The organism is Planktotalea sp., assembly GCF_965659345.1.
Lineage (GTDB): Bacteria > Pseudomonadota > Alphaproteobacteria > Rhodobacterales > Rhodobacteraceae > Planktotalea.
The window spans coordinates 57,672-115,342 of the sequence record NZ_CBFHVK010000008.1; the positions used below are offsets into that span (position 1 = coordinate 57,672).

At 52.9% G+C, this 57,671-nt stretch carries 49 protein-coding genes, 3 tRNA genes and 1 pseudogene (2 of these 53 cut by a window edge); 19 read left to right on the forward strand and 34 right to left on the reverse strand.

From position 1 onward, the window contains the following. The 3 genes in view from ccmI to ACTG3Z_RS08020 are tightly spaced (each overlapping or abutting the next) and all read left to right on the forward strand, a layout consistent with a single transcriptional unit that may run on beyond the window. Positions 1-1,071 carry the 3' portion of a c-type cytochrome biogenesis protein CcmI gene (ccmI, locus tag ACTG3Z_RS08010; RefSeq protein ID WP_439142424.1) on the forward strand. It extends 162 nt beyond the left edge of the window, so 1,071 of the gene's 1,233 nt are visible here — the last part of the coding sequence; its start codon lies off the left edge, out of view; the stop codon is at positions 1,069-1,071. Beyond that, the gene (gene ruvX / locus ACTG3Z_RS08015) at positions 1,068-1,550 is read left to right on the forward strand and encodes a Holliday junction resolvase RuvX (RefSeq protein ID WP_439142425.1); all 483 of its coding nucleotides are present in this window, start codon (positions 1,068-1,070) and stop codon (positions 1,548-1,550) included. Before ccmI ends, ruvX begins: the two co-directional genes overlap by 4 nt. Beyond that, complete coding sequence (locus ACTG3Z_RS08020) at positions 1,547-1,777, forward strand: DUF1289 domain-containing protein (protein ID WP_375266079.1); 231 nt, start codon at positions 1,547-1,549, stop codon at positions 1,775-1,777. The genes ruvX and ACTG3Z_RS08020 overlap by 4 nt, the downstream gene beginning before the upstream one ends. Here ACTG3Z_RS08020 and ACTG3Z_RS08025 read toward each other — a convergent pair. From ACTG3Z_RS08025 to ACTG3Z_RS08055, 7 genes are all read right to left on the reverse strand, one after another. Then, positions 1,774-1,977, reverse strand: coding sequence for a hypothetical protein (locus ACTG3Z_RS08025; protein WP_439142427.1), 204 nt, complete (start codon positions 1,975-1,977; stop codon positions 1,774-1,776). The genes ACTG3Z_RS08020 and ACTG3Z_RS08025 overlap by 4 nt on opposite strands. A 73-nt stretch (positions 1,978-2,050) precedes the next feature. Next, positions 2,051-2,719, reverse strand: coding sequence for an SMC-Scp complex subunit ScpB (scpB, locus tag ACTG3Z_RS08030; protein WP_439142428.1), 669 nt, complete (start codon positions 2,717-2,719; stop codon positions 2,051-2,053). Next, entirely contained in the window at positions 2,712-3,488 is a 777-nt protein-coding gene (locus ACTG3Z_RS08035; protein WP_439142575.1) for a segregation and condensation protein A, read from the reverse strand. Before ACTG3Z_RS08035 ends, scpB begins: the two co-directional genes overlap by 8 nt. Positions 3,489-3,519: 31 nt before the next feature. Continuing rightward, on the reverse strand, positions 3,520-4,527 hold the full coding sequence (locus ACTG3Z_RS08040; protein ID WP_439142429.1) for a glycoside hydrolase family 3 N-terminal domain-containing protein: 1,008 nt from the start codon (positions 4,525-4,527) through the stop codon (positions 3,520-3,522). Then, a complete protein-coding gene (locus ACTG3Z_RS08045; RefSeq protein WP_439142430.1) occupies positions 4,527-5,606 on the reverse strand; it encodes an SPOR domain-containing protein in 1,080 nt (359 codons plus the stop codon). The genes ACTG3Z_RS08040 and ACTG3Z_RS08045 overlap by 1 nt, the downstream gene beginning before the upstream one ends. Positions 5,607-5,683: 77 nt before the next feature. Further along, positions 5,684-7,417 (reverse strand): arginine--tRNA ligase, encoded by a 1,734-nt coding sequence (argS, locus tag ACTG3Z_RS08050; protein WP_439142431.1) that lies wholly within the window; start codon positions 7,415-7,417, stop codon positions 5,684-5,686. A gap of 140 nt (positions 7,418-7,557) precedes the next feature. Then, positions 7,558-8,694: a deoxyguanosinetriphosphate triphosphohydrolase gene (locus tag ACTG3Z_RS08055; RefSeq protein ID WP_439142432.1), complete on the reverse strand. Its 1,137-nt coding sequence runs from the start codon at positions 8,692-8,694 to the stop codon at positions 7,558-7,560. A gap of 77 nt (positions 8,695-8,771) precedes the next feature. Between ACTG3Z_RS08055 and ACTG3Z_RS08060 the strand changes: the two genes are divergently transcribed. After that, entirely contained in the window at positions 8,772-9,095 is a 324-nt protein-coding gene (locus ACTG3Z_RS08060; protein ID WP_375267306.1) for a HesB/IscA family protein, read from the forward strand. 2 nt (positions 9,096-9,097) lie between these two features. On the opposite strand, the gene ACTG3Z_RS08065 is transcribed toward ACTG3Z_RS08060, so the two are convergent. The 4 genes from ACTG3Z_RS08065 to ACTG3Z_RS08080 all read right to left on the reverse strand — a co-directional run bounded on the left by ACTG3Z_RS08065 (position 9,098) and on the right by ACTG3Z_RS08080 (position 12,049). After that, positions 9,098-10,012 carry a DMT family transporter gene (locus ACTG3Z_RS08065; RefSeq protein ID WP_439142433.1) on the reverse strand — a complete coding sequence of 305 codons (915 nt, stop codon included), beginning with the start codon at positions 10,010-10,012 and terminating at the stop codon, positions 9,098-9,100. Then, positions 10,009-11,106, reverse strand: a complete 1,098-nt coding sequence (locus tag ACTG3Z_RS08070) for a DUF6902 family protein (RefSeq protein ID WP_439142434.1) — start codon at positions 11,104-11,106, stop codon at positions 10,009-10,011. The genes ACTG3Z_RS08065 and ACTG3Z_RS08070 overlap by 4 nt, the downstream gene beginning before the upstream one ends. Before the next feature lie 57 nt (positions 11,107-11,163). Further along, positions 11,164-11,433, reverse strand: coding sequence for a hypothetical protein (locus ACTG3Z_RS08075; protein WP_439142435.1), 270 nt, complete (start codon positions 11,431-11,433; stop codon positions 11,164-11,166). Between the two features lie 271 nt (positions 11,434-11,704). After that, positions 11,705-12,049, reverse strand: a complete 345-nt coding sequence (locus ACTG3Z_RS08080; protein ID WP_439142437.1) for a hypothetical protein — start codon at positions 12,047-12,049, stop codon at positions 11,705-11,707. Positions 12,050-12,207: 158 nt separating this feature from the next. On the opposite strand from ACTG3Z_RS08080, the gene xth reads away from it, so the two are divergent. Next, a complete protein-coding gene (xth, locus tag ACTG3Z_RS08085) occupies positions 12,208-12,987 on the forward strand; it encodes an exodeoxyribonuclease III (protein ID WP_439142438.1) in 780 nt (259 codons plus the stop codon). On the opposite strand, the gene ACTG3Z_RS08090 is transcribed toward xth, so the two are convergent. Beyond that, entirely contained in the window at positions 12,984-14,132 is a 1,149-nt protein-coding gene (locus ACTG3Z_RS08090) for a pyridoxal phosphate-dependent aminotransferase (RefSeq protein ID WP_439142440.1), read from the reverse strand. The two genes, xth and ACTG3Z_RS08090, sit on opposite strands and share 4 nt — an antisense overlap. Before the next feature lie 56 nt (positions 14,133-14,188). Between ACTG3Z_RS08090 and ACTG3Z_RS08095 the strand changes: the two genes are divergently transcribed. Both ACTG3Z_RS08095 and ACTG3Z_RS08100 read left to right on the forward strand, forming a co-directional pair. Further along, complete coding sequence (locus ACTG3Z_RS08095) at positions 14,189-15,490, forward strand: M48 family metalloprotease (protein ID WP_439142441.1); 1,302 nt, start codon at positions 14,189-14,191, stop codon at positions 15,488-15,490. A gap of 24 nt (positions 15,491-15,514) precedes the next feature. Continuing rightward, positions 15,515-16,261: a DsbA family protein gene (locus ACTG3Z_RS08100; protein WP_439142443.1), complete on the forward strand. Its 747-nt coding sequence runs from the start codon at positions 15,515-15,517 to the stop codon at positions 16,259-16,261. Between the two features lie 3 nt (positions 16,262-16,264). Here the strand turns inward: ACTG3Z_RS08100 and ACTG3Z_RS08105 are convergent, their stop codons facing one another. The 5 genes from ACTG3Z_RS08105 to hemA form a co-directional block, all read right to left on the reverse strand. After that, complete coding sequence (locus tag ACTG3Z_RS08105; RefSeq protein ID WP_439142444.1) at positions 16,265-16,804, reverse strand: GIY-YIG nuclease family protein; 540 nt, start codon at positions 16,802-16,804, stop codon at positions 16,265-16,267. Beyond that, positions 16,801-17,946 carry a DNA cytosine methyltransferase gene (locus tag ACTG3Z_RS08110; protein WP_439142445.1) on the reverse strand — a complete coding sequence of 382 codons (1,146 nt, stop codon included), beginning with the start codon at positions 17,944-17,946 and terminating at the stop codon, positions 16,801-16,803. The genes ACTG3Z_RS08105 and ACTG3Z_RS08110 overlap by 4 nt, the downstream gene beginning before the upstream one ends. Positions 17,947-17,954: 8 nt before the next feature. Continuing rightward, on the reverse strand, positions 17,955-19,091 hold the full coding sequence (gene ispG / locus ACTG3Z_RS08115; RefSeq protein ID WP_439142446.1) for a flavodoxin-dependent (E)-4-hydroxy-3-methylbut-2-enyl-diphosphate synthase: 1,137 nt from the start codon (positions 19,089-19,091) through the stop codon (positions 17,955-17,957). A gap of 91 nt (positions 19,092-19,182) precedes the next feature. Further along, on the reverse strand, positions 19,183-20,418 hold the full coding sequence (locus ACTG3Z_RS08120) for a helix-turn-helix domain-containing protein (protein WP_439142447.1): 1,236 nt from the start codon (positions 20,416-20,418) through the stop codon (positions 19,183-19,185). 134 nt (positions 20,419-20,552) lie between these two features. After that, on the reverse strand, positions 20,553-21,776 hold the full coding sequence (hemA, locus tag ACTG3Z_RS08125; RefSeq protein WP_439142448.1) for a 5-aminolevulinate synthase: 1,224 nt from the start codon (positions 21,774-21,776) through the stop codon (positions 20,553-20,555). 277 nt (positions 21,777-22,053) lie between these two features. Between hemA and ACTG3Z_RS08130 the strand changes: the two genes are divergently transcribed. After that, positions 22,054-23,427: a M20/M25/M40 family metallo-hydrolase gene (locus ACTG3Z_RS08130; RefSeq protein ID WP_439142450.1), complete on the forward strand. Its 1,374-nt coding sequence runs from the start codon at positions 22,054-22,056 to the stop codon at positions 23,425-23,427. Further along, positions 23,394-24,266, forward strand: coding sequence for an alpha/beta hydrolase (locus tag ACTG3Z_RS08135; protein WP_439142451.1), 873 nt, complete (start codon positions 23,394-23,396; stop codon positions 24,264-24,266). Before ACTG3Z_RS08130 ends, ACTG3Z_RS08135 begins: the two co-directional genes overlap by 34 nt. A 36-nt stretch (positions 24,267-24,302) precedes the next feature. Here the strand turns inward: ACTG3Z_RS08135 and ACTG3Z_RS08140 are convergent. From ACTG3Z_RS08140 to ACTG3Z_RS08155, 4 genes are all read right to left on the reverse strand, one after another. Next, positions 24,303-24,379: transfer RNA gene (locus tag ACTG3Z_RS08140), tRNA-Asp, on the reverse strand. 24 nt (positions 24,380-24,403) lie between these two features. Then, positions 24,404-24,479: transfer RNA gene (locus ACTG3Z_RS08145), tRNA-Val, on the reverse strand. 63 nt (positions 24,480-24,542) lie between these two features. After that, a complete protein-coding gene (locus ACTG3Z_RS08150; protein WP_439142453.1) occupies positions 24,543-25,124 on the reverse strand; it encodes a histidine phosphatase family protein in 582 nt (193 codons plus the stop codon). Positions 25,125-25,224: 100 nt separating this feature from the next. Next, the gene (locus ACTG3Z_RS08155; RefSeq protein ID WP_439142455.1) at positions 25,225-25,650 is read right to left on the reverse strand and encodes an HU family DNA-binding protein; all 426 of its coding nucleotides are present in this window, start codon (positions 25,648-25,650) and stop codon (positions 25,225-25,227) included. A gap of 125 nt (positions 25,651-25,775) precedes the next feature. Here ACTG3Z_RS08155 and ACTG3Z_RS08160 point away from each other — a divergent pair, with 125 nt between their 5' ends. Then, positions 25,776-25,970 (forward strand): hypothetical protein, encoded by a 195-nt coding sequence (locus ACTG3Z_RS08160; protein ID WP_439142456.1) that lies wholly within the window; start codon positions 25,776-25,778, stop codon positions 25,968-25,970. Positions 25,971-26,047: 77 nt separating this feature from the next. Here the strand turns inward: ACTG3Z_RS08160 and lon are convergent, their stop codons facing one another. The 3 genes from lon to ACTG3Z_RS08175 form a co-directional block, all read right to left on the reverse strand. Further along, positions 26,048-28,450 (reverse strand): endopeptidase La, encoded by a 2,403-nt coding sequence (lon, locus tag ACTG3Z_RS08165; protein ID WP_439142458.1) that lies wholly within the window; start codon positions 28,448-28,450, stop codon positions 26,048-26,050. Between the two features lie 286 nt (positions 28,451-28,736). Further along, a complete protein-coding gene (tgt, locus tag ACTG3Z_RS08170) occupies positions 28,737-29,867 on the reverse strand; it encodes a tRNA guanosine(34) transglycosylase Tgt (protein WP_439142459.1) in 1,131 nt (376 codons plus the stop codon). Between the two features lie 47 nt (positions 29,868-29,914). After that, complete coding sequence (locus ACTG3Z_RS08175; RefSeq protein WP_439142460.1) at positions 29,915-31,117, reverse strand: multidrug effflux MFS transporter; 1,203 nt, start codon at positions 31,115-31,117, stop codon at positions 29,915-29,917. A gap of 131 nt (positions 31,118-31,248) precedes the next feature. On the opposite strand from ACTG3Z_RS08175, the gene ACTG3Z_RS08180 reads away from it, so the two are divergent. The 3 genes from ACTG3Z_RS08180 (at position 31,249) to tpiA (ending at position 32,873) form a co-directional block, all read left to right on the forward strand. Beyond that, a complete protein-coding gene (locus ACTG3Z_RS08180; protein WP_439142461.1) occupies positions 31,249-31,608 on the forward strand; it encodes an SUF system Fe-S cluster assembly protein in 360 nt (119 codons plus the stop codon). Positions 31,609-31,681: 73 nt separating this feature from the next. Continuing rightward, positions 31,682-32,071 carry a HesB/IscA family protein gene (locus tag ACTG3Z_RS08185; protein ID WP_439142462.1) on the forward strand — a complete coding sequence of 130 codons (390 nt, stop codon included), beginning with the start codon at positions 31,682-31,684 and terminating at the stop codon, positions 32,069-32,071. A 52-nt stretch (positions 32,072-32,123) separates the two neighbouring features. After that, entirely contained in the window at positions 32,124-32,873 is a 750-nt protein-coding gene (gene tpiA / locus ACTG3Z_RS08190) for a triose-phosphate isomerase (protein WP_439142463.1), read from the forward strand. A 6-nt stretch (positions 32,874-32,879) separates the two neighbouring features. On the opposite strand, the gene coaD is transcribed toward tpiA, so the two are convergent. The 3 genes from coaD to ACTG3Z_RS08205 all read right to left on the reverse strand — a co-directional run bounded on the left by coaD (position 32,880) and on the right by ACTG3Z_RS08205 (position 34,874). Continuing rightward, positions 32,880-33,371: a pantetheine-phosphate adenylyltransferase gene (gene coaD / locus ACTG3Z_RS08195; RefSeq protein ID WP_439142464.1), complete on the reverse strand. Its 492-nt coding sequence runs from the start codon at positions 33,369-33,371 to the stop codon at positions 32,880-32,882. 81 nt (positions 33,372-33,452) lie between these two features. Then, positions 33,453-33,887, reverse strand: coding sequence for a CBS domain-containing protein (locus ACTG3Z_RS08200; protein WP_439142465.1), 435 nt, complete (start codon positions 33,885-33,887; stop codon positions 33,453-33,455). Positions 33,888-33,944: 57 nt separating this feature from the next. Then, on the reverse strand, positions 33,945-34,874 hold the full coding sequence (locus ACTG3Z_RS08205) for a LysR family transcriptional regulator (protein ID WP_439142466.1): 930 nt from the start codon (positions 34,872-34,874) through the stop codon (positions 33,945-33,947). A 103-nt stretch (positions 34,875-34,977) separates the two neighbouring features. Here ACTG3Z_RS08205 and ACTG3Z_RS08210 point away from each other — a divergent pair, with 103 nt between their 5' ends. Further along, complete coding sequence (locus ACTG3Z_RS08210) at positions 34,978-36,477, forward strand: CoA-acylating methylmalonate-semialdehyde dehydrogenase (protein ID WP_439142468.1); 1,500 nt, start codon at positions 34,978-34,980, stop codon at positions 36,475-36,477. An 85-nt stretch (positions 36,478-36,562) separates the two neighbouring features. On the opposite strand, the gene ACTG3Z_RS08215 is transcribed toward ACTG3Z_RS08210, so the two are convergent. Beyond that, positions 36,563-37,558 carry a glycosyltransferase family 2 protein gene (locus ACTG3Z_RS08215; protein ID WP_439142469.1) on the reverse strand — a complete coding sequence of 332 codons (996 nt, stop codon included), beginning with the start codon at positions 37,556-37,558 and terminating at the stop codon, positions 36,563-36,565. 139 nt (positions 37,559-37,697) lie between these two features. Between ACTG3Z_RS08215 and mmsB the strand changes: the two genes are divergently transcribed. Continuing rightward, on the forward strand, positions 37,698-39,614 hold the full coding sequence (gene mmsB, locus ACTG3Z_RS08220; RefSeq protein ID WP_439142471.1) for a 3-hydroxyisobutyrate dehydrogenase: 1,917 nt from the start codon (positions 37,698-37,700) through the stop codon (positions 39,612-39,614). Positions 39,615-39,724: 110 nt separating this feature from the next. Here mmsB and ACTG3Z_RS08225 read toward each other — a convergent pair whose 3' ends face one another. Both ACTG3Z_RS08225 and ACTG3Z_RS08230 read right to left on the reverse strand, forming a co-directional pair. Continuing rightward, positions 39,725-42,145, reverse strand: a complete 2,421-nt coding sequence (locus ACTG3Z_RS08225; RefSeq protein ID WP_439142472.1) for a GcvT family protein — start codon at positions 42,143-42,145, stop codon at positions 39,725-39,727. A gap of 103 nt (positions 42,146-42,248) precedes the next feature. Beyond that, complete coding sequence (locus ACTG3Z_RS08230) at positions 42,249-43,451, reverse strand: DUF2254 domain-containing protein (RefSeq protein ID WP_439142473.1); 1,203 nt, start codon at positions 43,449-43,451, stop codon at positions 42,249-42,251. A 100-nt stretch (positions 43,452-43,551) separates the two neighbouring features. Here ACTG3Z_RS08230 and ACTG3Z_RS08235 point away from each other — a divergent pair, with 100 nt between their 5' ends. Beyond that, entirely contained in the window at positions 43,552-45,969 is a 2,418-nt protein-coding gene (locus tag ACTG3Z_RS08235; RefSeq protein ID WP_439142474.1) for a GcvT family protein, read from the forward strand. After that, entirely contained in the window at positions 45,966-46,559 is a 594-nt protein-coding gene (locus tag ACTG3Z_RS08240; RefSeq protein ID WP_439142475.1) for a nucleotidyltransferase family protein, read from the forward strand. The genes ACTG3Z_RS08235 and ACTG3Z_RS08240 overlap by 4 nt, the downstream gene beginning before the upstream one ends. Here the strand turns inward: ACTG3Z_RS08240 and ACTG3Z_RS08245 are convergent. The 3 genes and pseudogenes from ACTG3Z_RS08245 to ACTG3Z_RS08255 all read right to left on the reverse strand — a co-directional run bounded on the left by ACTG3Z_RS08245 (position 46,548) and on the right by ACTG3Z_RS08255 (position 55,008). Next, a pseudogene (locus ACTG3Z_RS08245) lies at positions 46,548-47,246 on the reverse strand (Hint domain-containing protein). The gene ACTG3Z_RS08240 and the pseudogene ACTG3Z_RS08245 overlap by 12 nt on opposite strands. 416 nt (positions 47,247-47,662) lie before the next feature. Beyond that, positions 47,663-54,214: an Ig-like domain-containing protein gene (locus ACTG3Z_RS08250; RefSeq protein WP_439142477.1), complete on the reverse strand. Its 6,552-nt coding sequence runs from the start codon at positions 54,212-54,214 to the stop codon at positions 47,663-47,665. Positions 54,215-54,922: 708 nt separating this feature from the next. Next, a tRNA-Leu gene (locus ACTG3Z_RS08255) sits at positions 54,923-55,008 on the reverse strand. Positions 55,009-55,146: 138 nt separating this feature from the next. Here ACTG3Z_RS08255 and ACTG3Z_RS08260 point away from each other — a divergent pair. Next, the gene (locus ACTG3Z_RS08260; RefSeq protein ID WP_439142478.1) at positions 55,147-55,725 is read left to right on the forward strand and encodes a YqaA family protein; all 579 of its coding nucleotides are present in this window, start codon (positions 55,147-55,149) and stop codon (positions 55,723-55,725) included. After that, positions 55,722-56,180, forward strand: coding sequence for a disulfide bond formation protein B (locus tag ACTG3Z_RS08265; protein ID WP_439142479.1), 459 nt, complete (start codon positions 55,722-55,724; stop codon positions 56,178-56,180). Before ACTG3Z_RS08260 ends, ACTG3Z_RS08265 begins: the two co-directional genes overlap by 4 nt. 171 nt (positions 56,181-56,351) lie before the next feature. Here ACTG3Z_RS08265 and ACTG3Z_RS08270 read toward each other — a convergent pair whose 3' ends face one another. Then, a protein-coding gene (locus tag ACTG3Z_RS08270; protein WP_439142481.1) for a sigma-54-dependent transcriptional regulator crosses the window boundary here: on the reverse strand, positions 56,352-57,671 show its 3' portion. The gene runs 15 nt beyond the window's last position; only the last 1,320 of its 1,335 coding nucleotides appear in the window; its start codon lies beyond the right edge, outside the window; the stop codon is at positions 56,352-56,354.

Genomic DNA, 57,671 nt, shown 5'->3' on the forward strand with positions numbered 1-57,671 from the left:
GTCATCGACAGTGATGATGCGGAACGCTTGAGCACCGAAATCTCACGGCGTATATTGGCAGCAGACAAGGCGCTCCAAGACGAGCAAAGTGATGCGCACAGCCCGATTGCCCTCCGGTATGGCATGATAGTAGCGCTTGGTGTGGTCCTCGTTGGGGGGGCATTCTACTTTTACCGCGACCTTGGTGCACCGGGTTATGGCGACCTTGCATTGGCAACCCGCATTGAAGCAGCCGCCGTCGCGCGCGCAGAACGACCAAGCCAGGAAACGGCAGAAGCCTCCCTGCCCGCTGCAACGATCGATCCTAATGCACCGCAATCCTACCTCGACTTGATTGAAAAGCTGCGCGAAGCGGTCGAAAAGCGCCCTGACGATATTGAAGGTGCAAAACTTCTTGCGATGCATGAAATGCGACTGGGGAACGCAGTTGCTGCGCATCAGGCGCAAGCCACTGTGATAAGCCTCAAAGACAGCGATGCAACCGCGCAAGACTATGCCACTTATGCTGATATGCTCGTGATCGCCGCTGGTGGATATGTCTCGCCCCTCGCAGAGCGTGCATTGGCATTGACCTTGCAAAAGGACCCTAAGAACGGCGTAGCACGCTATTATACAGGCTTGATGATGTTGCAAGTGGGCCGTCCCGACATAGCATTTCGTGCATGGGCAAGACTATTACAAGAAAGCCCGGATGACGCAGGTTGGGTCCCCGCAATTCGCGAACAGATCGAAGAGCTCGCATTTCGCGCTGGCGTCGAGTACGAGCTTCCGCCCCTGCGCGATGCGTCTCTGACAGGACCAAGCGCAGAAGATATCCAAAACGCGCAAGAGCTAAGTGAAGAAGACCGCGCAGACATGATCCGAGGCATGGTTGCACAACTCTCTGATCGTCTTGCGACAGAAGGTGGCAGCCCTGAGGAATGGGCGCGACTGATTTCAGCTTTGGGTGTTTTAGGCGAAGCTGATCAAGCGGCGCTCATCTGGCAAAATGCTAAAGATGTGTTCAGCGACCGACCCGATGCCTTGGCGGTCGTGCGCAACGCTGCGCGTGATCTCGGTGTCACCCAATGATTATAGAGAGTGTTGAAGACTTCGCTCAAAGCCTAAAGTCAGGGCGCGCGCTGATTGGTTTGGACCTTGGTACAAAGACAATCGGTGTCGCCGTGAGCGATGGGCTTTTATCGGTGGCGAGTCCTCTGGAAACGATTAAGCGTAGCAAATACACCGCCGATGCAGCGCGCTTGAGCGAGATAATTGCCAAACGCGATATTGCTGGCATTGTCCTTGGCCTCCCCTTCAATATGGATGGATCAGAAGGCCCGCGTTGCCAATCTACGCGCGCCTTCGCACGCAATTTCGCCCGTCAGTCTGACCTGCCGATCACCTATTGGGATGAGCGCCTGTCTACCGTTGCTGCGGAGCGCGCTTTGCTCGAAGCTGATGCGTCGCGCAAACGGCGCGCTGAAGTGATTGATAATATCGCGGCAGCTTACATCTTGCAGGGTGCATTGGATCGCCTGTCACACATCAAGCGAGCGGCTTCCGCATGAGTGCTCCAGTCTGGACCCGAAATGAAATCGACAGCCCGTGCGTGCAAATTTGCGTGGTCCATCCAGAAACGCGACTTTGCACTGGGTGCAACCGATCAATCGATGAAATTACGAAATGGTCCAAGATGACGCCCGCAACCCGCGCGTCCATCATGGCAGAACTGCCAAGCCGTCAAGCGGTTCCAAAGGGGCGCCGCGGCGGCCGTGCGGCCCGTCTAAAGCGCTAAAGCTTTGTGATACGGCGACCTAAACGCGCCGTTTGACGCATACGTTGCTTATCTTGTTGAATGTCCGCGCTTTGCTGCGGGCCATCTGAATTTCGCCCTTTGCGTTTCGCTATCTGATCGACACCTGCGTTGATGCCTTTGTTGATCGCAATGCTCATAACACGACGGATTACCATATTAATGATTGTATTCATATTCATGGGATTGCTCCTGTTTATGCCTCGAAGATGCATGTAGTGCTCGATTGTGCAGATTTCAGGGCATTATACCCAATTACTCTTCAAAAAGCTCGCTCTGATTTTCGTCACTGTCTTCTTCATCGCCATCAAGGGCTGCGCTGAGGTCAGGCGGTGGGCGGTTTTCCAACAGCCCCGCAGAGCGCAATTCTTTAAGCCCTGGCAAATCTCGCGCGCTCTCAAGGCCGAATTGATCCAGAAAATCAGGCGTCACGACGAATGTCACTGGCCGTCCCGGTGTCATCTTGCGACGTCCAAATCGGATCCATTCCATCTCGAGCAGTTGATCCACCGTGCCGCGCGACACAGACACGCCGCGAATTTCTTCGATCTCAGCTCGGGTCACCGGTTGATGATAGGCAATAATCGCTAAAGTCTCGATCGCCGCGCGCGATAGCTTGCGCGTCTCAACCGTTTCTTTTTGCATTAGAAAACTTAAATCACCTGCGGTGCGCATGGCATAGGCGTTGCCTGTTTTCATCAACGTAACACCGCGACCTTCATAACGTTTTCTGACGTGTACCAATGCCTCGGCAGCGTCACATCCATGGGGCATTCGCGCATTCAACTCAGCGACAGTGACAGGCTCCGCGCTTGCAAAAAGCACAGCTTCGACCATACGCTCCTGTTCGCCCATTGGCGGCGCTTCAAATAGGCTTTGCTCTATCTCGGATGTCTCTTCATCCGCGGCGTGTGGCTCACTCACCCTGCTCTCTCCGTCGTAATTCTATGGGCTCAAACATCGCGCTTTGGCGGATCTCTGCTTTGCCCTCTTTCACAAGCTCCAAGGATGCCGCAAATGTTGCTGCCGTCGCAGAGCGGCGCTTTATGGGATCATTTTGCCACCCTTCCGGCAAATATGATGAAATATCCGTCCATTTTCCTGCGAACCCGATCAAGCCACGCATATGCCCAAGCGCTTCCTCCATTGTGTAGACCGCATCGCGATCCATCACAAACGGGCGAAATTCATCTCTGGTCCTTATTCGCGCATAACCTTGCATCAGATCCAGCAAAGTCGCGGAATACGTTACTTTACGCACGCGCTCGACAACCTCGGGAATACCACGCGCAAAGAAATCGCGCCCAAGTCGGTCACGCGCCATGAGCCGTGCCGCCACATCACGCATCGCCTGTAAACGTTCCAGCTGGAACGCAAGGTGTGCCGCAAGTTCTTCACCAGTTGGGCCCTCTTCGCTCGGATCAGGCGGCAAAAGCAAACGCGACTTCAAAAACGCAAGCCAGGCCGCCATCACAAGGTAGTCGGCAGCCAATTCCAAACGCAGCTCTTTCGCACGTTCAACGAATAGCAAATATTGTTGAGCCAATTGCAGAACCGAAATTTTGCGCAGATCCACCTTTTGAGTGCGCGACAGGGACAAAAGAATATCGAGCGGGCCCTCATATCCATCTACGTCGACAATAAGCGCTTCTGCGGCCATGCGTTCTTCAACAGACAATTTGCTCTCGCCCATTGTCTCAAATGCATTCGTCGTGTCCGTGGTATCAGACGTCATGTCCTGCCTCATTTGCAAGCGCTTCAAGCTGCGCGTGCAAATGAGAAATGTCAACCGGATCTGGGGTGCGACGACATGCGAGCGCGGCATCAGCACGGCTTTGGCTCTTGTCGTTCATAGTCCCAGATGCAGCGACAACTTCTTCCATTTCCGCCATATCACCATTGCAATGCAAAACGATATCGCATCCTGCATCAATTGACAGACGCGACAATTCGGCGAGTGATCCGGTCAAAGCTTTCATGGTGATATCATCGGTCATCATAAGCCCGTCAAAGCCGATATCATCACGGATGACAGCCATCATTTTTGGGGACAATGTCGCAGGACGGTCATCAAAAGCGGTATATGTGATATGCGCGGTCATGCCCATTGGTAGGTCATTCAAGGCTTCAAATGCCGCGAAATCGCTCTGACGCAAGACTTCACCGTTGGTATCGACAATCGGTAGATCAAGGTGGCTGTCAGAAACGGCCCGTCCATGTCCTGGAATATGCTTCAAAACAGGAAGGACACCGCCATCAAGCAAGCCACCAGCCACTGCTTGACCCACCTTAACAACATCTTCTAACGTACTGCCATAGCATCTATTTTTGAGAAAATCATGCGTGTCTTCGCTGGCAATATCCATCATTGGCGCACAATTTGAATCGATCCCAAGGGAGAACAGCTCATCGGCAATAATGCGGTAGCGTAGATACATTGCGCGCGGCGCGTTTTTACCAAAGCGCTGAACATCATCCAGAGGCGGTAACCACTGATGCGCAAGCGGAGGACGTAGCCGTTGCACGCGACCACCCTCTTGATCAATCGTGATAGGCACATCCCAGCCAACAGCATCGCGCAAGCTGTCACACAAAGCACGAATTTGATCCGGTGTTTCAAGATTGCGATCAAATAAGATAAAGCCGAAAGGATCCGCTTCTTTGAAGAAACTGATTTCGCGCGCGCTAAGCGTCGTGCCAAGGCAGCCGAGGATGGTTGCCCCGTTTGCCATTAGCGTGTGACCACTGGGATACAGTCGGTGTTCTGAGCTGTCAGAGCCGAGCAAAACCGTCGTGCATCCGCAAGATCGCTAAATCCATGGGCGCGCAAACGATAAAAGATACGTCCGCCGCTTGTCGCTTTCTGAACAACGCGATCTTTGCCTGCCATATAATCTGCAAACCGCTCTGAAAAACGCGTCCATTCTTGGCGCGCGATCTCCGGGCTCTCATAAGCACCAAGTTGAACAAGCCGCGTTCCTGCGGGAATTGCAGAAGGGTTAATCTCATTTACGCCGCTCGCGCCTGTCGCAACAGTGCCAAGCGAGGCGGCTCTCACCCCATCAGGGCGGACTTTTGGCCGCAACGAAATCGTCACACCTGGAATACTGCCTGCAATCGCATCTTGGCTTAAAACAAGCGGCGCAGGTTCCGCACGTGTTGGCGCAGCTGTGGGCTGCACATTCGCAACGGATGTTACAACTGGCGCGCTTTGCACTTGGCCTTGGGTGGTCAACGGCGTGGCACCCGCAGCAATTTGTGCGGCCAATGCTTCAATCGACGCCATCTTCGGGTCGATCTCAGCGGTCACCTCTTCAACAGGTGCCGTCAATGTCAGCGTATCAGTCGCATTTTCGCTTGGCGCAAAACGCGGCTGCGCTGCTGCGAGTTGATCGATAAGTGCTGTATCTTCGCTCGCCAGATCGATTGGTTCGGGGGCAAGCACGATACGATCAGACGGCCCCGCGGTCCCGCCAGCCGCAGCAACATTATTCACAGAAAGCCCTTGGTTCTGCGCTTCCGCGCCACCAGGATCTGCTGGACGAATACGCATCTCGCCCTGCACAGCGCGCACGACAGGAACACCGGCGACATCCCGCGCGATCAGCTGGTAACTCCAAGCACCGACGCCCACGAGCAAAGCCAACGAAATACCCGCACCTGTCAAAGCAGCTGCCGCGCGCACAGAATTACCGGCGGATTGAGGCTGCGCAGCAGGTGGTTGCGCAGGAGGCTGTTGATAGCCTTGATACGCTTGATACGATCCCGCTTGGGGCGCGTATCCGCGCCCATTCATTGGAAAATCTGCCATTTTGCCTCACATCCGTGCCCGCGATACCGTGCCGCGCGCATCTTTTGCCTACTCTAGTCCGGCGTGAGGAATGTCGTTTATCGCATTTCTTCTACCGGTTCGACGCCCAAGATACCGAGGCCGGCACAAATCACAACCTGCACAGAGCGCGCGAGCGCTATTTTAGAAATAGATGTGGCTTCTGAGTCATCCTGTAAGAACCGAAGTTCTGGCAAATCATTGCCACGATTGTAAAGCGCATGAAATTCGCTTGCTAAATCATAGAGATAGAAGGAAATCCGATGTGGTTCATTCGTGCGTGCAGCAAGCGCAACCATACGCGGCCATTCCGCAAGCTTCTTGGCAACGGCTATCTCCGCCTCATGGCTCAAAACACTCAAGTCAGGTGCGAGGCTTAAATCAAAGCCCGCATCCTTTGCCTTGCGCACAACAGAATTTACCCGCGCATTGGCATATTGCACATAGAAAACAGGGTTGTCTTTGGATTGCTCCAACACTTTGTCAAAATCGAAATCCAGCGGCGCATCGTTTTTACGCGTGAGCATGTGAAACCGCGTCGCGCCAGAGCCAACCTGATCCACAACGTCGCGCAAGGTCACGAACGTCCCTGCCCGTTTGGACATCTTGAACGGCTCGCCATTCTTGAACAACTTCACAAGCTGAATAAGCTTGATATCAAGTGGCACTTCGCCGTCAGACAATGCGGACACAGCCGCCTTCATCCGCTTCACATAGCCACCATGATCTGCACCAAAGACATCGATCAACATGTCATAGCCACGGGTGACCTTGTCATAGTGATACGCGATATCAGGCGCAAAATAGGTCCAAGCACCGTCAGACTTCATCACAGGACGATCCACATCATCCCCATGCTCGGTCGATTTGAACAAAGTCTGCTCACGCGGCTCCCAATCCTCAGGCTTCTTGCCCTTTGGTGGTTCAAGCACGCCTTCGTAGATCAAGCCTTTGTCCTTCAACGCATCAATCGCAGATTCAATCCGGCCTGTGCCATAGAGCGATTTCTCGGAGTAAAAACGGTCCATCTCGATACCAAGGGATGCAAGATCGGCCCGCACCAGATCCATCATTTTCTCTGTCGAAAACTCACGCACCTCCAAGAGCCACTCGCTCTCGGGCTTACCCACATAGGCGTCACCGACCTTGTCTTTCAGCTCCGCACCAACCGGGATCAGATAATCCCCTGGATACGTGCCATCCTCAAATGCAACCTCTTGGCCATGCGCTTCGAGGTAGCGAAGGTAAACAGACCGCGCCAGCACATCGACCTGCGCGCCACCATCGTTGATGTAATACTCCCGCGTGACGTCGTATCCCGCGTAATCCAGAAGGCTCGCCAAAGCATCCCCAAACACCGCGCCCCGCGTGTGACCCACGTGCAAAGGACCCGTCGGGTTGGCAGACACGTATTCCACATTGACCTTTTTGCCCTGCCCCATGTCAGAACGACCAAAGGCATCCCCTTGCTCCAAAACAGCAGAAAAGACATCCTGCCAAAGCGAAACAGACAAACGCATGTTCAAAAAGCCCGGTCCTGCGACATCTGCGCTTTCAATCCGCGCATCGTTGACCAAATGCACCGCCAGCGCATCCGCAATGTCGCGCGGTTTCATTTTCGCAGGTTTCGCCAAAACCATCGCCGCATTCGTTGCCATATCGCCATGCGCTGCATCGCGCGGTGGCTCGACAGCAACGTTCGCAAAATCAAGATCACTCGGCAAATCACCAGCCGTTTGCATCGCCTCAAGAGCGGTCAAAACAGCAGCGCGGATATCGTCAAAAAGGTTCATCGAACTGGTCCTATTGGGTTTGGACCGCTCATATCATGCATAGCGCTACATTCAACGCTTTAGCCCAAGCAAGCTCTTCATTTTTCCAAATAAACTCCGGGGGAGTCGCACAAGCGACGGGGGCTGGCCCCCTTTTTTCTTTAACCCAGAAGCCGATCGTGTTCTTGCTGCGCAAATCGATCCGTCATGCCAGAAATGTAGTCTGCGACGATCCGTGCAAGCTCAGTCTTTCCTTCGGCCCGATCCACATCGGCGCGCCATTCGCTGGGCAACAAATCGGGTTGCTGCATAAACAAAGGAAACAAATTCTCGACCACAGAGGTCACTCTCGTGCGCATATCCACGACAGAGGGCGCGCGATACATGCGGGCAAACAAAAATTTGCGAATAACTTTCAAGTCGCGCCACAAATCTTTGGAAAACAACACAGTTGTGGAACCAAGGTCACGCACATCTTGCGCAGTTTTAACACCGCTGTGTGCAATATTTGCACGGCTCGTCGTAATCACATCAGACACCATCACGCCAAATACACGGCGTAGCGCTTCATGCATGCGCCGCGTCGGATCAAGCTTAGGGTAAAGTCCGTCCACCTGAGCAAATGCAGCGCCCACAATCGGCAGTTCACAAATGTCATCTTGCGTGAAAAGACCCGCACGAAGACCGTCATGAAGGTCATGATTATTGTAGGCAATATCATCTGACAATGCCGCAACCTGTGCCTCCGCACTCGCATGCGTATGCAGCTCCAAATCATGACGCGCATTATACTCGCTCAAGGCATGGGGCAAATCACCCACCACAGGACCATTGTGTTTGGCCAGCCCTTCAAGCGTCTCCCAAGTGAGATTCAACCCGTCAAAATCAGCGTAGTGACGCTCTAGCGCCGTCACAATTTTCACGGCCTGCGCGTTATGATCAAAGCCACCGTAAGGTTGCATCAGCGCATCGAGCGCATCCTCACCCGTGTGCCCAAACGGCGTATGCCCCAAATCATGCGCGAGAGCGATGGCTTCAGTCAGCTCTTCGTTGAGTCCCAAAGCGCCGGCCATCGTACGCGCGACCTGCGCGACCTCAATAGAATGCGTCAAGCGCGTGCGGAAATAATCGCCCTCATGTTCGACAAACACCTGCGTCTTATGTTTCAGCCGCCGAAAGGCGCTTGAATGAATGATCCTGTCACGGTCTCGTTGAAAGCACGTGCGATGCGCGCTTTCTTCTTCAGCCACCAGCCGCCCGCGCGTTTGCGCTGGATCACAAGAATATGTTGCGCGCATGAAGTCCCGTCCTTGCCGCTTGTCCCGTGCACGCTTATATTGATAGCAACAGAAAAAGCCCACAGGCGGAAACACATATGAACCTGCCCCCAAAAGTGACTGCACGCGCGTTTGAGCGCCTTTCCGAAATCGGTGCCGCCGAGCAAGGCCAGGCCTTGCGCGTGGCTGTAGAAGGTGGCGGCTGTTCGGGCTTTCAATACGACATAAAGCTTGATGCGCCCGCAGGCGATGATCTTGTGCTTGAGGGATCTGGCGAAAAGGTTGTTGTCGACTCTATGTCGTTACCATTTCTTGAAAACGCGGTGATTGATTTTTCCGAAGAACTCATCGGCGCGCGCTTCACAATTGAAAACCCCAATGCGAGCAGCTCTTGCGGATGTGGAACCAGCTTCTCTATGTAATATCAAGCGGTTACGACGCGGCGCGCACGTAAATGAATTCCTTTGGTTTCAAGCAAAAGATATGCGCTGGCTAGAATAATCACGCTTGCACCGATGATCAGATTTAGGCTTGGCAGCTCTGCAAAAAGTACAGCACCTACAATGATCATCACAACAAACTGAAGGTTCATCAAGAGCGTCGCAACGTAGGCTTTCATATGTGTCAGTGCCAACACCAACACCCAGCGTGCAAGAAACAACAAGCTGGCATAAGACGCGATCAAAACCAAATCGAGCGCATCCATCGGTCTATACACAAAGGGCAAGACGCACCCCATCACCGAAAACAAAGCAAGGTTCGGGTACAATACCTGTAACAAAGCATTGTCATCATCCCGGCTGATGTGGCGTGCAAGAACCATTGCTGCTGATCCGCTAAGCGCGCCTAAAGCGGCGCTCAGGTGCGCGAACGTCAGCGTGCCCAGCCCCTCCGGGTAGAGCAAAAACATGCCAAAAACCCCCGCGCACAACGCAAGCCAGTTCTTCCAGCTCACAGGCTCGCCCAAAATTGGGCCACTTAGAAACGCCGCAAATATCGGAACGAGTGCTATGAAAACAAAAACTTCTGCAAAAGGGAGTGAGCGGAATGCGAAAAAGTAAAACACACATGCCGCAATAAACAGCAGCGATCTTAGCGCGAGCGTGCGTGGACGCTTTGAGCGCAGGGATGTCACGCTGTCCTTTTTTACATGGCACATTATCAAACTTAAGGCAGCAACAATCCCACCTGAGAAAAAGAACAACTGCGGCGCTTCAAAGTCTTGTGCGACCATCCTCGTGATCGCATCTGCCCCCGTCGCCAAAACACAATAGAGCAGAATTAAGATCAGGCCGCCGAGTGCACTGCTCGCAAAGATAGCAAAACGCGCGCCGCTCATTTGAGACGCTCCAATCGTTTGGGCAGGTGCACTCGTTCTTGATTTGCATTGGCACGCGCGAAATATTGAAAGAGCGCGGGGAATTCTGATGTAGAGTTCACAACATCAAAAAGATGCGAGGCGACGCTGTCAGGCAGTGCAGCAAACACCTTCTGTTCCATCAGATCCCAACTAGCGCTGCGCGGACCGCTCCACTCAAGCAATACTTGTGAAATTTCGCCCAACGCACCAAGCGGCTGAACCGCATTGTAAAACGCTGTTTCAGATGGTGTGTAGGCTTTGTTGAACGCCTGTGCCCCCATCTCTGAGCATGCCCAGTTTGACACAAGATATTCGTGATACTGATCGGCCGCGCTTTGTCCTTGAGCGACAATTTGAAACGCGTTTGTTTGGTTTTTAATCCAAGCCTCCCAAACCTCGGGCGGGGTTTGACCTGCATAGCGCAATGCAACACAGACCTCTGATAGCAAGTCAGCGTTCTGCTCAAGGAAGGCCAAAAGCCCTGTAAAGATCAAGCTTTGAACCGCTTTTGGAGATACCTTCGGATCACAACGGCCATATTCAGACAGATAAAAGATGATATGGGTAAGTTCATAAGCCGCTTTTCTATTCGGCAATGCAAAGCTTTGTGGGTGATCGATAAAATCATGAAGCCTTTCGCGCAAAGCGACGTTGCCCTCAATACTATACCCGCGCCTTGATAGCAGCCGCATCGCTTCAGCGCGCTGCAAATCCGACAGTTCTGCTTTATGAAGATCATGCGCGCTCACGAATTCGCAAAGCTGCTCTGCATGCTCCCCCGCCATACCAAGCGCTTCAAGATCAAGCGCCAGTGACAGGAAAAACCGGTAATATTGAGGAAAGAAGTAAATTCGTTCGGGAAGAATATCATAATATCGCGCATATGGATCAAGTTCTTGTGCCGACACCTTTGTCCCTGTGCACTCAAGAATGTTCAAAACCTCAGCGTTTTCTTTCAGCCAATAGACATCGTCTTCAGATCGCCGCTGGGTCGCGAAGCTTTGTAACAGCGCACCCATTTTTGTGGTGCGCTGTTTTTGGTGGCGAGACAATGAAATCACATTCATAGACATTTAAATTCTCCCATGTGCGACGCCGCTGTCTCGGCCGCCTTTACCTTCGCGTCAGCCTTAAGAGCCGGACGTGAAAAGCTCAGTCAATGCACCGCTTGATTGTGCGGAAACGCTGCTTGGTGCGGACCCGGAGGTGAACAAAGCTGTGTTTTCACCGCTATGTGTTGGGACAGATCCCGATGTGAACAACGCAGCACCGTGTCCGCCGTGCAGTGAGCTATCCATGCTTGGCGCAGAACCGGACGTGAACAAAGCAGTGTCACTGCCGCCATGCAGTCCATCAAGTGTTACTGAGCTACGTGTGTTTACCTTCAAAAGTGCAGACATCAAATTTCTCCAATAGGGTTTCAGTACCCCAATGCTTGCACCCATAACGTGCATTTTAAAGTTTAACTTTATTAATACGCGTTAACCTTTAAGTTTATCCACAATTTAAATATACATTAAAGGGTTGTGCTTTGTCACTTTTTTAAAACTTATCCTCAGCCTAAAATTTTTTTTAATACACAAGTTTCCCACAGACCTTTCCACAGGGAATAAAAAAAGGCCGGCCTGCAAAACGCAGACCGGTCCCTCAAAAATCAGGGTTTTTGACGAATCAAGCGGCAGGTTTTTCGCTCTGCGCGTCCTTGGCCTCAGCGTCATCGTTGGATGCCGCGTTATCCGCTTTGACGTCTGTCGGCTCTTCATCTGATGACGTGCTTTCAACTTCAGGCTCTGGCTCTGGCTCTGGCGCAGGCAACGCGAGTGCTTCATCGGCGAAATGATCAGGCGTGGCGATTTCTATCCGGCGCGCATGTGCATCGATAGTGATAGCGGGCATCTCTGCCATATCACCAAGTACCGCGTTGATTTCGCTTTGTGCCGCTTCAAACCGCTCACGCATTGTGACCAGTTTAACTTCGCCTGTTTCTTTCTTTAAAAAACTGAAAATCTTAAGCATGTCGCCCCCAAAGGTTGAATTTCTTTTGGTTTAATAGCCAGCGCGCATCTGCGCACGGGGGAAAAATGCCGCAACCCGCTCACGTTTTGATGAGCTGATCGCTTGCAAGAGTGACCTTTTAGGAGATAGCAACACGCAAGCAATCAGGAGCGCGCGCCATGAAAATCGCCACGTTTAACATCAACGGCATCAAAGCGCGCATTGCGGCTTTGCCAGAATGGCTTGAAGAAGCGCAGCCAGATGTCGCGCTTTTGCAAGAGATCAAATCGGTGGACGAAAACTTCCCGCGCGAGTTGTTCGAAGACATGGGTTTCAATGTCGAAACTCACGGTCAGAAATCATTTAATGGCGTCGCGATTCTGTCCAAGCTTCCACTGGAGGACGTTTCCCGTGGCCTGCCGGGTGACGAGAGTGACGAGCAAGCCCGCTGGATCGAGGCCACAGTTGTCGGCAAGCAAGCCATTCGTATTTGTGGTCTATACTTGCCCAACGGCAACCCTGCCCCCGGTCCTAAATACGATTACAAACTCGCATGGATGGAGCGTTTGCACGCCCGCGCACAAGCCTTGCTTGCCGATGAAACGCCGTTCTTGATGGCAGGTGATTACAACATCATTCCACAAGACGAAGACGCGCGCAGACCAAAAGCTTGGCAAGAAGATGCACTTGCGCGCCCTGAAAGCCGCGCAGCCTATCGCCGGTTACTAAATTTGGGCTTAACAGAAGCGTTTCGTACGCGCGTTCAAGGACCCGAGCATTACAGCTTTTGGGATTATCAAGCCGGTGCGTGGAACAAAGACGACGGGATTCGCATCGACCATTTCCTATTAAGTCCTGCTGTCGCTGACATCTTGCTTGATTGTCAGATCGACAAGCACGTGCGGGCGAAAGAAAAACCCTCTGATCACGTGCCTGTCTGGGTTGAGCTTGATAACTAAGCGCGCCGATTGCTCATAAACGCTTTGAGGCGCGTAAGTCCTTCGATAATGTCTTCTGTACTTCGCGCATAAGACAGACGTAGGGTTTGATGCCCGCGCTTTCTGTCAAAATCGAGCCCCGGAGTGACTGCAACACCTGCCTGCTCTAATATTTCAGCGGCGAATTGACGGCTGTCATCGGTGTATTCACTCACATCCACATAGACGTAAAACGCGCCATCAGGTGGTGCGAATTTACCTAGGCCTGCTTTCGGCAACTCCTCAAGCATGAGAGCGCGATTGTCGCTATAGACCTTCATATTTGCGCGCAGTTCGTCATGGCAATCCATCGCTGCCAGCGCTGTCACTTGTGAAATATGCGGCGCACAGATGAACATATTTTGCGCCAAACGTTCGATAATGCGCACATGATCCTCTGGCACAACCATCCAACCGATGCGCCATCCCGTCATCGAAAAATACTTGGAAAACGAATTGATGACATAAGCCTCATCGGTGATCTCAAGCGCAGTTACTGCTTTCGCCTCATACTCAATGCCATGATAAATCTCATCAGAAATGAATGCCGCGCCTGCGTCCTGAGCGGCGCCAATGAGTGACGACATCGCGGCGTGGTTTAGCATCGTTCCCGTCGGGTTCGCGGGCGAGGCGACCATCAAGCCTTGCGCGTTTAACCCCTTCAAATCTGCGGCAATCGGCTGCAATCGGTTTTCAGGTTGGGCGTCGATCAAAACGGGTTCAAGGCTCAAAGCCTTTAGGATCTGCCGGTAGCTCGGGTACCCCGGTGCACCAATCACGACGCGATCCCCCGCATCAAAAAGCGCTGTGAATGCGAGCAAAAAGGCCGCTGACGAACCAGAGGTCACAACAACACGTTCTGGATTGAGATCAACGTTGTGCCACTCCCCATATAGCTGCGCTATGCGCGCGCGAAGTGCAGGTAGACCAAGCGCGACAGTATAGCCAAGCGCATCATCTTGCATCGCCGCTGCGGCAGCCATGCGTGCCCCCTCTGGTGCCGCACTTCCGGGCTGACCGACTTCCATATGAATGATGTGACGCCCTGCAGTTTCAGCCGCGCGCGCAGCTTCCATGACGTCCATCACAATAAAGGGATCAACCATTCCACGACTTGAGTTTCGCACTACTCTCTCCCATCCTGAGTTAACTGCGGTTTCACCGCGAATTGAAGGAACAGTCAATGCGTCTGCTCACGACTTTACTTGTGATGCTTAGTCTTTGCGCACTGCCTTTGCGCGCCCAAACTCTTGTTCGCGATGCAGATATTGAACATGCGCTTGGCCAACTTGCGCGGCCAATCTTGCAAGCGGCGGATCTAAACCCAAACCGCGTAAAGATTTTGCTGATCGACAGCCGTGTTCCAAATGCCTTCGTGCTCGATTCAAACGCGATCTTTTTGCATACAGGCATGGTGACCCGACTTAAATCCGCAGAAGCTTTGCAATCGGTCATTGCCCATGAAGCAGCGCATATTGCAAACGGTCATCTTACCCGCCGCAGAGCAGTTATGAACAACCGCAATAACGTCACGGGCCTCGGCATTGCGCTTGCTGCCGCTGTCGCTGCGAGCGGTGCGCGCGGCTCTGGCGCAATCGCGCTTGGCGTGGCCTCCTCTGCGCAGCGTAGCTTTCTCAGTCATAGCCGCGCGGAAGAAAGCTCTGCTGATCAGTCTGCTGTGCGGTATCTCGCAGCCGCTGGTATTTCCACGCGCGGTGCCATCGAAGTGCATGATATTTTCAAAGGTCAAGACGTGCTGTCACAAGCGCGCCAAGACCCATACGCACGCTCCCATCCCTTTAGTCGAGACCGCGTGCGCGCGATGCAAGCTTATGTCGCTCGGTACGGTGGCGACATTCCTTACAATGCAACAAGCAGCTATTGGTTCGAGCGCGCAAAGGCGAAAATCTGGGCATTCCAGCAGGCCCCCAAAAGTACACTGCGCCGCGCTAATAAAATGAACGTTGCGGACATCAAACTGATGATGCAAGCCGTCGCTCATCATCGCCGTGCTCAAACAGGAAAAGCCGCTGGCGTGATGCAAAACCTGCTGAAATCACGCCCGAATGACGCATATTACCATGAGCTTTTGGGGCAGATCTTACTGGAGGGTCGTCAATATGGTGCAGCAGTGAATGCGTATGCGCGGGCAGCTAAGCTTTCACCGAACAACACTCTTATCCTTGCGGGCTATGGCCGCGCGTTGCTGGCTGCCGGCCAACCAAAGAATGCACTTCGCGTTCTGGAAAACGCGCGTTCACGAGATTTTAGAGATCCATCAGCCTTGCGCGATCTTGGCAGCGCGTATTCACAGACAGGCCAACCCGCAATGGCATCTCTTGCTGTAGCCGAGAGATACGCGTTGACGGGCCGTCTGAAAGACGCAGAAATCCATGCCAAACGCGCAGCTGGCCGCTTACCGCGAGGGTCCGGTCCTTGGCAAAGGGCGCAAGATGTGCTCAGTGCTGCACAAAGAGAAAAATAGACGATTGATTGGGAAAGCGATCACATGAAACGATTTTTAGCTTCAACAAGCATTTGTATTGCAGCACTTACTGCGCCTGCTCACGCCTTTGACATTACTGCAATGAACGATGCAGAGCGTGCGGCACTACAAGAAGAAATTCGCGCCTACATTATGGCCAACCCGCAAGTCATTCTGGAGTCTGTCAACCAGATGGAAGCGCAACAGCAAGAACAACAAGCGGTCGATGATCTTGCGCTTGTTGCGGCCAATGCGGAGGCACTTTTTGAGGATGGCTTTTCTTGGGTTGGCGGCAATCCTGAGGGCGACGTCACAGTCGTTGAGTTTCTTGATTACCGTTGTGGATACTGCCGCAAGGCACATGACGAAGTTGCTGATTTGCTCTCCAGCGATGGCAACATCCGCTTGATCGTCAAAGAACTGCCCATTCTTGGCGAAGCCTCCACCCTGTCATCGCGCTTTGCGATTGCTACAAAACAGATTGCAGGGAATGACGCATATAAAGCCGTTCACGACGCGCTTATGGCCTACGGCGGCCAACCTACAGCAGCAGCCTTCGGTCGTTTGGCGGAAAGCCTTGGCCTTGATGGGGCGGCGATTGTTGCGAAGATGGGCAGTGACGACGTCACAAAAGAAATCGATGATACGCGCGCACTTGCACAGCGTTTGGCGATCCGTGGAACGCCAACATTTGTGATGGGTGGCCAGCTTGTCCGCGGTTACGTCCCGCTCGATGCAATGAAGCAGATCGTGGACGAAGCGCGCGGCTAAACGTTATAAAAACGTTTTGTGATAGCTCACCAGACGCTCGAAATGAGCATCCAAAGCGCGCTTCAAATGGGGCGCGCTTTTTACTGTCTGAATGTAATCGACCAAAATTCCGTACTGGCGAATTTGCCGCTCTAACCTTTGATCCGGGCGCAAGCGGCGCAAGCGTTCGACTTCCTCGATCACTTGAACAACTTGTCTTTTTGGCTCGTTCACTGGGTCAGGTTTCAACGGAAGAACCTTACCATTCATCAACGGTTTTTGCGCATCAAAGCGTTGAAACAACGCCGCTTCCAAAGGTTCGATATCTGCCTTGGCCGCAACAGGCCATGCCCACACATAAGCAATTTCCCAAACATCCACCTGTCTGTTTGCAATGATGTCAGAGCGTGCAGACGTCAAATGCCGACGCACCCGCGAGCGTATGCCATCCACGGATTGCCCGACATACATGGCCACACCATCCAAATCGCACAACGCATAAACGCCGATCTCATCTGTTAACGCAGACAATGCAACTTTGCGAAAATCTTGCGCGCCGCTCATTGCGCGGATGCTTTCGCAAGCATCGGCTGAAACAGCATCTCGTCCAGATAGCTCACAATCGGCACCACCACACCGTCACCGGCGACCTTATAAGCGCTGTTGTAGTGGGCTGGCATTTGGTAGCTCTCAGGCAGACCCATCAGACGGCTCGCTTCCTTGCTCGAGAGCAGACGCGCTTTCACGGAATTGCCTTTTACGAACATAATGGTCTGACGCGATGATCCGCCCGCAGGTGTGCGCAAGCAACCTGCGATACCATCAAAGCGGACCTCCGCGCGCTGACGGATCTTGCCAGTCTCGTCAGGACGGCCCCGCTTATAGAGCAAGCCGATCTCGCGCTTTCCCGTTCTGCGTGCCTGTGCAATGCGTGCGGCGCTTGGTTCAGACATCATGTCCAAAAGTGCATCGACTTTTGTATCACTGTGCCAATGCGTGTCAGGCTTTCGATCCACGACGTCCGCCATCGACATTGTGCTCAGCTGCGGTGGTTGATGTGCCCACCACATAAATGGCGACTTCAAATCGGCACGCGCTGTATTCACATAACGGCGTAATTTTTCCGTGTGAAAAATCCCTGTGGGTGCGGCAAGCGTCAAACCATCATGTTCAATATCGTTGCGCAGCGCGATGACAAACAAACGGGGCCGGCTTTGCGGCACAAAATGACGCGCATCAATTTCGAGTGCACCAACGCGGTAGCCAAGCGCCGCTAAAGAATTGAGAACATGTGTGAAATCCTGACCACTCGCACGGCTCATCAAGCCTGTGACATTCTCAAAGGCAATCACTTTGGGCGCGAACCCAGCTTTAACACCTTGTGACACCAGCCGCATCCAATGGTAAAACACACCGCTGCGCAGCCCTTTCAGACCTTTGCCTTTGCCCGCTAAACTAAAGTCCTGACACGGGCTCGATGCCCAAACCAGATCAACGTCTTGATGCAATGTGTCGGTCGCTAAGTCTGCGACATCGCCCTCAAGCAAGTGCGCACCGCCCCAATTCTGGCGATAGACGTCGCATTTCATCGCATCGATGTCATTGGCCAACACACAGTCCCACGTGGACCCAAGGGCCGCGTGCACCATACCACCACCAGAGAAAAACTCGGCAAATTTCGCCTTAGCTACAGTGCCTTGTGCCATGATTGAGGCTATTCAGCCGCCTGAATATCATCCGCGGCCATTTCGGCATCAATCACAGCTGCGCGCTTTTCAACCTGCTCAACAATATGCTCGACCATATCATCATTGCTCATTTTATGGCTCTGCTTTCCTGCAAGGTAGACCATACCTGAGCCAGCCCCGCCACCTGTCCAACCAACATCAGTCATCAACGCTTCGCCTGGACCATTCACGACACATCCGATGATACTCAGGCTCATCGGTGTTTTGATATGCTCAAGACGCTTTTCGAGCGTTTCAACAGTTTTGATAACATCAAAACCTTGACGCGCGCAGGATGGGCAAGAAATGATGTTCACGCCGCGATGACGCAAGCCCAGTGATTTCAAGATTTCGAAACCGACCTTTACCTCTTCAACTGGGTCAGCCGACAAGGACACACGAATTGTGTCGCCGATCCCCATCCAAAGCAAATTGCCAAGACCAATCGCTGACTTAATCGTGCCGCTGACAAGGCCCCCCGCCTCTGTAATGCCAAGGTGGATGGGCGCATCCGTTGCTTCGGCCAACTGCTGATAAGCCGCTGCAGACATGAACACATCAGATGCTTTGCAGCTGATCTTGAATTCGTGAAAGTCGTTATCTTGTAGAATGCGGATATGTTCTAAACCGCTCTCCACCATCGCATCTGGGCAGGGTTCGCCGTATTTCTCAAGCAAGTGCTTTTCTAAAGAGCCCGCATTGACACCGATGCGGATAGAACATCCGTGATCTTTCGCAGCTTGTATCACTTCTTTGACGCGCTTTTCATCGCCAATATTGCCGGGATTGATCCGTAAACAGGCAGCCCCTGCTTCCGCCGCCTCGATCGCGCGTTTGTAGTGAAAATGTATGTCCGCAACGATCGGAACCGTGCTTTCACGTACAATCTCTTTCAGCGCTTTGGTTGAGGATTCGTCCGGCGTGGACACGCGCACGATATCTGCGCCCGCCTCTGCCGCCGCGTGCACCTGGGCGACCGTCGCGGCCACATCCGATGTGTCCGTGTTGGTCATTGTCTGCACTGCAATTGGTGCATCGCCGCCAACAGGCACATTGCCCACCAAAATTTGACGCGATTTACGACGGTAGATGTTTTTCCAAGGGCGGACATGATTGAGCGACATTGGGATTCCCTTTACGCACGTGCAATTTGTTACACCCAACATAAGCCTCAGGTGCAAATCAGGCAATGGAGCGCGGCCGCTTTAAAGCAGCTTATTCGGTGGGAAGTTGTAGCCCTTGGACCTCGGCCACGACCCGCGCAAGATCCTGATCTGCGCTGATGTCCGCAACCTCGTATTTTTCCGTTAACGCATCCGCAGACAGCGCAACTTTAGACGTCACCTGCCCCCGTGGGCCCGCAGGACCAAAATGCTGACCGTTTACAGCGAAATAGATCGCACCAGATTCGCCAACACGAAGCGTAGACGGATCGTCAGTCATAGGAATTGCGTATGTATCACCCGCGTTCAAGATACCCTCAAACACAGATGTCCCATTTGCTGCACTGACGCGCACCCAAGCAGGGCGCACCGCAACAAGTTGAACTTGCCCCGGAATTTGCTCAACAACCTGTGGAACAGCAACACCGTTCGGCGCAACCTGAACAGTGCCATCTGCTAGCAATGTTGGCTGTGCGTCTAGCTCTGCCGCTTGCGTTTGCTGCTCTGATGCAAAAGCACCGAAGCTTTGTGGGTTGATCATAGAAATAGGTGCGTCCCGCGCAACGAGAACAGGTGTATCAAGCGCTTTGGGGCGGTAAAGACGATCCAAACCGTCGTTACTTGGCAGAGCAATTCCAACTGTGATGTCCTCTTCGACCGGATCAACTTGCGCAGTTGCGCGCGCAATCGGGTCAAGGTCCGTCAAAACAATCGGTGTCTCGTCGACGGGTGCGACGCGGACTTGCTGGACTTCGTTTAACACGGTCCAGCCGCCAAAACCAATCGCGCCCAAGAGCGTGACTAAAACGAGCGTCGATCCAATTGCGCCTGTCTCAACCCGCGACATGAACGCATCATTCGTGGGCACAAACGGCGTGCTCGGCTGCGCGAACGGGTCGCGCCCGATTGAAGATCCGGCGATAATTTCAGCGGCGCGGGATTTTTTGATACTCGATGCTTCTTCCGACATGCCGTGCGCTGTGGAAAAGCCGCTCTCGCGACAGAAAATCTCAAACGCGCGCTCTGGATCCATGTTGAGGTAGCGAGCATATGAACGCACATAGCCCGCAATAAACCCAGGCGTTTCAAAAACAGACGGATCAGCGTTCTCAATCGCGGAGATGTAGGATGCTTTGATCTTGAGTTCACGCTGAACATCGAGAAGCGACTTCCCGAGCGTCGCTCGCTCACCACGCATCATATCGCCAAGCTGTAGATCGTAGTCGTCAAACCCTTTGGGGGCGACGTCCACTTCCTCAACATCACGCGATTTTTTGCGCCTGATCATTCACTCTGCCCCATGCTACGCGTTGCCTACCTGCTTTGTCGGTCTGCACACAACTTATCCACAAGCCCGACTCGCCTTATGGCCTTATTAGCGAGAGGTTAACATGCTGCAAGCGATTCTGCACTAAATAAGGGTTAAGCCGTTAATTCGGCACGATTCAGCGCACACTGGGACCAAAGGCCGTCCATCGCTTTGACAAGCTTATCCATTTCCTTGGGACCATGTACCGGTGATGGCGTAAAGCGAAGCCGCTCTGTGCCGCGCGGAACAGTCGGGAAATTGATGGGCTGGACATAGATGCCGAAGTCCTCAAGCAACATGTCTGAAAGCGTTTTGGTATGAACCGGATTTCCGACCATAACAGGGACAATGTGACTGCCATGATCGATGATCGGCAAACCCATCCCTTTCAAGCGCATTTTCAATATCTTAGCCTGTGTTTGATGCTGCTCACGCAACTCAGGATGACGCTTGAGATAGGCCACAGATGCCGCAGCACCCGCCGCAACCGCTGGCGGTAATGACGTGGTAAAAATAAACCCAGGCGCGTAAGAGCGTATCGCATCACACATCTTGTCCGACGCGGCGATGTAGCCCCCCATCACACCGTACGCTTTCGCGAGGGTTCCATTGATGATGTCCAAACGGTGCATTAAGCGGTCCCGCTCCGCGACACCTGCCCCGCGCGGGCCATACATGCCAACGGCATGCACTTCATCGATATAGGTCAGTGCTCCGAACTCATCGGCGAGATCACAAAGGGCCTCAATCGGGCCAAAATCACCGTCCATCGAATAAATCGATTCGAATGCAATCAGCTTAGGCGCATCAGGATCGTCAGCCTCAAGAAGCTCTCGCAAGTGAGCCACATCATTGTGACGGAAAATACGCTTAGAGCCCCCGTTGCGGCGCACACCTTCAATCATCGACGCATGGTTCAACGCGTCTGAGTAAATGATCAATCCAGGAAACAACTTAGGCAAAGTCGACAATGTAGCGTCATTCGCGATGTAGGCAGAAGTGAACAAAAGAGCTGATTCTTTGCCGTGCAAATCAGCCAGTTCTGCTTCTAAACGCTTATGATACACAGTCGTTCCAGAAATATTGCGTGTCCCGCCAGAGCCAGCACCAGTTGCCTCAAGCGCCTCGTGCATCGCCTGCAAAACGACAGGGTTTTGCCCCATCCCGAGGTAATCGTTGCCGCACCAAACCGTAATCGGTTGCTCGCTGCCATCGTCCTTACGCCATGTTGCATTAGGAAACTGACCGTTTTCACGCTCGATATCGATAAACGTGCGATAGCGGCCTTCATCATGAAGGCGCTGCAAACTCGCGTCGAGCTGTGCTGTGTAATCCAAGCGGTGTCTCCCCCTGATCCCTTATCGTAATCCAATCACTTTACTTTAAAAGCAACGAATTGGCGGCATGTCTCGTCAGTATTCCATTTCTTGAATACTTAACCTTTACATAGCGCGTAAGCAACACTTTAGCAGTGCATGACTTGTCGCAGCCTTGATCTAAATCAAGCTTTAACTTTTCTGATCCCAGATTTGGAAACACTGCGTTATCTGGACAGTCGCCGACAGCGTCGGTAGCGTCCGCTCAACGCTCTCACAAATACGGAAATACCTCGCCATGTCACTTGATGCCGTCCTTGCGAAGATCGACGACGATCTTCCAAATGCAACAGAACGTCTGCTCAACCTTTTGCGCATTCCCTCTGTGTCCACCGATCCTGCGTTCAAACGCGATTGCGACGATGCTGCAGATTGGCTTGTTGCCGATTTGAAGATGCTCGGCGCGGACGCATCCAAACGCATGACACCGGGGCATCCAATGGTTGTTGGCCACATTGATGGGCCAGGCCCGCATGTGATGTTCTACGGCCACTACGACGTGCAACCCGTTGATCCCCTTGATCTATGGGATACGCCCCCTTTCGAGCCCGCAATCGAAGATACGCCAGCGGGAAAAGTTATTCGCGGCCGGGGATCTTCCGATGACAAGGGCCAGTTGATGACCTTTGTCGAAGCCTGTCGCGCTTGGAAGGACGTGCATGGCACGCTTCCTTGTAAGATCAGCTTCTTTTTCGAGGGCGAAGAAGAAAGTGGGTCCCCCTCCCTTGTGCCATTCATGGTCGAGAACGCAGAAGAGCTGAAATCAGACATCGCCCTTATCTGTGATACTGGCCTGTTTGAAAGCAAAGTTCCCTCAATCGTCACCATGCTGCGGGGACTTGTGGCAGAAGAAATCATCGTCAAAGGGCCAGATCGTGATTTGCACTCCGGCATGTATGGCGGTGTTGCGATGAACCCGATCCGCGTTTTGAGCAAAATAATCACCGGCCTTCATGACGCTACAGGGCGCATCACACTGCCCGGTTTTTATGACGCGGTACCAGAGCTTGAGGACGAAATTCGTGCGCAATGGCAAGGGCTTGGCTTTGATCATGCGAAATTCTTGGGCGATGTGGGGCTCAGCGTGCCGGCGGGTGAGCAGGACCGCACGCCGCTCGAAATGATTTGGTCGCGCCCGACCTGCGACGTCAATGGAATCTGGGGAGGTTATGCGGGCGACGGTTTCAAAACTGTCCTCCCCGCAGAAGCAGGTGCTAAGATCAGCTTCCGACTTGTCGGACAACAAGACCCCGATGCAATCCATCAGGCGTTCGAAGAGTACGTGCGCAGCTGCTTACCAGAAGATTACACTGTCGAATTCCCGCTCGGCAAAGGGTCCAAAGCTAGCCAAATGTCTATCAAAGACCCCGCCTTTGAAAAAGCGCTTAAAGCGCTTAGCGATGAATGGCCTAACCCCGCCGCCTATGTCGGATGTGGTGGTTCAATCCCTATCGCAGGCCACTTCAAAGACATCTTAGGTGTTGATGCAATGCTCATCGGATTTGGCAAAGACGATGATCAAATACATTCCCCTAACGAAAAGTACGATCTGGAAAGCTTTCATAAAGGAATGCGCTCTTGGGCGCGAATCTTGGACGCTTTATCAGTATGATAGAAGGGTTTCGCCGCGAAACCCTCGATGGGCCCAAAGGTCCGATTTCCTATCAAATCGCAGGATCAGGGACACCCTTGATCCTGCTTCATGGCTTTCCCCAAAACGCCACGATGTGGCATGGGATTGCGCCGAAACTTGCCAATGACTACCTAGTCGTCTGCCCCGACCTGCGCGGATATGGTTTTTCTGCGAAACCAATCGGTGTTGAAAACTACAGCTTTCGCGAGATGGGCACTGACATCCTTTTCTTAATGGATCACCTCCAGATCGCGCGCGCGCATCTCATGGGTCATGATCGCGGTGCCCGCGTGTCTCATCGTCTTGCGCTTGATCATGAAGATCGCTTTAAGTCGCTGACTTTGATGGACATTGTTCCAACGCATACGCTTTTCAGTGATCTCACGCGCGAGGTTGCACTTGGCTACTATCATTGGCTGTTCTTGGCCCAAGCGGAACCTCTGCCGGACACTATGATCCGCCATGATCCTGATAGCTATTTCGAACATTGTTTGAAAGCTTGGGGCACAGGCAGCGAACCTCCTTTTGATCCAACTGCACTAAATGCCTATCGCGCTTCATGGCGTAATCCAGAGACGATCCGCGCGATGTGTGATGATTACCGCGCGGGCGCGACGCTCGACTTCGAACTGGATGCAAGCGATCTCGACAAACGTGTCTCGCTGCCCTCTCTCGTGCTCTACGCACAGGGCGGTATGATGGACAAATCGTATGACATGCAGGCTGTCTGGGCCAATAAACTCGCGCGTTTCGCGGCAAAACCTATGCCCGGCGGACACTTCTTTCCGGATCATTACCCAGATGAAACGCTCGCATAACTACGAAGTTTCTTGGATCAACAGTCTTAGAGAAAGTGGCGCGGTTGACGGGACTCGAACCCGCGACCCCCGGCGTGACAGGCCGGTACTCTAACCAACTGAGCTACAACCGCTCACTGCTCATTCAGTTGCCTGAATGGTGGGTGATGAGAGGCTCGAACTCCCGACATCTTCCGTGTAAAGGAAGCGCTCTACCAACTGAGCTAATCACCCGATGAGGTGTCGTTTAGACAGTTCTCGCGTGCCGCGCAACTCAAAAATCACGCTTTTTTAAGTTTAACGTAAGATCGTTTCCTTGCCGTTTTCAATCACGTAAACACAACCCTGTTCATGCTCTAAATTTAGTGTCTCATCGAAACTCATACCACGCAAAATGCCCCTTAAAACACACAGCGTTGCTCCGTGCGTCACCAAAATTGCAGGAGCCGTTTGTTCGGTAAGGAATGCCTCGCAGCGCCTCTGTACTGCGTGCTGCCCTTCCCCATCCGGTGCAAGAAACATCAACTCAAACGCATTGCGAGCTTGGTTAAAAAGTGCGCTGTGACTTTGTTTTATATCAGTAAGATAGCTGCCATCCCATGGTCCAGCCCCTATTTCGCGAAGACGCACATCGGTCACAAAGCCATACATCAACGAATCTCCAACGATCTTTGCCGTAGATCGCGCACGCCCTTGTGGGCTGGTAAACATTGAAAGCGTTGGGTTTTGTTCCAAAACGGGGCGCATAATTTCAGCTTGTCGCTGCGCCTGATCTTGCCCGGCTTGCGTCAATGGTGAGTCGAGCTGACCTTGCAAGCGCGCCGCGACATTCCACTCGGTTTGACCATGGCGCAAGATATAGAATTTTGGGAATGCCATATATGCAGAGCTACTCTTGTCTGATCAGATCAGTTGAAAGTACTGCAGTTTGATGCGGACGCAATGGGTGAGTGCAGCGTCCGCTTTCACTTAGTCGATCTTATTCTGCAGCTTCCTGCGTTGGGCTTGGCACCCTATTGCTTTGGCGAATTTTTGTCACCAATACCTTACCGCCTTGCACGTCTTTAGCACGGTTGATCTTGATCTTACCCAGTGGCTGCAAATTCATTTCGCGCCCGTCTGCGAGCGTTTGGCCAAGGACGGCAAGCATCGCTTCGACGACTGGCTTTGCATCTTTCTTTTTAATGCCAGAGCGTTCAACAACTGTATCAATCAACTCTTTCTTTTTTAGCGCAGGATCAGAGACGACTAGCGTGTTGTCTGTCACAACGACTGGCTTGGGCTGAGATGTCACCGCAGATTTAGCGGCTTCTGCTTTGGTAGATTTGCTAGACTTTGCGCCAGTCGACGATTTGGGTGTGCTACGACTTGTAGTTGTTGTTCTCGCTGTTGTGCTCTTTGCCATGATTACCTGCCTTTTGTTCTTGGATTGGCAACAATGTAGCAAAACTCACACCATCCGACCACCCGCTTCCTTGACCGAATCTTTCTAGTTTGTCATTTTTACCGCACACAAGGTTGAGGGTTAACATGAAACATATAGCTGCAGTCGCCATCGCATTAACTATATCTGGCGCACCTTTCGCACATGCAGGCGGTTTGACAGATCCGGTTTTGGAACAAGAAATAATCATCGAAGCAGCCCAAGCTGCCAGCTCTAGTTCCGGCACAACGATCGTTGCGTTGATGAGCTTGCTCATATTCACAGCGGCGGTCGTAAAATAAGATCTCGCAAAAATACAAACCAGAATTGCAAAAGGCGGCCCAGGTTGAGCCGCCTTTTTTTGTTTCTTAAGAGGTGCTTAGTGCGCGACTTTGCTTGCACCTTCGCCAGCCTTAAGCGCCGCAGCTGCAGCCTCCTCCGCGACCTCGTCCCACTCGACAGGAACTGGGGTTTCCACGAGAGCGTGTTGCAAAACATCGCTGACATGGCCCACGGTAATGATTTCCAAGCCGTCTTTGACGTTATCAGGAATATCGCGCAGATCCTTTTCGTTTTCTTCAGGGATCAACACCGTTTTGATGCCTCCGCGCAACGCGGCAAGAAGTTTTTCTTTCAAACCACCAATTGGCAAGGCGTTACCACGTAGTGTCACCTCTCCCGTCATCGCGATGTCTTTGCGAATAGGGATGCCCGTCAGAACAGATACGATCGAAGTGACCATCGCCAAACCAGCTGATGGACCATCTTTCGGCGTCGCCCCTTCAGGCACGTGTACGTGAATATCCCACTTCTCAAATTTCGGTGGCTTCACACCGATTTGAGGCGCGATAGAACGCACATAAGAGCTTGCTGCATCGATGCTTTCTTTCATTACATCGCCAAGCTTACCCGTTGTTTTCATACGACCTTTGCCTGGTAGACGTAGCGCCTCGATGTTCAGCAGCTCACCACCGACTGACGTATACGCCAGACCAGTGACAACGCCGACCTGATCTTCTTGCTCTGCCAAACCGTAGCGGTATTTTTTAACACCAAGATAGTCATCAAGGTTCTCAGGCGTCACCGTGACATGGGTTTCTTCGCCCTTCACGATTTTCGTCACCACTTTTCGTGCAACTTTCGCGATTTCACGCTCCAGATTTCGCACACCAGCTTCACGCGTATAAACACGCACCATTTCGCGTAGTGCTTCGTCTGTCAGGGTGAACTCAGCCTCTTTCAAGCCATGGTTCTTGACCTGCTTAGACAGCAGATGCTGTTTCGCGATCTCACATTTCTCGTCCTCGGTGTAACCCGCGAGTGGGATAATCTCCATACGATCGAGCAGTGGGCCCGGCATGTTGTACGAGTTCGACGTCGTCAGGAACATCACGTTGGATAGATCGTACTCAACCTCAAGATAGTGATCCACAAACGTGCCATTCTGCTCCGGATCGAGCACTTCAAGCATCGCAGACGCGGGATCCCCACGGAAATCCTGACCCATCTTATCGATTTCATCGAGCAATATCAGAGGGTTGGTCGTTTTCGCCTTCTTCAAAGCTTGAATGATCTTACCAGGCATGGAGCCAATATAGGTCCGACGATGTCCGCGAATTTCGCTCTCATCGCGCACGCCACCAAGGGAAATGCGAATGAACTCACGCCCGGTCGCTTTCGCAACAGACTTACCAAGGGAGGTTTTACCCACACCGGGGGGGCCGACGAGGCACATAATAGGCCCCTTCAACTTTTTGCTGCGTTGCTGAACGGCAAGGTACTCGACGATGCGTTCCTTCACCTTTTCAAGGCCGTAGTGATCCGCGTCTAGCACCTGCTGTGCGGCTACGAGGTTTTTCTTAACGCGAGACTTTGTACCCCATGGGATCGCAAGCATCCAATCGAGATAATTGCGCACAACAGTCGCTTCAGCGCTCATCGGGCTCATGTTCTTGAGTTTTTTGATTTCTGCGTCGGCCTTTTCACGGGCTTCCTTGCTGAGTTTTGTGGCAAGCACCCTGCCCTCTAGCTCCGCCACTTCGTTCTGGCCATCTTCGCCATCGCCAAGTTCCTTCTGAATGGCTTTCATTTGCTCATTCAAATAGTACTCGCGCTGGGTACGCTCCATCTGGGTTTTGACGCGCGTTTTGATCTTTTTCTCAACCTGAAGCACGCTCATTTCGCCCTGCATCAAGCCGTAAACTTTTTCAAGACGCTCGCTGACGGACAACGTCTCAAGCAGCTCCTGCTTTTGATGCACCTCAATCCCAAGGTGACCAGAAACCAAATCAGCGAGTTTCGCTGGGTCTTCTGTTTCCAAAACAGAGGCGAGCGCCTCTTCTGGGACGTTCTTCTTGACCTTCGCGTAACGCTCGAACTCTTGACCGACGGTGCGGATCAAAGCTTCAATCGTGGCAGCATCGCCCGGCATCTCATCAAGATGCTCAGCGCGCGCTTCAAAGAAGCTATCATTCTCAAGGTATTCCGTTACGCTAACGCGTGATTGACCTTCAACAAGTACTTTCACCGTACCATCTGGAAGTTTAAGCAATTGCAGCACGTTGGCAATCACACCTGCATCGAAAATACCGTCAACCTGCGGATCATCCTCAGACGGATCACGCTGCGCAGCCAGCAGAATTTGTTTGTCATCGGCCATCACCTCTTCCAAGGCGCGCACTGATTTTTCACGGCCTACAAAAAGCGGCACGATCATATGTGGGAAAACCACGATATCGCGCAGCGGTAGCACCGGATAGGAGGAATTAAGGGGCTCTTGCATGCTCTGTCCTTACTATGGGCAAGACGATCTGGCCCCGCTTCGCGGCAACACTTGTCGTCTCCTTCTCAGGGTAGATACATGGGGCGCTATGAGGTGAGTTTCAAGCGACTTATTGTTCAAATACGTTTCAGTGATTTGTGCTGTGTGGCTTGAAAAAGAAATGTGCAGGATCGCGCGCTTCCACAAATGTCGCGCAAAGCACGAGCACCAAGGCGCTACATGTGAGTTGTACAAAGCTCATGCATCTTGGGTTAGCCGATGAATCTTAAAGCCTGATGAAGATCGTCTATAAAGGCTCGATATCACCCATCGCGCGCATCGCGTGAAACTCAGCTTGGAACGCGTCAAACGTCCCAGCGGCGATTGCATCGCGCATACCCTGCATAAGCTCTTGATAATAGTGTAGATTATGCCAAGTGATCAGCATGCCCGAGATCATCTCATGAGAACGGAAAACGTGATTGAGATAGGCGCGCGAATAATTCGAGCAAGCTGGGCATGTGCACGCCTCATCTAGAGGTCGTGGGTCATCTGAGTGACGTGCATTCTTGATATTAACCTGTCCACGACGCGTCCATGCTTGGCCTGTGCGACCAGAACGCGACGGCAAGACGCAATCCATCATATCGATGCCACGCGCAACCGCGCCGACGATATCATCGGGCTTTCCTACGCCCATCAAGTAGCGTGGCTTGTCCTTTGGCAGCATCTGAGGCGCGTACTCAAGCACGCCGAACATCGCCTCTTGCCCCTCCCCCACAGCCAAGCCGCCAACGGCATAGCCATCAAATTCAATCTCGCGCAGCTTCTGCGCACTAATGCCACGCAGTTCTTCTGTCACACCACCTTGTTGGATACCAAAGAGTGCGTGGCCCGGTCTGTCCCCAAAAGCATCACGCGAGCGTTGCGCCCAACGCATGGAAAGTTCCATCGACTTTCGCACATCTTCATCGGATGCGGGCAACGCCGGGCATTCGTCGAAACACATTACAATATCAGAGCCGAGCAGCTTTTGAATTTCCATCGAGCGTTCAGGCGTGAGGTGGTGTTTGGAGCCGTCAATATGGGATTTGAAGGTAACGCCCTCTTCCGTCAGTTTGCGCAGTTCGGCAAGGCTCATCACCTGAAACCCGCCGCTGTCGGTCAAAATCGGACGATCCCAATTCATGAATTTGTGCAAACCGCCCAAGCGATCAATGCGTTCCGCCGTGGGTCGCAGCATCAGATGGTATGTGTTGCCCAAGAGAATATCGGCACCCGTTGCACGCACGCTTTCAGGCATCATCGCTTTGACGGTTGCAGCGGTGCCGACAGGCATAAACGCGGGGGTGCGAATTTCGCCGCGCGGTGTGTTGATCACGCCAGTGCGCGCACGACCATCGGTCGCATTCAGAGTATATGAGAAACGTTCTGTCATGGCGCGTTTCCTACTTGCAGGGATTTGAATTGGAAAGCCAAAAGCGGCTATTGAATACCCTCGAATGTTCTAGCCGCTGGATATGCCGCTATCAACGCCCCTAGACACGCCAGCATCACCAAAGCGCAAAACAACCAGTCGCCATTTTGCGCCGTCAAAAGCGCACCAGTGATTGCACTAAACACTGCGCCCATCGCGGTGCCCATTGCACCAGAAAGCCCCGCCGCACTGCCAGCAAGATCAGGTCGCACGCTCATTGCGCCGGTATTGGCCGCCGCCAGACTGATACCATTGCCGATGCCAACAGTCGTCATCAAGCCGAACACAAGGTAGGCTGTATCCCACCCTAGCATAACAACACCCAGCGCTGCAGTAGGTCCAAGCAGGCCGATCCAGCGGCCCCAAATCATCATGCCGCCTAGGGGCACAGTTTCCGCGATACGTCCTGTGATAAAACTTCCGATAAAATAACCAATCGCCGTCACACCCATCACAGCACCGACAAAACTGGGACTAAGGCCATAAATCTGCGACGCCACCAAAGGAGCGCCTGATAAAAAGACGAAAAATGCAGAAATCGAAAACCCCAACACCAAAGTATTGGTCCAAAACGCAGCTGCACGTGTCACGTCTTTGTAACCTTGGAGTTGCTCCGCAGCGGTCTTTACCTTGCCTTTCGCAGTTTCACCTAGATCAAACCAAAGCAACACAACGCTGAGCAATCCCAAAATCGCAAAAACCCAGAAGACAGACCGCCAGCCAAGTGTTTCTTCCAAAAGGCCGCCAACCAGTGGCCCGATCATCGGCGCGACCGCCATCGCCATTGCGATATAGCCAAGCACAGATGTGCCTTTTCCTGGCGGATACATGTCACGCACAATCGCGCGCGACAGCGTCGATCCGGTTGCACAGACGGCTTGGATCATGCGAAATGCCATAAATGTAGTGAAATCCTGCGCCAGCGCAGCGCCCATCGAAGCAAGGGCAAAAACGCAAAAGCTAATGATAAGCACTGGGCGACGACCGAAACGATCAGCCAGCGGCCCAAGTATTAAGGCCAAGCCCGCGGAAAGGAACAAATAGCCTGCAATCGCAAAGCTCATCTTGGCGTAGCTTACGTTTAGGTCGTTTGCCATTGATGGAAGTGAGGGTAAAAACAGATTGAGCGTCAGCACGGAAACTGCGGTGATCATGATCAAAGTTGCGCGAGACGGTGGCGTGCGCAGTGCCTGAGGGCTGGTTTCGCTCATCAAAAGTCCTTGAGTGGCTCGGTGTGAGCACAGCCGAAACTCTACACCGCACAATTCCTATGCGCCACCACCCTTTACGCGCGCTTGGCTAAACCCTATATAAATGCTCAAGTACATGAATGAGGCAGACCATGAACGACGCAACGCCGCTTGAAGGCACTCCACTCATCGCCCCCTCCAGCACGGATCATCCGCTCTATGAGGGTTTGGTTGAAGCATGCCGTACGGTCTATGACCCTGAAATTCCTGTAAATATCTATGATCTTGGCTTGATCTATACGATCGACGTAAATGAAGAGAACGAGGTCAAAGTTCTGATGTCTCTTACCGCGCCCGGCTGTCCTGTGGCCGGTGAAATGCCCGGCTGGGTCGCGGAAGCGATTGAACCTATGGCCGGTGTTAAAACTGTCAGCGTGGAGCTCGTTTGGGAGCCCCCTTGGGGCATGGAAATGATGAGCGACGAAGCACGGCTTGAACTGGGCTTCATGTAGCGGCGCTCAAAGCTTGTGTGGATGCGCTAGGGCCCCTATCCTTACAGTACCATAGTTATTCGGAGATACATTCATGTTCGGCATTCCTGGCAAGCAAGCTGTGACCATCACGCAAAAAGCGGAAGCGCAGATTGCAAAGCTGATGGAAAAGGATGGGCACATGGGTCTTCGCATTGGCGTCAAAAAAGGCGGCTGTGCAGGTATGGAATACACCATGGATTACGTCGATGAAGTCGATAAAAACGATGAGCTTGTGGAGCAAAATGGCGCGCGCGTCATGATCGCCCCTATGGCGCAAATGTTTTTGTTCGGCACAGAGATCGATTATGAAACATCGCTTTTGGAATCTGGCTTTAAATTCAGAAACCCAAATGTGACCGATGCCTGCGGCTGTGGTGAATCAATCAAGTTCAAAGACGTCGAAGAACTCCAAGCCGAAGCGGTTGCCGCCTCCAAGCCTTGACCTCTGTCGCGATTTAGATGACCTAGGGTTCATCTAGAACACGGAGAGCACGATGCGGCGTAAATTGGCAGCAGGCAACTGGAAAATGAATGGTACAAGCGCGGATCTCGCACAGATCGAGGCGCTCGCCGAAAAGCACACCGGTGCGCTCTCTGAAATCATGATCGCCACGCCTGACACGCTTTTGCACCGTGCCTCTGCGTTTACAAAAAGCGGCCCCATCACCCTTGGTGCCCAAAACTGTCACAAAAACGAAACTGGTGCGCATACCGGTGATGTGTCTGCTGAAATGCTTCTCGATGCAGGGGCGAGCTACGTGATTCTTGGTCACTCTGAGCGCCGCGCCGATCACGATGAACATGATGAAGATGTGCGCGCAAAAGCACGTGCTGCATTGAAAGCCGGGCTACGGGTCATCATTTGCATGGGCGAAGAACTGCAAGAGCGCGAAGCAGACAACACGCTCGATATCATCGGCGGTCAGCTTGCTGGCTCGATCCCTGATGATATTTCGGGCGAGACACTTGTTATCGCCTATGAACCGATCTGGGCGATTGGTACGGGTAAAGTTCCGAGCATCGCGCAGATTTCAGAGGTGCATGATTTCATCCGCATACGCCTTGAGCAACGCTTTGGCCCGCAAATCGCCCGTAGCATCCGTTTGCTTTATGGCGGTTCTGTCAAACCCACCAATGCTGCTGAAATTTTCGCAGTTCAGAACGTCGATGGTGCGCTTGTAGGCGGTGCAAGCCTCAAAGCTGCCGATTTCGGACCTATTATCGAAGCGCTCGACGCGAGTTAAAACGCGCTATTTCAAGCGTTCTTTCAAAGCGATGTTAACCTCAGGCGTTACGAAGTGAGACACATCGCCCCCAAGGCGGGCGATTTCTTTCACCAGCTTGGACGCAATCGCCTGATGCTGCGCTTCGGCCATTAAGAAAACGGTTTCAATGCTGTTGTCGAGCACGCGGTTCATGCCAACCATCTGATATTCATACTCAAAATCAGCAACAGCGCGCAAGCCCCGCACGATAATCTGCGCGCCAACATCGCGCGCGCAATCAATCAAAAGGTTCTCAAACGGATGCGCCACAATCTCAACGCCAGTTTGCCTACTGAGTTCCGCACAGGTCTGCTCAATCATCGCGACGCGCTCTTCAAGCGAAAACAGCGGTCCCTTGTCTCGATTGATCGCGACGCCAATAACCAGCTTATCCACCAAGCCGCACGCGCGACGAATAATATCAATATGGCCAAGGGTGACGGGGTCAAAAGTGCCGGGATATAGGCCTACGCGCATAGTTGTGCTCCAGATTTTCTTGGGGTGCACGCAACATTATTGCGCCAAGGGACGCAAGTCAGAACATGCATTTAAGGCAAATTAATGCCCCATGATCATCCCTTGCAGCGCGTCCTTCTCCATCGCAAGCTCGCTCAGGCGCGCTTTGACGGTATCACCGATGGTGATCAAGCCAACCATTTCGCCATCTTCAACCACAGGCATGTGGCGAAAGCGCCCCTCGGTCATTTGATGCAAAACATCGTCCGCAGAATCCGAGCGCGTACAAGTGATAAGCTTTGTGGTCATAAAGTCATCAACCTTCTTAGCCAGGCACCCTGCCCCATGATTTGCCAATTCGCGTACAATATCGCGTTCCGACAAAATACCATCCGCTGTCGCGCCCGTCTTGGAGATCACGACAGTACCGATGCGTTTTTCTGCTAAGATTTGCGCCGCGTCACGCACCAACGTGCCAGGCGCAACTGTCACAACGTCATTGCTGGCTTTGGAATTAAGGATTTGCTGAACCAACATAGGCACGTGTCCTTTTATATGTGAAGGCCCCCAGAGTTCCCGCAAAGCGACATTCTGTCAAGCTTGAGGTTCACCCAGCTCAGAACTCCATGCTTCAAGCCGTGCAATTTCTGCGCGAATGCCAGTGACCAATGCCTCTGCAAATCTGTTCAAACGTTGCAAACGACGGTCCGAGCTATGTCGCACCAGATAAAAGCTGCGTGTCAGACTGATTTCATCGGTCAACACGCGGCGTAATTCTGGCGCGGCCGGCAATGTGAAATCATGCACGATGCCAAGTCCTGCGCCCTGACGAATTGCATTGAATTGAACCGAAACAGAGTTAGAGGCGAGCGGCACACGCTCCACCCCTAAAGCACCTAGATAGTCGAGCTCCTTGTCAAAGATCATGTCGGGGATATAGCCAATCATGCGATGCTGACTAAGATCCGCAAGGCTACTCAGCGCAGGGCGATGTTGTAAATAATCAGGTGCCGCTGCAAGATGAAGCCGGTAGTCACTCAGTTTTTGTACTGTGAGCCGTCCAGCAGTTGGTGCGCTTACGGTGATAGCCATATCCGCTTCGCGTTTGGAGAGGTTCACTACACGAGGCAACGCCACGATTTGGATATCGAGTTCTGGGTTTTGCGCAACAATTTGTGCACAAACCTGCGGGAGCAAATAGTTCGCACAGCCATCTGGTGCCCCGATACGAATGCTGCCGCTGATATCCTGCCCTTGCAAACCTTGAAAACCCAGTAAATCATTCGCAGCGCCCATGGTTTGTTCAGCTTGCTCAGCCAACGGCAAAAGGCGTGTTCCGGCCGCGCTTAATTCATATCCAAGGGGCGATTTGGCAAAAAGTGCTGTGCCCAAAGTTTGTTCAAGCCGTGCAATACGACGGCCCACAGTCGCAGGATCAATCTTGAGAATTCGACCCGCAGCGGAAAGACTTTGGCCTCGCGCCACCCCTAAAAATACGCGCAAATCATCCCAATTGTCTGCCATGCTAACACCTTTGCAAAAATGCAAAACCTTTTGGGGCTTTTACGTCTTTTCAGGGCGTTTTTGCAAGACTAAACACAGCATCAATGAATTAGGAGGATTCTCAATGCAAGAACTCACACATTATATCGGCGGCGCGCATGTCAAAGGCACATCCGGCCGTTTCGCGGAGGTCTACAATCCCGCAACCGGTGAAGTGCAAGCTAAAGTTCCGCTCGCCAATGGCGAAGAAATGGCAAACGCCGTGGCGATCGCGGCTGAAGCACAGGTAGGCTGGGCCGCAACAAACCCGCAACGCCGTGCACGCGTGTTGATGGCTTTCGTTGGATTGCTGAACCGCGATATGGACAAGCTTGCAGAAGCGTTGAGCCGTGAACATGGCAAGACGATACCAGATGCCAAAGGCGACGTTCAGCGTGGCCTAGAGGTTGTTGAATATTGTATCGGTGCCCCTGAATTGCTCAAAGGCGAATATACAGACGGTGCTGGGCCTGGTATCGACATGTATTCCATGCGCCAAGCCCTTGGTGTTACAGCAGGAATCACGCCGTTCAACTTTCCCGCGATGATCCCAATGTGGATGTTCGCGCCCGCGATTGCATGTGGCAACTCCTTCATTCTAAAGCCCTCCGAGCGGGATCCATCTGTTCCTTTGATGCTAGCGGAATTGCTCGAAGAAGCAGGGCTTCCAAAGGGTGTTTTGCAAGTTGTAAACGGCGACAAAGAAGCCGTTGATGCGATTTTGCACGATGAGACTATTCAATCCGTTGGCTTCGTTGGTTCAACGCCAATCGCAGAATATATCTACGCAACGGGCTGCGCGAACGGCAAGCGCGTGCAGTGCTTTGGCGGCGCAAAGAACCACATGATTATTATGCCTGACGCGGATATGGAGCAAGCTGCTGACGCTTTGGTCGGTGCCGGTTATGGCGCTGCGGGCGAACGATGCATGGCAATTTCGGTCGCAGTTCCAGTGGGCGAAGAGACAGCAGATCGTCTGATTGAAGCGCTCGTTCCCAAAATCGAGAAGCTGAAAGTCGGGCCATACACCGCTGGCAATGATGTGGATTACGGCCCAGTCGTCACGTCCGCTGCGAAAGCCAACATCGAACGTTTGGTGCAAACGGGCATTGATCAAGGTGCAAATCTTGTTGTCGATGGCCGCAACTTTAATTTGCAAGGCTACGAGGACGGCTTCTTTGTTGGTCCGCACCTTTTTGACAACGTCACACCCGAAATGGACATTTACAAATACGAGATCTTCGGCCCTGTTTTGTCTACGGTGCGCGCTGGTTCATATGAAGAAGCGCTTAAATTGGCGATGGATCACGAGTATGGCAACGGCACTGCGATCTTCACCCGTGACGGCGACGCCGCGCGTGACTTTGCCAGCCGTATCAATGTAGGCATGATTGGTATTAACGTGCCAATTCCAGTGCCATTGGCTTACCACACGTTTGGTGGTTGGAAAAAGTCAGTCTTTGGCGATCTCAACCAGCACGGTCCGGATGCTTTCAAATTCTATACTCGCACCAAAACCGTAACGGCGCGCTGGCCATCAGGCATTAAGCAAGGCGGCGAATTTAATTTCAAACCGATGGACTAAGCTTAAAACTAGGCGCGCTCCTGATCTTAGGGCGCGCCTTAACTCTTCATTTTTCAATATAAACTCGCCCCGCAGGGTCGCGCACTTATTCGCCCGTGACTTGCGTATAGCGTGCTTGTCCTTCGCCGCGCAAACCTGCCCAAAAGCCTTGCGCGATCCCCAATGAACGTACACCGCGAAAATAACTATAACGTCCTAAAATCGGCGACAGAATGATCCGCGTTATACCAGACAGACCTTTGGCTGCGATCTGAACGCAAGCACTCAGCTTTGCGGTGCCAGGCTTTTCTACCATCATCATTTGAAACTTAGTAATACTTTGCGCACGCACACGCTCTGAAATATATGTCGCACTCAAACGCTCGTTGGGCACTTCCTCATGCACAATCGCGTTCGGCACCCATGCCAACGTCAGCCCGGCTTTATGTGCACGGCGCGAGAAATCTGTGTCCTCACCGCCACTTAGGCCAAACTCAGGATCAAAACGCAATCCCGCTGCATCAATTTTGCGAAGGTCGACAATCCAGTTGTTGGTTTCTAAATCAAACCGTCGCCCAGCCTCCATCGCTGCCGCTTTGCGCGCGTCATTCACGGATGCTGCGCGCTCGTAATACGAGAGCACCTCAGTTTCGACATCGGAACAGCCTGTTACGGGCGCAACTGGCAAAACAGGGCCGCCCGCAAGTTGTGCACCAGCTTCACGTGCTCCCGCCCAAAGAATGCGAAGCCAATCGTGGCGCACTTGTTCGTCATCATCCACGAACGCAAGCCAGTCTGAGTCGCTCGCAAGGGCGACTTCGATCGCCTTATTGCGGGCATGTGAAATCCCCAAGTTTGGCTCTAATACAGCCACTGCAGGCCATCCTGTCCGCTTATAAAATGCGTCTACCTCAGCTTGGATATTTAAAGCGGTATCATTTTCAACGAAAACGAACGACAATTCTGCCCCTTGCGGCACATCCAAGGCCTGCAAAGACTGAAGAAGGTCTGAAAGCATACGCGGCCGTTGCCGTGTCGCCGCTGCGATAGTGATGCGCGTGGCAGTGCGCTCCATGATGTTCACCCCAAGTGAGTGAGACATAAGGTAGTGCTTGGCCCCATTGATTCACAACGTGTACCACGCTGGGCGATGCGATATTGCGTGCAATGTGTTGCCCTTACGCCTCCAAAGCGTCACACAAAGCCGGAAAACCAGATACAAGACGATAAGGCATCTACACATGAGCGACATCCAAATCCGTGTTAACGGCAAAGCTGGCCAAATCACCCTGAACCGTCCTGATGCGTTGAACGCGCTGACCTACGATATGGTGCGCGCGATTGATCAGGCTTTGTGCGATTGGGCTCACGATCCTGATGTCGCTTTGGTGGTCATCGATGCGCAGGGATCAAAAGCCTTTTGTGCTGGGGGTGATATCGCACAGCTTTATGACACAGGACGTGCGGGTGATTATACTTTCGGCCAAGGCTTTTGGCGTGATGAATATCGCTTGAACGCAAGATTGGCAGGCTATGGCAAGCCCATCGTCACCTTTTTGCAAGGGTTCACCATGGGCGGTGGCGTTGGGGTTGGATGCCACGCATCGCACCGTATCGTCGCAGAAGGCAGCCGTATCGCGATGCCTGAATGTGGAATCGGTTTGGTACCAGATGTCGGCGGATCTTTGTTGCTCGCACATGCGCCTGGACGATTGGGGGAGTATTTCGGACTGACAACGGCACGAATGGGTCCTGGCGACGCGATCCTCGCTGGTTTTGCGGATCACTTTGTCCCAGAGGCCGCATGGAATGATTTGAAAAAATCGATTTGCGAGACGGGTCAGCTTGCGCCTGTTAAGAGCGCGCGTCAAAATCCCCCCGCTTCAAGCGTCGCCAAGCATATGGAGAAAATTGACACCTGCTTTTGCGGTGAAAGTTTGGATGATATTGTCCGCAACCTTCAAAACGACCAGTCTGATTTTGCCAATACCGCACTGAAAGCCATAGGTCGAAATTCTCCGCTAGCGATGGCTGTAACTGTAGAAATGATCCACCGCTTGCGCAGCGTGAAAGACATCGAACGCGCACTAGAGCTGGAATATCGCTTCACGTATCGTGCGATGGAGCATGGCGATTTTCTGGAGGGCATACGCGCAGCGATCATCGACAAAGACCGCGCGCCAAAATGGAAACACGCTCTGGACAAGGTACCTGCTGTTGATGTCTCTTTCATGTTGCGCCCTTTGGGCAAGGACAAGCTGACGTTTGAAGAGGACAACACAGCCATGAAAATCGGATTTATAGGGCTCGGAAATATGGGCGGGCCGATGGCCACTAATTTGGCAGCCGCGGGTCACAGCGTCTTAGGGTTTGATGTGGCTGGCACGACAGCAAACGGCGTTCAAAATGTCGCCAGCGCACAAGAAGCAGCCAAAGATGCTGACGTTGTCATTACAATGCTCCCAAATGGTGGAATCTTACGCAGGGTTGCGGATGAAGTGGTTCCCGCGATGCGTCAAGGCGCGGTCTTTCTTGATTGCTCCACCGTCGATGTTGAGAGCGCGCGTGCGGTTGCTGAACTTTGTACGACAACTGGTGTTTCATCGCTGGACGCGCCTGTATCGGGCGGTATTGGCGGGGCCTCTGCAGGAACACTGACATTTATGGTTGGTGGGACCGAAGATGGCTATGCCAAAGCCTTGCCGCTCTTTGAGATTATGGGGCAAAAAAGCGTTCATTGCGGTGCATCGGGCAATGGGCAAGCGGCTAAGATTTGCAACAATATGATCTTGGGAGCGACGATGATTGCAACCTGTGAAAGCTTTGCTTTGGCCGATAAATTGGGTTTGGACCGTCAGAAAATGTTTGATGTCGTCAGCACCTCGTCAGGCTATTCTTGGAGCATGAACGCGTATTGTCCAGCACCCGGTGTCGGCCCTGAAAGCCCTGCGGACAATGACTACAAGCCCGGATTTGCAGCCGAATTGATGCTTAAAGATTTGCGCTTGTCACAAGAAGCCGCGGTTGCGGTCAAAGCGGATACGCCCATGGGCGCAATGGCACAGGCACTTTATGCGCAATTTGTGGAAGATGAGGATGGTTTGGGCCAAGACTTCAGCGCCATGCTTGTTAAGTTCGAGAAAAGCGAACGTCCTTAGGTTTGATGCGGGTGCGTGCCATCACGCACTCTACCAGACGGAGGGGGCTCTGCCCCCATTTGCCTGAGGCAAATTCCCCCGGGATATTTTTGGAAAGAGGAAGAACAGGGTTAAGCGCGCAAGCGGGTTCCATTAGGATCAAAGGGCGGTTCATTTAGGATTTTGGCGCGGTGTGGTTGGCCAAGCACCATGACCTCGACTTCGTCACCCGCTTGAGCGTCTTTTACAAAACCAAGTGCGAGACTCATCCCGACGCTGTAGCCGTATGTGCCAGATGTAACGCGCCCTATGCCTTTGCCATCTTTGAAGATTGGTTCACCCCCAGTTGCATCTGCGTTCGAGGCGGTGACATCTGCTTCGTTCAGATGCAAGAGCACCATGTGTTCGCGCGCCTCCTGCCCTAGCGTTTGTTGCACCGCGTCTTTGTTGAGGAAGTCCTTTTCCATCTTGCAAAGACGATCCAAGCCAACTTCTTGCGGAAAATATTCGGGGCTGTATTCGCGGCTCCATGAGCCATAACCCTTTTCAACACGCAAACTCATTAGCGCGCGCCCGCCAACAGGGCCAGCGCCAAACTCTTCGCCCAAAGTCAACAGCGCATCATACAGACGCGCTTGATCAGCTTCGGCGCAATGTAGCTCCCAGCCCAGATCCCCTGTGAAGCTGACACGCAAAGCGAGAACATCAACGCCTGCAAGTTCGATGCGTTGAGAGCGCATAAACGGGAAATCCTCATTGCTAAGTGACGCATTTGTCATGCGCTGCAGCATCTCGCGTGACTTTGGACCAGCGATGTTAAAACCACAAATGTTGTTGGTTTTGCTTTCAAACACGGTGCCTTCAGGTAGCGGAACCTGCTTAAAAAAGCGCTTGTGATAGCGCTCGGCCATGCCTGAACCGATAATCCAGAACTCGTCCTCCGCCAGCTTTGTCACTGTGAAATCACCCGCAATGCCACCCCGCTTGCCTATCAGCGGGGTGAGGCAAGAGCGCCCGACAGTTTTGGGCATGTTGTTTGCGAAAATAGCATTCAGCCAATCCGCAGCGCCCGCTCCTTTGCAGATGTATTTTGCAAAATTGGAGATATCGATGATGCCCGCGCGGTCGCGCAGCATTTTGCATTCCTCACCAACAGGTCCCCACCAATTTTGCCGCGTAAAGCCGTTGGTGTCTGATGCACCTGGCGTGTCAGCGAACCACAGCGGGTGCTCCCATCCAGCATTTAGGCCGAATACCGCGCCCAGTTCTGCTTGTTTTGCATAGGCTGGACGCATCCGCGCAGGACGCCCTGCGGCGCGTTCTTCATTGGGGAAGTGGATTGCAAAACGGTGGGCATAGCTGTCCTCAACACGCGCTTTGGTAAAGGCTTTGTCGGCCCAATCATCAAAGCGTGCAACGTCCCAACCGAACATATCATATTGCGTTTCGCCCTCGATCATCCACTGTGCGGCCATCAGCCCCATGCCACCAGATTGCGAGAAGCCCGGAATAATGCCGTTGCAGCAGAAATAATTCTCAAGCTCTGGCACAGGTCCAAAGAGCACGTTTGAATCGGGTGACCAAATCATTGGTCCGTTGATCACCCGCTTGATCCCCGCTTCTGCCACGGCAGGAACACGTTCAATCGCATTCATCATGTTTTCTTCGATGCGCTCCAGATCGTCAGGAAACAGATCATGGGCAAAATCCAGTGGCGTGCCGTCTTCCGCCCAAAACTTCATGTCTTTTTCATAGGCACCGACAAGCAGGCCCTGCCCCTCTTGACGCAAATAATACTCGCCATCGCGATCAGAGACAGAGGGCAAACGACGATCAGACGCTTGGATCTCGGCAATGCTTTCGGTGACAAAGTACTGATGCTCTGTGGGTTGCAAAGGCAAGGTCAATCCTGCCATCGCCGCGACTTCGCGACCCCAAAGCCCTGCGGCATTAACCACCCATTGCGTATGAATGTCGCCTTTTGGCGTTTTCACAATCCATGAGCCATCTGCTTGCGGCTCTGTCGCGGTGACAGGGGTAAAGCGATTGATCTCAGCGCCGCGTTGGCGCGCGCCGACGGCGTAGGCGTTGGTCACCCCTGATGGGTCCACATTGCCGCCATCGGGCTCATACATCACGCATTTGATGCCGTCGTAATTCACCATCGGGTTCAGCTCTTTGGCCTCTTCAATGCTGATCTCGTAAAAATTCATGCCATAGAGTTTGGCCTTGGCCGCTTGAAGGCGCAGCTGGTGCACGCGTTCTTCGGTCTGTGCGAGATAGAGCGAGCCGGGTTGGAACACCCCACAAGACTGACCTGTCTCTTCTTCTAACGCGTTGTAAAGGTTCATTGTGTAGTGCTGAATACGGCTGATGTTCGTGCTATCGTGCAGACCATGAATGTTTGCAGCTGCATGCCAAGTAGACCCTGAAGTCAGCTCATTGCGCTCCAAAAGCACCACATCGGACCATCCAAGTTTGGTAAGATGATAGAGGATCGAGCAGCCTATTACCCCGCCCCCGATGACGACTGCCTGTGCTGTGGTGCGCATTGCTTAACTCCAGAAAACTGCAAATTTGTCTCAAAACTAGCGTGCCGAATATGCTTCATGTGACTCAAGGCGACAAAATATGTCGCAGTGATACAAGTCGAGCCTATTTCGGCGACAACCCTATCCGCGCCGCGCAAGAGTTTGCAGCCTCGCGGTCGCTCCTCGAGCCGCGCGCGCCGAGCCTACCGAGAGCTGCGCTTAATGCGTCTCGCACTTCAGGGATTTCGCCGCCCTCGCGCGCAATCACGTCAAAACTGCTTTTGAAAAAGTCATCGCGGTTTATGGCTTGGTGCCAAAGCCGATCATGGCACAGCGCGTCTTCGGGATCTTGAGCACTCGCGTCGACCGGAAGTAATACAGCGCCCAGTCGATGAACCACATCAACGGCGGTTTGCGGGTCGTTTACTCCGCTAGAGAGCGCGCGAGTAGCGACTTCGCTCATCACGATCAAACCAAATTCAGCGTCTTGTTCAAAGCTTCGCGCGCTGCCTATCAGAACCATCTCGCGCAACATCCGCTGGCGCATTTCGGTTGGTGCTTTTAGCCCATCGACACGCAACAGAAGTGCGCCCTCATGTACGAAATCACCTGCGCGTACGTGAATAAATATCCGGCCTTCGCAGCTTTCGGCTTCACTTTGCAGGGCATCAAGCGCAATCATCGTCACATATCCGCTGGCGCCTGCGCGAATATCAACACCATCTTTGCCGCGCTCTTCATCGCCTTTCTCAAGCACATGTGCGCCTGCGCTTGGGCGTTGGAATGCAGTTTTGATCACGGGCCGTACTTTGGCTTGCAAACAATCTAGGATATTCACCAATGATCCAAGTTGCTCAATATGATGAATCCAACGGATTACTGCGATGATCACTTGAAGCACTATGACAATCGCAACCAGAAACAACACAAAGCGCGTAGCCGCTGTCATAAACGGGGTCGCGAGCAGGATGATGCCCGTAAGCGAGAACAAGAATGCGCCGATAAAGACAGACAGGATGCGATGGGTGGTTTGATCTTCGCGTAAAATGATCACGGCGCGCGGGGTTGCGCTGCTTTCCGCCGCGCGAAAGGCTGAAGAAAGGATCGTCAACGAAAACGTTGTCACAGCAAGCATTGAAGAAGCCAGCGTTGTGAGTACCGTTTCCAGCGCATCTGCGCCAACGAAAGACACCCAGTTTGACGGGATAAATTGCCCAATAAACAATGCCCCAATCACGCTAAATAGTGCGATGAGCGCGTAAAGACTGACGCGCACAATCAGCCGACGGGCGTAAAACGATAATAAATCGAGGGCGGATTGCAGCATAATAACTCACACAACCTTTGCGACACGATCTGTCGCCATTAGGATAGCCCAAAATGCGGGCGCTTTGAAACACTCGCGCCAAATGCAGAGGGACACAAGTATGAAAACCACCACCAGAGTAGCCGTGATCGGCGGCGGCGTTGTCGGATGCAGCGTGCTTTATCACCTCACCAAACTCGGCTGGGCTGACGTGATGCTGATCGAACGCTCAGAGCTGACGTCAGGCTCAACCTGGCACGCAGCGGGTGGGTTTCATACACTCAATGGCGATACGAACATGGCGGCGTTGCAGGGCTATACGATCAAGCTTTATAAGGAGTTAGAAGAGCTTACAGGCATGTCTTGCGGCTTGCACCACGTAGGCGGTGTCACCCTTGCGGACAACCAAGAGCGTTTTGATATGTTGCTCGCAGAGCGCGCCAAGCATCGCTACATGGGGCTTGAGACAGAGATCGTAGACCCCGAAGAGATAAAAAAAATCGCCCCTGTCACCAACACAGACGGAATTCTAGGCGCGCTATATGATCCGCTTGATGGGCATCTGGACCCTTCAGGGACAACACATGCCTACGCAAAAGCCGCGCGCATGGGCGGTGCAACGATTGAAACACATACGAAGGTGATCGAAACCAACCAGCGCAGCGACGGAAGCTGGGATGTGGTGACAGACAAAGGTACGATCCACGCAGAGCATATCGTCAACGCAGGCGGACTTTGGGCGCGCGAAGTCGGTGCGATGGCAGGTGTGTATCTACCGCTTCATCCGATGGAGCATCAGTATATTGTCACCGACGACATTCCCGACATCTATGAGATGGGCAGCGAGCATCCGCATGTGATGGACCCAGCGGGCGAGAGCTATCTGCGCCAAGAGGGTCGCGGCCTGTGCATCGGGTTTTATGAGCAACCTTGTCGCCCTTGGGCTGTGGACGGAACACCTTGGGACTTCGGGCATGAGTTGTTGCCCGACGATTATGACAAGATCGAAGACAGTATTGCCTTTGCATACAAACGCTTTCCTGTGCTCGAAACCGCTGGCATCAAATCTGTGATCCACGGACCTTTCACCTTTGCCCCTGACGGAAACCCATTGGTTGGCCCTGTGCCGGGATTGCGCAATTACTGGAGCGCTTGCGGTGTGATGGCTGGCTTTAGCCAAGGCGGTGGTGTTGGTTTGATGCTCGCACAGTGGATGATCGAGGGCGAAACAGAGCGTGATACATTTGCGATGGACGTAGCGCGCTTCGGTCAAGGGGTGATCACGCCGGGTTATACGTTGCCAAAAGTGATCGAGAATTACCAAAAACGTTTTTCTGTCGCCTACCCTAACGAAGAACTGCCCGCCGCACGCCCCTTTCGAACAACGCCGATGTACGACATCTTCAGCGATATGGGCGCTGTTTGGGGTCAGCAATATGGGCTTGAGGTTGCCAATTATTTTGCGCGCGCTGAGGGTGAGCCAAGCTATGAAACGCCCTCTTTCCGCCGCTCTGACGCGTTCAACGCAACTGCGCGAGAAGTCACAGCCGTGCGCAACGCAGTTGGTATCAATGAAGTGCATAACTTTGGTAAGTATCTGATTACAGGACCAAATGCACGGGAATGGCTTGATAGGGTGATGGCAGGCCGCATCCCCAAACAAGGCCGATTGTCTTTGACACCTATGTTGTCCCCAAAGGGGCGATTGATCGGAGATTTCACAGTCTCTTGTTTGGGTGAAGAAGAGTTCCAGTTGACTGCCTCATATGGCAGTCAAGCCTTTCACACACGCTGGTTTGAACAGAATATGGTGGATGGCGTGGCCCTCGAGAATATCTCGGACAAGCGCAACGGCTTCCAGATTGCAGGACCGAATGCACGCGAAGTTTTGGCCGCATGTACGCGCACAGATATCAGCGACATGCGCTTTATGGATGTGCGCAAAATATGCGTCGGCATGACGGACTGCATTGTGCAACGCGTTAGCTACACAGGTGATCTTGGCTTTGAGATCTATTGCGACCCCATGGCGCAGCGCCAGTTATGGTGGACACTTTGGAATGAAGGACAAACCCATGGCATGCAGCCTTTCGGAATGCGCGCAATGATGAGCCTGCGGCTCGATAAGTTCTTTGGCTCTTGGTTGTCGGAATTTTCGCCCGATTATACCGCCGCAGAAACCGGTATGGATCGGTTCATAAGTTTCAAAAAGAACACCGATTTCATCGGACGCGCCGCAGCTGAAGCGGAACGCGAAACACCCCCTGCCCGCCAACTCTGCGCGTTTGAAGTGAATGCAGATGACGCAGATGTCGTGGGCTATGAACCAATTTGGATTGACGGCACAGTCCAAGGGTTCTGCACTTCTGGCGGCTATTCGCATTTTGCAGGCAAGAGCATCGCGCAGGCTCTCATTCCGCGCGCGCTTGCGCATGAAGGCCTTGCTGTGGAGATTGAAATCCTCGGCGCCATGCGCAAGGCAACTTTGATCACAGAGCCTTTGTTTGATGCAGATGGCGCACGGATGCGCGGCGCATGACACTGACGTGTTTGTTACCAGCTGCGGGCGCGTCTTCGCGCATGCGCGGCGGTGATAAATTGATGGAATTGGTTGAAGGCATGCCCTGCCTCGCGCTTATGGCGACGCGCGCGCAAAGCGCAGGTATGGATATTTTGGTCACTGTTCCAAGTCTGGATCATCCCCGCGCTGTTGCGCTTCGCACCAAAGACTTTCATGTATTGGGCGTGGCAAATGCAACCGAAGGCATGGCCGAGTCTTTACGCAGTGGGTCAAGCGCCGTTCATCCAGACAGTGACGGCATAATGATCCTCCCGCCTGATATGCCCGCGCTTAAAACTGAAGACCTGGTAGCTTTGATGAAGGTGTTTGAAGAAGACCAGACGCGGATCGTTCAAGCAACCACCGAAGATGGTGTTCCTGGGCATCCCGTGATCTTTCCCCGGCAACTCTTGTCTGAGTTTGCAAAACTTTCAGGGGATCGGGGCGCCGCGAAAATTGTGAAAAACCATCAGCAAAGCGTCGTATGTGTGAAGCTCAAAGGGGATCGCGCAAGACTTGATCTGGATACGCCCGAAGCTTGGGCTAAATGGCGCGCATCACTGCTCTGAGCGTATTACGCGCTTCATATCATTAGCACTGACGCTTTTGCGCGCGGCTGGATATTTTTCTTGAGTGTCTTCATCCAGTTCGGGAAAGAGCGTCAGAAGCTCTTCGCGGTGACGCTCATCCATTGCGCCGGCGCGCATGTCACTGGGTTGGAAGCTCTCAGACCACGCACCATCCGCAAGCACGATTTCATGTTGTTCGAACATGAAGTGAATATAGGTCACATGCGAAACGTCTGCGTGCGTAACCCCTTCAAAACATGTTAATAAATGCGCTGCAACAAGTACTTCATCGGCATCAAACCACTCACGAATTTGCTCATTACCAAGCAACATTCTATGTTGCGGTGACACCAATGTGTCCCGCTCTGGCAGATCTTGCCCAAGCGCACCTTGTGCAATTTTTATCGGCTTTAACGCAGGTGTCTAACTCAAATCAGCATCGACGAGCGCGCGCCTCCCGACCCAAACAACGGACTGGTAGCCATTGTCGCGCGTAAGGACTTGCATACCTGTTGTAAGCTTTTCGACAGGGACTTCACCGATGCTGGTTTTGATCAAAGTGCCGGGCGTGAAGCACGGGCAATATGCGATCACTTGGTGCGGCATCTGAGGCACCGCACCAAGGTCTGCAGACACAATACGCTCTTCAGATTTACGAAGAACTAAATTGTTACCGTATGCACTCATCACTTTTGTCTTTCGCAAGCCGAACGGCCCTAGTCATTATACAGGTCTACATTTGCTGATGCATTGGGGCATGAATGAGGCGTCTCCGTGTTTCACAGACGGGAAATCAAAATAAATCACCGCAAAAACAATCACAAGGTGCATTCCTGACATTCTACAATTTTGACAATAGAAGGTCACTCTCGGAGCCTTTCAAAGACCGCCGCGCAAAGATGGGCCGCTTCTGTAAATAAAGATTCCCTAAAATACTGCGTACAATGGATAGTGGTAAAACTCGCCACGCTTTTTGGTATGCCAACCTATGCTTTAACCATAAGAAAAGAGGCGGTTCCCCGCCTCTTTTCATTTCTGATGGGCAGCCCCCTGCACATCAGAGCTGCATATTAGGTTGAGACTTTGGCCCCGACAGGGGGACTTTACCCGATTAACAGGGCTGCCTCGTATTTCTTCAGTGTGCGACGTGCAGACTGATACGCTTCGGTGCCGACCTGCGTCGCGAGTTCCGGGAACAGTTCCAGAATTTCGTCGCGCTGCTCTTTGCCGATCCCGTCGAGCGTATATTCGCCCGGCTGGAAGCTCTCGGACCATGTACCGTTGGACAGAACCACCTCGTGCTGCTCGAACATGATGTGGATATATGTGGTGCCGGAGCTTTCCACACGATCCACGCCATCCAGCATCGTCAAGTGCTTTGCCGCCACGAGAACTTCGCGCTCTTCAAAGTACATTGTCGCCTGATCTGTCGTCAGCAACATACGGTGCTGCGGAGACACAAGGATGTCACGCTCTGGCAAGTTGTGCCCAAGAGCTCCCGCTTGGATCAACACCGGCTGAAGGTGATCATTGGCTGCAAGTTGCGCTCCGGAGAGTTCTTTTGCACCCGCCCAGCGGATTTCCTGAATGCCGTTATCGCGTGTGATAACACGGTCGCCGACTTTAAGGTCTTCTACTGCACGTTCACCAGTCGGCGTCGCAATCATCGTACCTGGCGTGAAGCAAGGAATGATGTTTTCGATATTATCGAAACGCGCCGTACCCGTCACCACATCCGCAGCATCAAGGAAGTTGACAACACCTCCCTCAGAGCCTGGAGCATCGTAGTCGACCGTGACACGGCCACCTGCGTTTTCAAGCTCACCCGCACCGCGCAGATCGAGAACGTCAAAGTCTACCGGACCTTCTCCACCGTCGATGGTATCGCCAGACGTCGCTCCGATAATGCTGTCTTCGCCAGCGCCACCAAAGATGCTGTCAGCGTCTTCGCCACCAGTGATCGTGTCGTTACCGGAACCACCATCAATCGTGTCAGAGCCTTCTTCGCCTAAGATGGAGTCAGCGCCAGTTCCACCGAGGATTGAGTCGTCGCCTTCGCCGCCCTCAAGCGTGTCGTTACCGCTCTGACCATCAATCGTGTCTTCGTCGATACCACCGTCGATGCTGTCCAGACCACTACCACCAACAAGGCTATCGTCATCGTCGCCGCCGATGATCGTATCATCGCCATTGCCGCCAAAGACAACGTCTCGGTCGTTCAGTTCAAGGCCAACTGGCTCTGTTGCATCCGGCTCGTCTTCGAACAAAGTGGTCGTGCTTGTGTGACCTGCATCGATGTAGTCGTTACCTGCACCACCAGCAATGGTGTCGGCACCGTGGCCACCTTCAATACTGTCGTCGCCGTCGCCGCCTCGGACCGTATCGTCGTCGATACCCGCAAAGATAGTGTCGTTATCATCGCCGCCATCGATGCTATCCGCATCATCGCCAGTTGAAATAACGTCTTCCCCTGCACCACCGAAGACAGTGTCTCTGCCATCGTCTTGGCTCGGATCGGTGACAAACGTGATGCCACTATCTGTGATCGGCAAGTTTGGATCATCACCAACATAATCGGTAAAGCTGTCGACCCCTGCATTGATCGTGTCGTCGCCGTCGCCACCGTCAATAAAGTCAGCACCTTGTATGTCGATAATAGAGTCGTCACCACCGTCACCAATGACAGAGTCGTCATCAATACCAGAGAAGATCGTATCGTTGCCCTCGCCCCCGATGATCGTGTCATCATCGTCGCCAGTGGTGATCAGATCATTGCCTTCAGCCGCATCAACAAAGTCACGGTCATCTTCTGGATCATCATCGGTTGGAATAGATGGGAACGGTGCTTCATCGAGAAGCGGAATAGTTCCGCTCGTGTCGATGACATCATCGCCGCCGCCAGTTCCGACAGAGTCATTGCCGTCGCCAGTTGTGACCGTGTCATCACCGCCCGGTGAAGGGGATCCGAAATCATCTGCAAAGACCGTGTCGTCACCATCGCCGGTGTCTATGCTATCGCTGCCGTTGACCGTCAATGGATCGCCGAAGCCGTCACCGAGGACAAAATCGTCCCCCTCGCCAGTGTCAATGATGTCATCGCCTTCGCCGCCATCGACGTTGTCGTTGCCTTCGCCCGCTTCAATCGTGTCATCCCCGCCACCGGCTTGGATCACATCGTCGTTGGAACCGGCCTCAGGCTCGATTGCATCGTCGTTGTCGACTTGATCGCCTTCAGGATCGCCAAGATACGGATCAACAGGCGTCGTGGTTGGGTCATCTTCACCGATGTATTCGCCAGCGCCAGTGCCTTCGACAATGCCGTCAAGTGGCGGTGTGCCAACAAGAACCTGGATCGTCGTCGTGTCTGTGCCGCCATTCCCATCAGAGATGGAGTAAGTGATCGTGTCCACGTCATCTTCAAAACCAGGGTTCGGTGTGTAGGTGACCGAGGAGCCATCAGGCGCAACTGTGACTGTGCCATTCGGCGCAGTTGCCGATGTGATGATCAGCGGATCGCCTTCTGGATCTGTATCATTGCCCAGCGGGAAGATCGTCACAGGTGTGACCGGATCAGTGCTCGACGTATCCGGATCAGCATTAGGATCAGTGTTCGGCGTGCCAACAAAAACCGTCAACTCAGCTGTATCGTTCCCACTGATATCATCGGTGATCTGATAGGTGATCGTGTCTTCACCCTCAAAGCCGGGATCAGGCTGATAATTTAGCGTGCCGTCTGGGTTGATTGTCACCGTGCCGTTTTGCGCAACCGCATCAATCACCGTAAGCGGATCACCATCTGGATCGCTATCGTTGCCAAGAACATCAATATTCGCGATTGGCGTATCAACGTCAGTGACTTGATCAACATCATCCACCGCAACAGGTGGCGCATTGGATGGCGCTTCGCCAACCGTAACGATCACCTCAGCGGGTGCTGTGTTGCCGTTCCCATCATCCACCACATAGGTGATGATATCCGTGCCCTCGAAACCCGGATCAGGCTGATAATCAAGCGTTCCATCAGGATTGACCGTAACTGTGCCGTTCGGCGCAGTCGCACTGGTCACCGTCAAAGGATCACCATCTGGATCAGCGTCATTGCCAAGGACGTTCAAATCATCGAGCAGCGTATCGACAGGCGTTGAAGCGATGTCATTGTTCGGCTCAGGCGGTAAGTTTGCCGTCGTGCCAACTGTTACCGTGAACGTCGCATCGTCCGTTCCACTGATGCTGTCCGTGATTGTGTAGCTGACGGTATCCGTCCCCACAAACCCTGGGTTTGGCTGATAATCAAGTGTGCCATCTGGGTTAATCGTCACAGTACCATTTGGCGCAGTTGCTGTCGTAATAGTGATTGGGTCACCATCAGGATCGCTGTCGTTGCTCAGAACATCGATATCTTCGATCAACGTATCAACAGGCGTTGTCAGCGCAGCATCATCGTTCGCAACAGGTGGATCATTCGCAGGTGGCGTGCCAACCGTGACCGCGACTGTGCCGATGTCCGTGTTACCATTGCCGTCGTCGATCACATAGCTGATCGTATCTGGTCCAGAGAAACCGGGATCAGGCTGGTAATCAAGCGTACCATCTGGGTTGATCGTGACGGTTCCGTTCGGAGCCGTCGCAGAGGTCACCGTCAGTGGGTCGCCTTCTGGATCCGTGTCGTTACCAAGAACATCGATGTCTTCAAGCAGCGTGTCCTCAGGTGTGGACGCTGTGTCGTCCTCTGCCGTTGGCGCTTGGTTCGCAGGGCCATCGTCACGCACAGAAACGCGCACAATGCCTTCGTCCGTGCCGCCATTGCCATCGTCGATGGTGTAGCGAATGAGGTCTGTGCCTTCAAAACCAAGCGGCGACGTGTAATCGAGCGTGCCATCGGGATTGATCGTAACCGTGCCACCATTGTCCGACGTCGCCGCCGTCACAGTCAGCGGATCACCATTCGGGTCCGTGTCGTTGCCAAGCACGTCGATGTCTTCAAGCGGAATATCCGTCGATGCAGTCACCGCATCGTTTACTGCAATTGGCGGATCGTTTGGAGCCGCAGGATCTGTCACAGTGACAAGCACTGTCGCGGTGTCGGACCCGCTGATGCTGTCAGTGATCGTGTATGTGATCGTGTCTGTTCCAAGGAAACCAAGGTCAGGCGCGTAATCCAAAGTGCCGTCCAGATTGATCGTGACCGTGCCGTTCGGCGATATCGCGTCCGTCACTGTCAGCGGATCACCATCTGGATCGCTGTCGTTACCCAGAACATCGATACCCGTGATGGGCGTATCAAGATCCGTCGTCTCCGGCGCATCATCAACCGCAACGGGCGGATCGTTAGTGCCAACGGTGACAGGAACTTCAGCGGTGTCTGTGCCGCCGTTACCGTCATCAATTGTGTAAGTGATCGTATCCGTACCGTTGAAACCGGGGTCAGGTTGATAGTCAAGCGTCCCATCCGGATTGATCGTCACTGTGCCATTCGGCGCAGTCGCAGCCGTGACCGTCAGCGGATCACCGTCTGGATCGCTGTCGTTGCCAAGAACATCAATGTCCTCAAGCAGCGTGTCCTCAGGCGTCGTCTCAAGTATATCATCGACCGCAACAGGTGGTCCATTTGGATCGCCAACAGTGACCGTAAAGGTCGCTGTATCAGAACCGCTGATATTGTCTGTGATCGTATAGGTAACGGTGTCTTCCCCGAGAAAGTCATTGTTTGGAATATACTCGAGTGTGCCATCTGGATTGACAACAACTGTACCGTTCAGAGCAGACGCCGCCGTAATCTCCAATGGATCGCCATCTGGATCACTGTCGTTGCCAAGCACATCGATAGATTCAATCGGTGTCTCAAAACCCGTCGTCAACGCGGGGTCATCTACCGCTGTGGGCGGGCTGTTTGCACCACCGACGCTGACAGGCACTTCAGCAGTGTCTGTGCCGCCGTTACCATCATCAATCGTATAAGTGATCGTATCCGTACCGTTGAAACCGGGGTCAGGTTGATAGTCAAGCGTCCCATCCGGATTGATCGTCACTGTGCCATTCGGCGCAGTCGCAGCCGTGACCGTCAGCGGATCACCGTCTGGATCGCTGTCGTTGCCAAGAACATCAATGTCCTCAAGCAGCGTGTCCTCAGGCGTCGTCTCAAGTATATCATCGACCGCAACAGGTGGTCCATTTGGATCGCCAACAGTGACCGTAAAGGTCGCTGTATCAGAACCGCTGATATTGTCTGTGATCGTATAGGTAACGGTGTCTTCCCCGAGAAAGTCATTGTTTGGAATATACTCGAGTGTGCCATCTGGATTGACAACAACTGTACCGTTCAGAGCAGACGCCGCCGTAATCTCCAATGGATCGCCATCTGGATCACTGTCGTTGCCAAGCACATCGATAGATTCAATCGGTGTCTCAAAACCCGTCGTCAACGCGGGGTCATCTACCGCTGTGGGCGGGCTGTTTGCACCACCGACGCTGACAGGCACTTCAGCAGTGTCTGTGCCGCCGTTACCATCATCAATCGTATAAGTGATCGTATCCGTACCGGTGAAACCGGGGTCAGGTTGATAGTCAAGCGTCCCGTCCGGATTGATCGTCACCGTACCATTCGGAGCAGTCGCAGCCGTGACCGTCAGCGGATCACCGTCTGGATCACTGTCGTTGCCAAGAACATCAATGTCCTCAAGCAGCGTGTCCTCAGGTGTTGACTGAAGCAGATCATCAACCGCAACAGGCGGCTCGCCGGGATCACCAACAGTAATAGGAACGATAGCGGAGTCAGAGCCTCCGTTCCCGTCTGAAATCGTGTAGGTAATCGTATCTGACCCTACAAAACCAGGGTCAGGCGTGTAAGTTAATGTGCCGTCAGGGTTGATTGCAACAGTACCGTTTGGAGCCGTCGCATCTGTAACTGTAAGTGTATCACCGTTAGGGTCTGTATCGTTGCCCAAAACGTCAATGTCAGCGATTGCCGTGTCGACTTCAGTAATTTGGAGTAGGTCATTTACCGCATCAGGCGCGTCCAGATCGACGTCAATTGTCGTAAACAACAAGTCGCTGACCAAAATTTCGTGGGATCCAGCGTCGCCGTTGTCATAGTCAATTTCAACGCGACCAACAGGGCCAGGGATATCAATGAGTGCGGATTGCGCGGCATCAGTCGCAGCGCCTTCAGTCACGCCTGTCAATGTCTGACCGGTTTGGGACATGCCTGTGCCAGGTGTGATGGTAACAGGGATTTCATTACCAAGCAGATCGAAGGCACGCACGTTTACGATATCGATGTGAGGATCGATACCTACAGCAGAACCATCAACATCGTTCGCATCACCTGCGTCGATGTCATCAATACGGAAGCGAAGACCTGTCACACCATCTGAATAAAGAGGATCAGACGAAGCAAATGTCAGAACGGTGGTTGAGGTGCCGTTAACGCCAGCTGTACCAGAATCTCCAACCAACTTGAGTTGGGAGCTCGGCGGCAAGCTATCGCCAGGATCATCATAGGTTTCCAAGTTCAGCGCAAAGGCTACAGAGGACTCGATGTCATTAATGACATCGACAGTCACATCCACACCACCGGCATCGATCGTTTGAGGACCCGCTACTTGCGTCCCGTATCCACCTGGATAATCCGCCCACGTCAACCTAAGATCTGGCATTACACAACCCTTTTTATTAACTCGCCACTCACACGAGCCAGACTTTGCACAGCAAAGCCCTAGTCCAAAACAAACGACGCAAACGAAAAGCTAAGCCCACGACAGCGGGCTTTGAGTCGAACTGATCTAATGAATGGATCACTTCGGCAGCTTTACGTCACACACGACGTAACAATTGTCGGCCACCCCCATGGCCTAAAGAGCATCCCCCAGTCGGACACTCTCTTTACTAACGTGCCTCTCGCACGCAGCAAACAATAAATAGATTTTTAAACTATTTGGTCGTGTTCTGCATGGGAAAATGAACAACATGACGTCAATTTTTGCACCAAGCCCTCGTCAAAAAAGACGATATTTTCTGAATATTTCCGCTTTTTCCGTCGAATTTATGACAGGCAAGATACAATACCCCGCAAAAACAGGAATGTATGAAAAGTCGAAACAGTTAACCTATTGCCAAAATTTTGACCGCTATCGAAAGAAATATCATTCAAAATAAGGCCACACTGTTTCCAGACATACCTCAAACGTTGCAAAATCCCCGCATTGTTATACTCAAACTTGTAACACGAGACCTCAACAATCAGAATCACTCCCAGAAAATCGAAAGATACATTGTAGAGAGATTCGCACTGCGTGACTGCGATGAGGGCCGCGCAATTCACCTGATCATGAAAAAGAAGGAACTGCGGAAACTTGCAAAGCAAGTGGTACCCAAGGCCGGACTCGAACCGGCACGCCCGTTAAGGCGGGGGATTTTGAATCCCCTGCGTCTACCATTCCGCCACTTGGGCACAATGCGCTCTCTTTAGCGATGCTCTGTGGCAAGGTCCAGACCTCACAACACGCAAATTCAAAGAAAATGCAGGTACTGCCCCCTTGACCCATTTGCGTGCACATGGTCACTGCACACAACGCAAAGGAGCAGGCGAATGCTACGTAAATTATATGACATTACACTGTCGTGGGCTGAACATCCGCATGCGCTTTGGCTTCTGGCGGTGGTCTCTTTCGTAGAAAGCTCGTTTTTCCCGATTCCACCGGACATCCTTATGATACCGATGATCCTGGCGCGCCCCTCGCGGGCCTGGTTGATTGCGAGCGTCGCTTTGATCGCCTCGGTGCTCGGTGGCCTCTTAGGCTACGCTATAGGCGCGCTTGCATATGAGCAAATTGGACTTCCGATCTTGGAAAGCCTTGGCAAAACAGAGTCTATGGCTGAATTTAGCACACGCTTTAACGCCTTAGGCTTCTGGGCGGTTCTGACCGCAGGCCTGACGCCATTCCCGTACAAAGTAATTACGATCATGTCAGGCTGGACAGGCATGTCCCTAGGCACTTTCATAGTCACATCTATTCTGGCGCGCGGCTTGCGCTTTTATATCGTGGCGTTGCTTTTGTGGAAATATGGTGAACCCATTCGCACCTTTATCGAAAAGCGACTTCCTTTGATGTTTGTTCTATTCGTTTTGTTACTGGTAGGCGGCTTCGCGGCTCTGAAGTTCCTTTGACGCGTCGTCTACTCCTCCTTTTCGCGACGGGCGGTTCTGCGGCTTTGATGCTTGGCGCTCTTGGCTTTCAATACATTGGCGACATGCCGCCCTGTAAGCTTTGCTATTGGCAACGCTACCCGCATATTGCTGCAATCGCGATTGGCGTACTTGCAATCTTCGTTGCGGGGCGCGCCCTGCCCGTTCTTGGTGCGTTAGCCGCTCTCTCTACCGCTGCTGTCGGCGCATATCACACAGGTGTTGAACGTGGCTGGTGGCCAGGACCAACGTCTTGCACCTCAGGTGCAGTAGGCGACATGAGTGCCGAGGATCTCATGGCACAAATTATGTCAGCCCCGCTTGTACGCTGCGATGATGTGCCGTGGGAATTGTTCACGCTGTCTATGGCCAGCTGGAACATGATCGCTTCGTTAGGTTTATTTGTGATCTGGATGTGGGCAATCTACCGTTCTTAAACGCATAAAAGCCTAACTGGAGCCAGCCCCAGACCCCAAGATATTTTTAGAGAGGAAGGCACACAGCCCTCGTATTCCTCTTTCTATAAATATCCCGGGGAGTCCATTTTAATGGACGGGGCAGCGCCCCTCTCTCTTCAAAATCAAGAGCGGCGCAGCCGCACAATCAAATTACAGATAATCAGAGCGTTGTAGGCCATATTTAGCCATTTTCTCATTTAAGGTCCGTCGCGGTAAACACAGCTCATCCATGACAGCAGCTATAGAACCCTTGTGGCGACGCATTGTATTGTCGATCAACATGCGCTCAAACGCTTCTACATATTCTTTGAGCGGCTTGCCCTCAGTCGTCATGACAGGGGTCATTTCATCGTGATCGTTCATCAAAAGCGACGCGATTGTTCCAGAGCCACGTCTGGTCTGCAAAACTGCGCGCTCGGCAATATTAATCAGTTGGCGCACATTGCCTGGCCATGGCGCTTGCAAAAGTTGTGCTGCCTCTTGCGCGGAGACCGTTGGTGCCTCACAGCCATATTCTTCTGCAAACTGCTCTGACAAACGTGTGAACAAGGATAAGATATCTTCCCCCCGCGCGCGCAATGGTGGGATGGTGATGCGCAAAGCTGCAAGCCGATAGAACAGGTCAGAGCGTAGCGCGTCTTCGCAAGTGCGATCCTGCTCCTGCAAGTTTGAAATCGCAATGATGCGCGTTTCAGCAGGAGTACCTTGTTCATTTATAACGCTAAGCAAACGCGCTTGGAGGGGATCACTGAGCGCCTCTATGTCCTCAAGCACCAATGTGCCACCACGCGCCTCTTCAATAGCAGGAAGATAGGGGTCCTCAGGCGCAACGGGTCCAAATAAGCGCTTGGCCAACGCATCCTCATCCATCGCGGCGCACGACACGAGCACAAAACGTTTCCCCGCGCGACTGCCAACAGCATGCAAAGCATGTGCAATCAAAGTCTTGCCAGTACCAGTTTCGCCATCGATCAGGACATGACCATCAGCTTGACCCAAATCAAGAATATCTTCCTTCAAGCGCTCCATAACCGGTGATGCGCCGATCAGCTTTTTCATTAACTGACCGCCGTCTGACAGCTCGCGCCGCAATGCGCGGTTGTCGAGCGTCAATCGGCGCGCACTCGCAGCCTTTTTCGCCAATTCGGACATCCGGTCCGGATTGAAGGGTTTCTCTAGAAAATCGAAAGCGCCGATGCGCATCGCATTCACGGCCATCGGGACATCCCCGTGCCCCGTTATCATAATGACAGGCAAAGCGCTGTCCGTGCTCATCAGCTTCTTTAGAAACTGCATCCCGTCCATGCCGGGCATTTTGATGTCAGAAATCACGATACCCGGGTAGTCAGAGCTGATCCCTGACAAAGCATCCTCCGCAGAGGCGAAGGTTTCCGTGTCATACCCTGACAGCGCGAGCCACTGTGAGATTGACTGACGCATATCCTTTTCGTCATCGACGATCGCGATCTT

Excerpts from the sequence above, each read along its gene's own strand:
- ACTG3Z_RS08110 (WP_439142445.1), bottom strand. The coding sequence starts at position 17,946 with ATGGCACAAGGCACTGTAGCTAAGGCGAAATTTGCCGAGTTTTTCTCT.
- mmsB (WP_439142471.1), top strand. The coding sequence starts at position 37,698 with ATGAGCGACATCCAAATCCGTGTTAACGGCAAAGCTGGCCAAATCACC.
- ACTG3Z_RS08020 (WP_375266079.1), top strand. The coding sequence starts at position 1,547 with ATGAGTGCTCCAGTCTGGACCCGAAATGAAATCGACAGCCCGTGCGTG.
- coaD (WP_439142464.1), bottom strand. The coding sequence starts at position 33,371 with ATGCGCGTAGGCCTATATCCCGGCACTTTTGACCCCGTCACCCTTGGC.
- ACTG3Z_RS08035 (WP_439142575.1), bottom strand. The coding sequence starts at position 3,488 with ATGGGCGAGAGCAAATTGTCTGTTGAAGAACGCATGGCCGCAGAAGCG.
- ACTG3Z_RS08120 (WP_439142447.1), bottom strand. The coding sequence starts at position 20,418 with ATGATCAGGCGCAAAAAATCGCGTGATGTTGAGGAAGTGGACGTCGCC.
- ACTG3Z_RS08130 (WP_439142450.1), top strand. The coding sequence starts at position 22,054 with ATGTCACTTGATGCCGTCCTTGCGAAGATCGACGACGATCTTCCAAAT.
- ACTG3Z_RS08045 (WP_439142430.1), bottom strand. The coding sequence starts at position 5,606 with ATGGCAGATTTTCCAATGAATGGGCGCGGATACGCGCCCCAAGCGGGA.
- ACTG3Z_RS08150 (WP_439142453.1), bottom strand. The coding sequence starts at position 25,124 with ATGGCATTCCCAAAATTCTATATCTTGCGCCATGGTCAAACCGAGTGG.
- ACTG3Z_RS08065 (WP_439142433.1), bottom strand. The coding sequence starts at position 10,012 with ATGAGCGGCGCGCGTTTTGCTATCTTTGCGAGCAGTGCACTCGGCGGC.
- ACTG3Z_RS08240 (WP_439142475.1), top strand. The coding sequence starts at position 45,966 with ATGACACTGACGTGTTTGTTACCAGCTGCGGGCGCGTCTTCGCGCATG.
- ACTG3Z_RS08060 (WP_375267306.1), top strand. The coding sequence starts at position 8,772 with ATGAACCTGCCCCCAAAAGTGACTGCACGCGCGTTTGAGCGCCTTTCC.
- ispG (WP_439142446.1), bottom strand. The coding sequence starts at position 19,091 with ATGTCGCTCAATCATGTCCGCCCTTGGAAAAACATCTACCGTCGTAAA.
- ACTG3Z_RS08070 (WP_439142434.1), bottom strand. The coding sequence starts at position 11,106 with ATGTCTATGAATGTGATTTCATTGTCTCGCCACCAAAAACAGCGCACC.
- ACTG3Z_RS08155 (WP_439142455.1), bottom strand. The coding sequence starts at position 25,650 with ATGGCAAAGAGCACAACAGCGAGAACAACAACTACAAGTCGTAGCACA.
- ACTG3Z_RS08250 (WP_439142477.1), bottom strand. The coding sequence starts at position 54,214 with ATGCCAGATCTTAGGTTGACGTGGGCGGATTATCCAGGTGGATACGGG.
- ACTG3Z_RS08225 (WP_439142472.1), bottom strand. The coding sequence starts at position 42,145 with ATGCGCACCACAGCACAGGCAGTCGTCATCGGGGGCGGGGTAATAGGC.
- ACTG3Z_RS08040 (WP_439142429.1), bottom strand. The coding sequence starts at position 4,527 with ATGGCAAACGGGGCAACCATCCTCGGCTGCCTTGGCACGACGCTTAGC.
- tpiA (WP_439142463.1), top strand. The coding sequence starts at position 32,124 with ATGCGGCGTAAATTGGCAGCAGGCAACTGGAAAATGAATGGTACAAGC.
- ACTG3Z_RS08100 (WP_439142443.1), top strand. The coding sequence starts at position 15,515 with ATGAAACGATTTTTAGCTTCAACAAGCATTTGTATTGCAGCACTTACT.
- ACTG3Z_RS08075 (WP_439142435.1), bottom strand. The coding sequence starts at position 11,433 with ATGTCTGCACTTTTGAAGGTAAACACACGTAGCTCAGTAACACTTGAT.
- ruvX (WP_439142425.1), top strand. The coding sequence starts at position 1,068 with ATGATTATAGAGAGTGTTGAAGACTTCGCTCAAAGCCTAAAGTCAGGG.
- ACTG3Z_RS08055 (WP_439142432.1), bottom strand. The coding sequence starts at position 8,694 with ATGCGCGCAACATATTCTTGTGATCCAGCGCAAACGCGCGGGCGGCTG.
- ACTG3Z_RS08175 (WP_439142460.1), bottom strand. The coding sequence starts at position 31,117 with ATGAGCGAAACCAGCCCTCAGGCACTGCGCACGCCACCGTCTCGCGCA.
- xth (WP_439142438.1), top strand. The coding sequence starts at position 12,208 with ATGAAAATCGCCACGTTTAACATCAACGGCATCAAAGCGCGCATTGCG.
- ACTG3Z_RS08080 (WP_439142437.1), bottom strand. The coding sequence starts at position 12,049 with ATGCTTAAGATTTTCAGTTTTTTAAAGAAAGAAACAGGCGAAGTTAAA.
- tgt (WP_439142459.1), bottom strand. The coding sequence starts at position 29,867 with ATGACAGAACGTTTCTCATATACTCTGAATGCGACCGATGGTCGTGCG.
- ACTG3Z_RS08185 (WP_439142462.1), top strand. The coding sequence starts at position 31,682 with ATGTTCGGCATTCCTGGCAAGCAAGCTGTGACCATCACGCAAAAAGCG.
- ACTG3Z_RS08210 (WP_439142468.1), top strand. The coding sequence starts at position 34,978 with ATGCAAGAACTCACACATTATATCGGCGGCGCGCATGTCAAAGGCACA.
- ACTG3Z_RS08200 (WP_439142465.1), bottom strand. The coding sequence starts at position 33,887 with ATGTTGGTTCAGCAAATCCTTAATTCCAAAGCCAGCAATGACGTTGTG.
- ACTG3Z_RS08160 (WP_439142456.1), top strand. The coding sequence starts at position 25,776 with ATGAAACATATAGCTGCAGTCGCCATCGCATTAACTATATCTGGCGCA.
- ACTG3Z_RS08215 (WP_439142469.1), bottom strand. The coding sequence starts at position 37,558 with ATGTCTCACTCACTTGGGGTGAACATCATGGAGCGCACTGCCACGCGC.
- lon (WP_439142458.1), bottom strand. The coding sequence starts at position 28,450 with ATGCAAGAGCCCCTTAATTCCTCCTATCCGGTGCTACCGCTGCGCGAT.
- argS (WP_439142431.1), bottom strand. The coding sequence starts at position 7,417 with ATGAACCTTTTTGACGATATCCGCGCTGCTGTTTTGACCGCTCTTGAG.
- ACTG3Z_RS08095 (WP_439142441.1), top strand. The coding sequence starts at position 14,189 with ATGCGTCTGCTCACGACTTTACTTGTGATGCTTAGTCTTTGCGCACTG.
- ACTG3Z_RS08180 (WP_439142461.1), top strand. The coding sequence starts at position 31,249 with ATGAACGACGCAACGCCGCTTGAAGGCACTCCACTCATCGCCCCCTCC.
- ACTG3Z_RS08235 (WP_439142474.1), top strand. The coding sequence starts at position 43,552 with ATGAAAACCACCACCAGAGTAGCCGTGATCGGCGGCGGCGTTGTCGGA.
- ACTG3Z_RS08205 (WP_439142466.1), bottom strand. The coding sequence starts at position 34,874 with ATGGCAGACAATTGGGATGATTTGCGCGTATTTTTAGGGGTGGCGCGA.
- ACTG3Z_RS08025 (WP_439142427.1), bottom strand. The coding sequence starts at position 1,977 with ATGAATATGAATACAATCATTAATATGGTAATCCGTCGTGTTATGAGC.
- ACTG3Z_RS08260 (WP_439142478.1), top strand. The coding sequence starts at position 55,147 with ATGCTACGTAAATTATATGACATTACACTGTCGTGGGCTGAACATCCG.
- ACTG3Z_RS08105 (WP_439142444.1), bottom strand. The coding sequence starts at position 16,804 with ATGAGCGGCGCGCAAGATTTTCGCAAAGTTGCATTGTCTGCGTTAACA.
- ACTG3Z_RS08230 (WP_439142473.1), bottom strand. The coding sequence starts at position 43,451 with ATGCTGCAATCCGCCCTCGATTTATTATCGTTTTACGCCCGTCGGCTG.